General features: G+C 69.5%; 48 protein-coding genes and 1 tRNA gene. 23 read left to right on the top strand and 26 right to left on the bottom strand.

Annotated elements, in window-relative coordinates:
• Window positions 1–248: 248 nt before the first annotated feature.
• A complete protein-coding gene (locus tag ASG40_RS07815; protein WP_055883234.1) occupies window positions 249–458 on the bottom strand; it encodes a hypothetical protein in 210 nt (69 codons plus the stop codon).
• A gap of 126 nt (window positions 459–584) precedes the next feature.
• Window positions 585–1,850: a DUF2254 domain-containing protein gene (locus ASG40_RS07820; RefSeq protein WP_055883236.1), complete on the bottom strand. Its 1,266-nt coding sequence runs from the start codon at window positions 1,848–1,850 to the stop codon at window positions 585–587.
• A gap of 153 nt (window positions 1,851–2,003) precedes the next feature.
• Between ASG40_RS07820 and ASG40_RS07825 the strand changes: the two genes are divergently transcribed.
• Window positions 2,004–2,744: a DUF2076 domain-containing protein gene (locus ASG40_RS07825; RefSeq protein ID WP_055883238.1), complete on the top strand. Its 741-nt coding sequence runs from the start codon at window positions 2,004–2,006 to the stop codon at window positions 2,742–2,744.
• Window positions 2,745–2,841: 97 nt separating this feature from the next.
• Here the strand turns inward: ASG40_RS07825 and ASG40_RS07830 are convergent, their stop codons facing one another.
• Window positions 2,842–3,657, bottom strand: a complete 816-nt coding sequence (locus ASG40_RS07830) for a L,D-transpeptidase (RefSeq protein ID WP_055883240.1) — start codon at window positions 3,655–3,657, stop codon at window positions 2,842–2,844.
• 231 nt (window positions 3,658–3,888) lie between these two features.
• Between ASG40_RS07830 and ASG40_RS07835 the strand changes: the two genes are divergently transcribed.
• Entirely contained in the window at window positions 3,889–4,623 is a 735-nt protein-coding gene (locus tag ASG40_RS07835; protein WP_055883242.1) for a hypothetical protein, read from the top strand.
• Between the two features lie 36 nt (window positions 4,624–4,659).
• Here ASG40_RS07835 and ASG40_RS07840 read toward each other — a convergent pair whose 3' ends face one another.
• Entirely contained in the window at window positions 4,660–5,739 is a 1,080-nt protein-coding gene (locus ASG40_RS07840; protein WP_055883244.1) for a quinone-dependent dihydroorotate dehydrogenase, read from the bottom strand.
• Window positions 5,736–6,122, bottom strand: coding sequence for a DUF952 domain-containing protein (locus tag ASG40_RS07845; RefSeq protein WP_055883249.1), 387 nt, complete (start codon window positions 6,120–6,122; stop codon window positions 5,736–5,738). The genes ASG40_RS07840 and ASG40_RS07845 overlap by 4 nt, the downstream gene beginning before the upstream one ends.
• A 160-nt stretch (window positions 6,123–6,282) precedes the next feature.
• Here ASG40_RS07845 and ASG40_RS07850 point away from each other — a divergent pair, with 160 nt between their 5' ends.
• From ASG40_RS07850 to ASG40_RS07860, 3 genes are all read left to right on the top strand, one after another.
• Window positions 6,283–6,915, top strand: coding sequence for a S24 family peptidase (locus ASG40_RS07850; RefSeq protein ID WP_055883251.1), 633 nt, complete (start codon window positions 6,283–6,285; stop codon window positions 6,913–6,915).
• Window positions 6,916–7,125: 210 nt separating this feature from the next.
• A complete protein-coding gene (locus tag ASG40_RS07855; protein WP_082523964.1) occupies window positions 7,126–8,256 on the top strand; it encodes an ATP-binding protein in 1,131 nt (376 codons plus the stop codon).
• A 131-nt stretch (window positions 8,257–8,387) separates the two neighbouring features.
• A complete protein-coding gene (locus tag ASG40_RS07860) occupies window positions 8,388–9,398 on the top strand; it encodes a TIM44-like domain-containing protein (RefSeq protein ID WP_055883253.1) in 1,011 nt (336 codons plus the stop codon).
• Between the two features lie 83 nt (window positions 9,399–9,481).
• Here ASG40_RS07860 and rsmA read toward each other — a convergent pair whose 3' ends face one another.
• The 5 genes from rsmA to lptF all read right to left on the bottom strand — a co-directional run bounded on the left by rsmA (window position 9,482) and on the right by lptF (window position 16,350).
• Window positions 9,482–10,321 (bottom strand): 16S rRNA (adenine(1518)-N(6)/adenine(1519)-N(6))-dimethyltransferase RsmA, encoded by an 840-nt coding sequence (gene rsmA / locus ASG40_RS07865; RefSeq protein WP_055883255.1) that lies wholly within the window; start codon window positions 10,319–10,321, stop codon window positions 9,482–9,484.
• Window positions 10,318–11,337, bottom strand: coding sequence for a 4-hydroxythreonine-4-phosphate dehydrogenase PdxA (gene pdxA, locus ASG40_RS07870; RefSeq protein ID WP_055883257.1), 1,020 nt, complete (start codon window positions 11,335–11,337; stop codon window positions 10,318–10,320). The genes rsmA and pdxA overlap by 4 nt, the downstream gene beginning before the upstream one ends.
• Before the next feature lie 48 nt (window positions 11,338–11,385).
• The gene (locus tag ASG40_RS07875; RefSeq protein ID WP_055883260.1) at window positions 11,386–14,007 is read right to left on the bottom strand and encodes an LPS-assembly protein LptD; all 2,622 of its coding nucleotides are present in this window, start codon (window positions 14,005–14,007) and stop codon (window positions 11,386–11,388) included.
• An 86-nt stretch (window positions 14,008–14,093) separates the two neighbouring features.
• Window positions 14,094–15,182, bottom strand: a complete 1,089-nt coding sequence (gene lptG, locus ASG40_RS07880; protein WP_055883262.1) for an LPS export ABC transporter permease LptG — start codon at window positions 15,180–15,182, stop codon at window positions 14,094–14,096.
• Between the two features lie 10 nt (window positions 15,183–15,192).
• On the bottom strand, window positions 15,193–16,350 hold the full coding sequence (lptF, locus tag ASG40_RS07885; protein ID WP_055883264.1) for an LPS export ABC transporter permease LptF: 1,158 nt from the start codon (window positions 16,348–16,350) through the stop codon (window positions 15,193–15,195).
• A gap of 208 nt (window positions 16,351–16,558) precedes the next feature.
• Between lptF and ASG40_RS07890 the strand changes: the two genes are divergently transcribed.
• The 4 genes from ASG40_RS07890 (at window position 16,559) to msrP (ending at window position 21,680) form a co-directional block, all read left to right on the top strand.
• The gene (locus ASG40_RS07890; protein ID WP_055883266.1) at window positions 16,559–18,073 is read left to right on the top strand and encodes a leucyl aminopeptidase; all 1,515 of its coding nucleotides are present in this window, start codon (window positions 16,559–16,561) and stop codon (window positions 18,071–18,073) included.
• Window positions 18,070–18,768, top strand: a complete 699-nt coding sequence (locus ASG40_RS07895) for a hypothetical protein (protein ID WP_055883268.1) — start codon at window positions 18,070–18,072, stop codon at window positions 18,766–18,768. The genes ASG40_RS07890 and ASG40_RS07895 overlap by 4 nt, the downstream gene beginning before the upstream one ends.
• Before the next feature lie 124 nt (window positions 18,769–18,892).
• Window positions 18,893–20,587: an AMP-binding protein gene (locus ASG40_RS07900; protein ID WP_055883270.1), complete on the top strand. Its 1,695-nt coding sequence runs from the start codon at window positions 18,893–18,895 to the stop codon at window positions 20,585–20,587.
• Window positions 20,588–20,735: 148 nt separating this feature from the next.
• Complete coding sequence (msrP, locus tag ASG40_RS07905; protein WP_055883272.1) at window positions 20,736–21,680, top strand: protein-methionine-sulfoxide reductase catalytic subunit MsrP; 945 nt, start codon at window positions 20,736–20,738, stop codon at window positions 21,678–21,680.
• 124 nt (window positions 21,681–21,804) lie between these two features.
• Here the strand turns inward: msrP and ASG40_RS22345 are convergent, their stop codons facing one another.
• The 10 genes from ASG40_RS22345 to carA all read right to left on the bottom strand — a co-directional run bounded on the left by ASG40_RS22345 (window position 21,805) and on the right by carA (window position 31,960).
• Window positions 21,805–21,900, bottom strand: coding sequence for a BrnA antitoxin family protein (locus ASG40_RS22345; RefSeq protein ID WP_082523967.1), 96 nt, complete (start codon window positions 21,898–21,900; stop codon window positions 21,805–21,807).
• 25 nt (window positions 21,901–21,925) lie between these two features.
• Window positions 21,926–22,207: a BrnT family toxin gene (locus ASG40_RS20405; protein ID WP_082523966.1), complete on the bottom strand. Its 282-nt coding sequence runs from the start codon at window positions 22,205–22,207 to the stop codon at window positions 21,926–21,928.
• Window positions 22,208–22,279: 72 nt separating this feature from the next.
• Window positions 22,280–23,170, bottom strand: coding sequence for a LysR family transcriptional regulator (locus tag ASG40_RS07910; protein ID WP_055883273.1), 891 nt, complete (start codon window positions 23,168–23,170; stop codon window positions 22,280–22,282).
• Between the two features lie 215 nt (window positions 23,171–23,385).
• Window positions 23,386–24,360 carry a thioredoxin-disulfide reductase gene (gene trxB / locus ASG40_RS07915; protein ID WP_055883275.1) on the bottom strand — a complete coding sequence of 325 codons (975 nt, stop codon included), beginning with the start codon at window positions 24,358–24,360 and terminating at the stop codon, window positions 23,386–23,388.
• Between the two features lie 22 nt (window positions 24,361–24,382).
• Window positions 24,383–25,420: a mitochondrial fission ELM1 family protein gene (locus tag ASG40_RS07920; RefSeq protein ID WP_055883276.1), complete on the bottom strand. Its 1,038-nt coding sequence runs from the start codon at window positions 25,418–25,420 to the stop codon at window positions 24,383–24,385.
• Window positions 25,390–25,923: a hypothetical protein gene (locus ASG40_RS07925; RefSeq protein WP_443136597.1), complete on the bottom strand. Its 534-nt coding sequence runs from the start codon at window positions 25,921–25,923 to the stop codon at window positions 25,390–25,392. Before ASG40_RS07925 ends, ASG40_RS07920 begins: the two co-directional genes overlap by 31 nt.
• The gene (gene greA, locus ASG40_RS07930) at window positions 25,913–26,389 is read right to left on the bottom strand and encodes a transcription elongation factor GreA (RefSeq protein WP_200938171.1); all 477 of its coding nucleotides are present in this window, start codon (window positions 26,387–26,389) and stop codon (window positions 25,913–25,915) included. The genes ASG40_RS07925 and greA overlap by 11 nt, the downstream gene beginning before the upstream one ends.
• A 127-nt stretch (window positions 26,390–26,516) precedes the next feature.
• Window positions 26,517–30,002, bottom strand: coding sequence for a carbamoyl-phosphate synthase large subunit (carB, locus tag ASG40_RS07935; protein ID WP_055883280.1), 3,486 nt, complete (start codon window positions 30,000–30,002; stop codon window positions 26,517–26,519).
• Between the two features lie 229 nt (window positions 30,003–30,231).
• Complete coding sequence (locus ASG40_RS07940; protein ID WP_055883285.1) at window positions 30,232–30,609, bottom strand: hypothetical protein; 378 nt, start codon at window positions 30,607–30,609, stop codon at window positions 30,232–30,234.
• Window positions 30,610–30,730: 121 nt separating this feature from the next.
• Entirely contained in the window at window positions 30,731–31,960 is a 1,230-nt protein-coding gene (gene carA, locus ASG40_RS07945) for a glutamine-hydrolyzing carbamoyl-phosphate synthase small subunit (protein ID WP_055883287.1), read from the bottom strand.
• A 186-nt stretch (window positions 31,961–32,146) separates the two neighbouring features.
• Between carA and ASG40_RS07950 the strand changes: the two genes are divergently transcribed.
• Window positions 32,147–32,608, top strand: a complete 462-nt coding sequence (locus tag ASG40_RS07950; RefSeq protein ID WP_055883326.1) for a GatB/YqeY domain-containing protein — start codon at window positions 32,147–32,149, stop codon at window positions 32,606–32,608.
• Between the two features lie 9 nt (window positions 32,609–32,617).
• Here the strand turns inward: ASG40_RS07950 and ASG40_RS07955 are convergent, their stop codons facing one another.
• On the bottom strand, window positions 32,618–32,890 hold the full coding sequence (locus ASG40_RS07955) for a BrnA antitoxin family protein (protein WP_244472285.1): 273 nt from the start codon (window positions 32,888–32,890) through the stop codon (window positions 32,618–32,620).
• A 10-nt stretch (window positions 32,891–32,900) separates the two neighbouring features.
• Window positions 32,901–33,194 (bottom strand): BrnT family toxin, encoded by a 294-nt coding sequence (locus ASG40_RS20410; protein ID WP_200944218.1) that lies wholly within the window; start codon window positions 33,192–33,194, stop codon window positions 32,901–32,903.
• 315 nt (window positions 33,195–33,509) lie between these two features.
• Here ASG40_RS20410 and dnaG point away from each other — a divergent pair, with 315 nt between their 5' ends.
• Window positions 33,510–35,429 (top strand): DNA primase, encoded by a 1,920-nt coding sequence (gene dnaG / locus ASG40_RS07960; RefSeq protein ID WP_055883291.1) that lies wholly within the window; start codon window positions 33,510–33,512, stop codon window positions 35,427–35,429.
• A gap of 197 nt (window positions 35,430–35,626) precedes the next feature.
• Window positions 35,627–37,627, top strand: coding sequence for an RNA polymerase sigma factor RpoD (gene rpoD / locus ASG40_RS07965; RefSeq protein WP_055883293.1), 2,001 nt, complete (start codon window positions 35,627–35,629; stop codon window positions 37,625–37,627).
• Between the two features lie 304 nt (window positions 37,628–37,931).
• Here the strand turns inward: rpoD and ASG40_RS07970 are convergent, their stop codons facing one another.
• Together ASG40_RS07970 and ASG40_RS07975 are read right to left on the bottom strand one after the other, a co-directional pair.
• Window positions 37,932–39,959 (bottom strand): L,D-transpeptidase family protein, encoded by a 2,028-nt coding sequence (locus ASG40_RS07970; RefSeq protein ID WP_055883296.1) that lies wholly within the window; start codon window positions 39,957–39,959, stop codon window positions 37,932–37,934.
• A gap of 147 nt (window positions 39,960–40,106) precedes the next feature.
• On the bottom strand, window positions 40,107–41,600 hold the full coding sequence (locus ASG40_RS07975; RefSeq protein ID WP_055883298.1) for a sigma-54-dependent transcriptional regulator: 1,494 nt from the start codon (window positions 41,598–41,600) through the stop codon (window positions 40,107–40,109).
• A gap of 312 nt (window positions 41,601–41,912) precedes the next feature.
• Between ASG40_RS07975 and ASG40_RS07980 the strand changes: the two genes are divergently transcribed.
• The 10 genes from ASG40_RS07980 to ASG40_RS08025 all read left to right on the top strand — a co-directional run bounded on the left by ASG40_RS07980 (window position 41,913) and on the right by ASG40_RS08025 (window position 51,893).
• Window positions 41,913–43,787 carry a M3 family oligoendopeptidase gene (locus tag ASG40_RS07980; protein ID WP_055883300.1) on the top strand — a complete coding sequence of 625 codons (1,875 nt, stop codon included), beginning with the start codon at window positions 41,913–41,915 and terminating at the stop codon, window positions 43,785–43,787.
• 82 nt (window positions 43,788–43,869) lie between these two features.
• Entirely contained in the window at window positions 43,870–44,295 is a 426-nt protein-coding gene (locus tag ASG40_RS07985; protein ID WP_055883303.1) for a hypothetical protein, read from the top strand.
• Window positions 44,292–44,696: a type II toxin-antitoxin system death-on-curing family toxin gene (locus ASG40_RS07990; RefSeq protein WP_244480565.1), complete on the top strand. Its 405-nt coding sequence runs from the start codon at window positions 44,292–44,294 to the stop codon at window positions 44,694–44,696. Before ASG40_RS07985 ends, ASG40_RS07990 begins: the two co-directional genes overlap by 4 nt.
• An 89-nt stretch (window positions 44,697–44,785) precedes the next feature.
• Entirely contained in the window at window positions 44,786–46,156 is a 1,371-nt protein-coding gene (locus ASG40_RS07995; protein ID WP_055883307.1) for an ABC1 kinase family protein, read from the top strand.
• 141 nt (window positions 46,157–46,297) lie between these two features.
• On the top strand, window positions 46,298–46,591 hold the full coding sequence (locus ASG40_RS08000; RefSeq protein ID WP_055883309.1) for an aa3-type cytochrome c oxidase subunit IV: 294 nt from the start codon (window positions 46,298–46,300) through the stop codon (window positions 46,589–46,591).
• Window positions 46,592–46,643: 52 nt separating this feature from the next.
• Window positions 46,644–47,783, top strand: coding sequence for a Re/Si-specific NAD(P)(+) transhydrogenase subunit alpha (locus ASG40_RS08005; protein WP_055883310.1), 1,140 nt, complete (start codon window positions 46,644–46,646; stop codon window positions 47,781–47,783).
• A 19-nt stretch (window positions 47,784–47,802) separates the two neighbouring features.
• Complete coding sequence (locus ASG40_RS08010; RefSeq protein ID WP_055883312.1) at window positions 47,803–48,252, top strand: proton-translocating transhydrogenase family protein; 450 nt, start codon at window positions 47,803–47,805, stop codon at window positions 48,250–48,252.
• 4 nt (window positions 48,253–48,256) lie between these two features.
• Window positions 48,257–49,657: an NAD(P)(+) transhydrogenase (Re/Si-specific) subunit beta gene (locus ASG40_RS08015; protein WP_055883314.1), complete on the top strand. Its 1,401-nt coding sequence runs from the start codon at window positions 48,257–48,259 to the stop codon at window positions 49,655–49,657.
• Between the two features lie 195 nt (window positions 49,658–49,852).
• Window positions 49,853–51,739 (top strand): single-stranded-DNA-specific exonuclease RecJ, encoded by a 1,887-nt coding sequence (gene recJ, locus ASG40_RS08020; RefSeq protein ID WP_055883315.1) that lies wholly within the window; start codon window positions 49,853–49,855, stop codon window positions 51,737–51,739.
• Between the two features lie 70 nt (window positions 51,740–51,809).
• Window positions 51,810–51,893 (top strand) — tRNA-Tyr (locus ASG40_RS08025).
• A 120-nt stretch (window positions 51,894–52,013) separates the two neighbouring features.
• On the opposite strand, the gene ASG40_RS08030 is transcribed toward ASG40_RS08025, so the two are convergent.
• Both ASG40_RS08030 and ASG40_RS08035 read right to left on the bottom strand, forming a co-directional pair.
• On the bottom strand, window positions 52,014–52,928 hold the full coding sequence (locus tag ASG40_RS08030; protein ID WP_055883317.1) for a manganese catalase family protein: 915 nt from the start codon (window positions 52,926–52,928) through the stop codon (window positions 52,014–52,016).
• 152 nt (window positions 52,929–53,080) lie between these two features.
• Window positions 53,081–53,752 (bottom strand): metallophosphoesterase family protein, encoded by a 672-nt coding sequence (locus ASG40_RS08035; protein WP_055883319.1) that lies wholly within the window; start codon window positions 53,750–53,752, stop codon window positions 53,081–53,083.
• A 217-nt stretch (window positions 53,753–53,969) separates the two neighbouring features.
• On the opposite strand from ASG40_RS08035, the gene ASG40_RS21120 reads away from it, so the two are divergent.
• The coding region (locus ASG40_RS21120) for a GTP-binding protein (protein ID WP_244480567.1) at window positions 53,970–54,076 on the top strand (107 nt) is incomplete at its 3' end.

Here is a 54,076-nt window from a genome sequence, read left to right on the forward strand (position 1 = left end):
CCTACCGCCAGCCCGGCTTCTCCAACCGCAGCAACGGCACCGAGTTCGTCGCCGTCCGCGCCGGCCTGAACTACAAGTTCGGCTCCTACTAGGATCCGACCGTTCCGATCGGAGCCGGCTTTCGGCCGGTTCCGGCTCGATCCGCATGAGAAAGAGGCCGCCCCTTCGCCGGGGCGGCCTCTTTCGCGTCGTTGGGCCTGTTCGACCCAACCGCCGACGGGAGACCCCGCCGCCGCTTCTGTTCGGGCCTACCTCAGGGTCGACGGCTCGCCGGGCTTGAGGGGGCGATCCTTGCCCTCCGGCCCGCTATCGGCACCACGTGCGTCGAGGCGCTCCAGGTGTTCGAAGACGTGCTCAAAGGCGCTGGTGACCGCCTGTTCGAAGGTTCCGTCCGCCTTGCCCATGGCGGCCTTGAGCCCGGCGATCAGCGCGCGGTGTGTCTCGATATCGCTCGACATGGCGGTTCCTTCTGGTCCGGTTGGACGACGATCCGGGAAGCCAAGCGTCGGCGTCGGGCGCCGGTTCCCAGGCGCCGTTTCCGACGGGTGTAAGCGGCAGCTGCCGGGCGGCACTCCACGCCGGCCTCAGAAACGACGACGCTGCTCCAGGTCGGCGAGGTCGGCGGGTTCCGCCACGTCGCGCCGTGCCGCCGCGATGACGAGGTCCGCGTGGCGCAAAAGTTCCTTCACGCGGCTCGGCGAACCCTCGACGTGTGCCACCCGACCGAGGACGTCGAGCATGTATCCGAGCACGTAGGGCGACCCGGCCGCGTTCTGGCGGATCAGGTGGAACATGGCATCGCACAGCCCGCCGTAATCGGTCACGGGATGGATCAGGGCGATCCGGCCCTGACGAGCGAGGACGCCGGTGGGAAGATGGCGCGAGGCGAGGCGACAGAGGGCGTCGCCCATGTGGGCGACGACGCTGACGGCGGTGAAGGGATCGTTGATGCCGGGCGACAGGGCCCGGACGGCGATCTCCGAAAGCTGCCGCACGGAGAATTCCAGGTCCTGCAGCGCCGCCGGCCGCCGGCCGAAGGTGAGGGCGCGCGCGAGCGCCTCCTCGATGCCCTCGACGGACGCGGAGACCTCGGCGAGGGGCAGACCGGTCGGGACGTAGTCGCCCGGGCGGACCCTGAGGCGCACGACGACCCCGCGTCGGTGGGCCCAATCGGCGAGGCGCTCGGCGTTCACGGCCTGGAGATAGCCGCTCGCCGGCGTGGCGACGGCGAGCCCGGGCGGGCCCTGCGCCGGAACCGGCAGGCCGGGTGCGACCAGCGACCGGTCCGCGACGGCCTCGCACAGGTCGCGATGGACGGCATCGACCACGGTCTCGACGTTGATGCTCGTCGCGATGTGATGGACGAACCAGACCAGGGTCGCGACGCTCAGCATCGCGAGCACGATGGCTCCGGTGACCGCGAGGTGCGGGACGAAGGAGGTCTCCTCCACGGTCCGGACCGTGCGCAGGACGATCAGGGCGTAGGCGAACGTCCCGAGGAAGATGCCGAGCACGATCTGGTTGCGGGCGTCGCGGGTGAAGTTGCGCAGGAGTCTCGGCCCCATCTGGCCGGAGGCGAGGGACAGCGCCGCGATGGTGATGGAAAAGGTGGTGCCGGCGACCCCGATCACCGACGACGCCACCGCACTCAGAAGCGCGCGGGCGCCCTGGGCCCCGCCGGAATACCCCCAGTTCGCGTCGGGCGAGGAGGCGTCGTAGCCGGCGACGCGCGCGGTCTCGAGCCAGACCGCGATCTGCCCCAGGGCGAGGCAGGCGAGCACGATCGACGCCGGCCGAAGCCAGAACTGGTCCCCGAGGATCTCCAGCCAGGCTCTCACCCGCGCGTTCATGCGGCCTCCGATGCGCTTGATCGATGTGAAACGGTCGAACGGCCGGATAACGCGAAGTTCGCGGCGGCCCCCTGACAAAACCCGATCGACGCACCCATCTCAAGCACGCCTGAGCGGAGCAAACCCGCCGGCTTGCCCCAGGAGGACGACTCCATGAACAGCGAAGAACGTGACGTCATCAACGGCATCTTCCAGCGTCTCGAGCAGGCGGGAAGCCAGCCCCGCGATGCGGACGCCGAGCGTTTCATTGCCGACAAGCTTCGGAGCCAGCCCTACGCCCCCTACGCGATGGCGCAATTGATCTATGTGCAGGAAGAGGCGATCAAGAGCCTCAACCAGCAGCTCGAGCAGGCCCGCGAGGCGGCCTCGCACGCCCAGCAGCAGCCGCAGGGCGGCGGCGGTTTCCTGTCGAGCATCTTCGGCGGCGGTTCCCGCCAGGAGCCGCAGCGTCCCGCGGGCCAGCCCTGGGGCGGCCAGGGCGGGCAGCCCGGATACGGTCAGCCCCAGCCCGGCTACGGCCAGCAGCCCGGCTATGGCGGCCCGCAGGGCGGCCCCCAGCAGGGCGGTCCCTGGGCCGGCCAGCAGCAGGCTCCGGCGCGCGGCGGCGGCTTCATGGCCACGGCCCTGCCCATGGCTGCCGGTGCGGCCGGCGGCATGCTCCTTGGGAGCGCGCTGTCGAACGCGTTCGCCGGCGGTCATTCGAGCCTCGGCAGCGCCGCGGCGGCGGGCCTCGGCGGCACCGGTGCGGAAGCGGCGGGCCTGAGCGGCGGCACCCAGGACCTCGGATCGGCGCTCGGCGGCGGCAACGATCTCCAGGGCGCCTCGTTCGACAACGATGCCGGCGGTGATTTCGGCGGCGACCTCGGCGGCGGCGGCGACGACGACTGGGTGTGAGCCCGATCGGCCCTGTCGTACGGGGCCGATCTCGAAGGATCGCGCGTTCTTCGACGGACGCCCGGCACCGGTTCCCGGTGCCGGGCGTTTTTCGTCGTCAGATCACGTCGACGCGGGTGCCGACCCCGGCCCGCTCGTAGAGGTCGATGACGTCCTCGTTCATCATCCGGATGCAGCCCGACGAGACCGACTGCCCGATGGTGTGCGGCTCGTTGGTACCGTGGATGCGGTAGAGGGACGAGCCGAGATAGAGGGCCCGTGCGCCCAGGGGATTCTCCGGGCCGCCGGCCATGTGGCGCGGCAGGTCGGGACGGCGGCGCAGCATCTCGGCCGGCGGCGTCCAATCCGGCCATTCCTTCTTCTGGCTGACGGTCTTCGTGCCCGCCCAGGTGAATCCGGGCCGGCCGACGCCGATGCCGTAGCGCAGGGCCTTGCCGCCGGGCTGGACCAGATAGAGGAACTTCGAGGGCGTATCGACCACGATGGTGCCCGGTGCCTGGCGGCCGTCGAAATCCACCACCTGGCGGCTGAAGCGCGGATCGGGGGCTCGGGCGATGACGCCCTGGTCGGGATCCCGCAACGGCGTCGCCCGCGGCAGGGCGGCGAGGCGTGTGGGTGCACGCAGCACGGCCGCCGGCATCGGCTCGTCGGGGACGCGGTCGCCAGAGAACAGGCGGCGGGGGGCGGGGGCCACCACGCCGCCGTGGCCGTAAGCGGCGGCATGGTCGGGCACCGCCCAATCGGCACCGATCCGTGCGCCGGACCGGGCCGGACCCACGGGAGCGGGACGACCGTTGCCCGTCACCAGGAACTCGATGAAGCCGCCGCCGTAGCGGCCTCCCTGCGCCTGCGCTTCCGCGCCGGCCGTGAGCGCCATCGCCCCCGCCACCGCCAAACACCACCCTGCACGCATTGCCCGTTCCCCCGTCCGCCGGCCTCGTCGGGCGCGATGATGCGGAGGGGGCCGGGATCGCCCGATGAAGGAACGTGGTGAATCCTCCGGAAATCCGATTGCACAGCGGTGCGGGAGCGAGTCAGCGTAAAGATTCGGTCACCACGGGCAAAGACCGATCCCATTCAGCAAATGGCAACCCCTTTCGTTCACCGTCCCGGCGGTGACCTCATAGCCGGCTGATCCCCCACCATGACCATGAAGCGCTATCGCATCGAAGACAGCCTCGGTCTGGCGAGTGTTCAGCCGGCGATGGCGCCGGTGGCGTCTGCCGAAACCTCGGACCTGAACGCCGCCCGCCTCACCGAAATCCTGTCCGCGATCCAGGATCTGCGGAAGATGACGCAGACGAGCACGATCGAGACGGTGGAAGCCTGCCGGCGCGAACTGACCGACGCCCTCTCCATGCGCTCCGAACTCGACATCATGAAGGACGCGATCACCCGGACCAAGACGGAGATCGCGACGCTCTACCGCTCGGAGAGCACCGGCAAGGGCATGCGCCGGGTCGCGGGCGAACTCGACGCGGTGGTCGATTCCACCGAGCGGGCGACCAGCACGATCCTCGGGGCCATCGAGGAGATCGAGACCAACGCCGGCATGCTGCGGGCCATGAGCACCTCGGCGGCGGGCCGCGAGAACGTCGATGCCATCCTCGAGCGCGTCGTCGTCGCCTACGAGGCCTGCAACTTCCAGGACCTCACCGGCCAGCGCATCAGCAAGATCGTCGGCGTCCTGAAGTTCGTGGAGGAGCACCTCGACCGGATGATCGAGGCCTGGGGCGGCCTCGACAGCTTCAAGGACGTGCTCGGGGTCGGCCCCATCAAGCCGGACGTCGACGACGAGAGCTCGCTGCTCAACGGGCCGCGGCTCGGAGACGATCCGGGCCACGTCGACCAGGGCGACATCGACGCGCTGTTCGACTGAGCGGGGCCGGACCGTCCCTCGACCGTAGGCTCCGCCTCAGCCCGGCAGCTTCGCCAGGGCCGCCGCATCGCGGCCGACCACCGCCGCGAGGCTGTCCCCGCCCTCGGCCCGGATGCGTTTGGCAAGGCCCGCCTTGATCGCGCCGACGAGGCCGGGACCGGCGTAGACCAGCGCCGAATAGAGCTGGAGCAGGGAGGCGCCGGCCCTGACCTTGGTCCAGGCGGCGTCCGCCGAATCGATGCCGCCGACGCCGATCAGCGGCAGCGTGGCACCCACGCGGAGGTAGGTCTCGGCCAGGAGCCGGGTGGCGGGGCCGAACAAGGGCCGGCCCGAGAGGCCGCCGGTCTCCCCGGCGAGGCCGGTTTCGGTCAGGCTCGCGGGACGGGCGACGGTGGTGTTCGAGACGACCAAGGCCGAGACGCCGCGCCGGACCGCCGTGGCGGTGATGGCGTCGAGGGCGTCGAGGGTGATGTCCGGGGCGATCTTCAGGAGGATCGCGGTGGTCGGCTGGACGTCGTCGCGGGCGGCCACCACACGGGCCAGGAGTTCGTCGAGGAAGGCTTCGCCCTGCAGGTCGCGCAGGCCCGGGGTGTTGGGCGAGGACACGTTGACGGTCACGAAGTCCACCAGCGGCGCCAGGGCCGTGGTGCAGGCGACGTAGTCGGCGAGCCGGTCGGTCGCCTCCTTGTTGGCGCCGATGTTGACCCCGACGAGGCCCGGCCGGCCGCGGCGGGCGGCCAGGCGCCCGGCGACCACCGCGAGGCCTTCGCTGTTGAGGCCGAAGCGGTTGATGACGGCCCCGTCGGCGGGAAGGCGGAACACCCGCGGGCGCGGGTTGCCCGGCTGGGGCTTAGGCACGACGCCGCCGACCTCCACGAAGCCGAACCCGAGGCCGAGGAGGGCGTCGGGCGCCTGCGCGCCCTTGTCGAAGCCGGCGGCGAGCCCCACCGGGTTGGGGAAGCGCCGCCCGAGGCACGCCACCGCCAGGACGGGATCGTCGGTGGCCGGCGCCAGGGCCGGCATCAGGCTCAAGCCGCGCAGGGTCAGGTTGTGGGCGGTCTCGGCGTCGAGGCCGTGGAGGAGCGGCCGCGCCAGGGGGAACAGGGCCCCGATCATGCCGAGGGTCCTCCCAAGCCCGCCGGAAAGACCTCCACCGGAAAGACCTCCGCCGGAAAGACGTGGCGGCCGGCGGCATCGAGGGGCAGGTCGGCCACCGCGACCACGGCCGAGAGCGGCAGGTCGCCGTAGAGATGCGGAAACAGGTCGCCGCCGCGAGAGGGCTCGTAGCGCAGGCCCGCCCCCAGGGCATCGGCGTCCACGCTGAGCAGGAGCAGGTCGTCGATCCCGGAAAAGTGCCGTGCCGCCGTCTCGACGGCCTGCGCGGCGGTCGAGAAATGGATGTAGCCGTCGGCGAGGTCGACGGGCGCGCCCCGGAAGCGGCCCTCGGCTTGCGCCGCGCGCCACAGGTCGCGCGGACAGATCTTGTAGATGAGCGGCATCGCGAAGGTCCTCGCGGCACGTTGGAAGGGGCCGGCCGCGCAGGGTTGGCGATAGAGGGCGGCGCCGATGGCGGCAACCGCTGTTGCCTTTCGCCGCGGCAAGTTCTAATTTCCTAGACCTAGGCTGTATGTCTTATTCGCTGCTTCGGCCGAGGCCGCCATGCTGTCCCACGAGCAGATCTGGACCGCCATCGACAGGCTGGCCGAACGCTACGGCCTGTCCGCCTCCGGCCTCGCCCGTCGGGCCGGCCTCGACGCCACCAGCTTCAACCGCTCGAAGCGGATCGGGCCGGACGGCCGCAAGCGCTGGCCCTCGACCGAATCGGTCTCCAAGGTTCTCACCGCCACCGGCGCCAGCCTTGACGACTTCCTGCGCCTGATCGAGGCGCGGTCGGGCCCGCCGCGCACCACCGTGCCCCTCATCGGCATGACCCAGGCCGGCTCGGGCCGTCTCTTCACCGACGAGGGCATCCCCACCGGCGGGCCCGGCTGGGAGGAGATCGACTTTCCCGATCTCGGCGAGGACCGGGCCTTCGCGCTGGAGGTTCAGGGCGATTCGATGGAGCCGCTCTACCGCGACGGCGACGTCCTCATCGTCTCGACCACCGCCGACATCCGCAAGGGCGACAGGGTCGTCGTTCGCCTTGAGGCGGGCGAGGTCCTGGCCAAGGAGCTCAAGCGCAAGACCGCGCGGACCATCGAACTCGCCTCGCTCAACGCGGCCCATCCCGACCGGACCGTCAACCTCGGCGAGATCGCCTGGATGGCGCGGGTGATGTGGGTGCGCCAGTAGGGCACGATGCGGACAAGGGGAAGCCGCTCTTCCGGCATCGTCATGCGACAGCGGTGGGGTCGAGCAGACCGCCGCTTCGGCGAACCGGCGGTTCGCTCGACCCGATTTGGCCGGACACGCCGTCGGGGGTATCGATGACGGCGAAGGGGAGCACCCCCGGCACCTCGGATCGACCACATGGCCTGTCGCGCTGGCGAGGAGACCCGACCGATGCCGGCCGAACCGGACACGGCAGAGGTGGCGGCAGCAGACGTACCCGCGGCAGCGGCGCCGCTCGGTGCCGAAGCCGCCAGGCTGTTCGAGGCCTCGGCGGTGCCGGCCATCCTGTGCGATCCGGCCGACCCCGAAATGCGGATCGTGGCGGCCAACCCCGCCTTCCTCGCCCTGACGCATCATGCCGCGAACGAGGTCCTGGGCCGGTCGCCGCAGCTCCTGCTCGGTGCCAGGACAGAGCGTGACGCGAAGGCCGCCCTCGCGACCGTGGTGGCCGACGGCGGCACCATTGAGGTCCTGGCGGCCCGCAAGGACGGCGCGACCCTCTGGGTGGAGTGCCACGCGGCGACGGCGGGCCGCTACCGCCTGGTCGAGGTGGTGGACGTCACCCGGCGCCGCGACGCCGAGGCCGCCCTCGCCCTGTCGCGCCAGCGCGAGGCCCTGGGCCTGCTCACCAACAGCGTCGCGCACGAGTTCAACAACTTCCTCCAGATCCTGATCGGCTACATCGACGGCCTCAAGCGCCGCCTCGGCGACCGGGAGGAGCCGTTCATCCAGCGGGCGATCCTGCGCTCCACCGACGCGGCCGAGCGCGCCACCATTCTGACCCGGCAGCTGCTGGCGTTTTCCCGGCGGATCGCCCCAGACGTGCGGCCGGTGGACCTGGGGGCGGTGGTCGGCGATTTCGTCGCGGTCTTCCGCCCGACCCTGCCCCCCCGGGTGACCCTGGCCGTGGAGTGCAGGCCGGGCCTCGCCTGCGCCATGAGCAACCCGACGCAGATTTCCTTCGCCCTCGCCCAGATCCTGACCAACGCCTGCGAGGCGATGCCGAAGGGCGGCACCATCACCATCTCCACCTTCGCGGTGGCCCCGCACGACCACGGCATGGCCCGCCCCTCGGACGGGGCGGTGGGCATCGCCGTGGCCGATACCGGCCCTGGCATGGCGCCGGAAATGGCGGCCCGGGCGCTCGCTCCCTTCGCCACCAGCCGCGAGGCCGGCCGGGGGACGGGTCTGGCCATCGTCCACGGCCTGATGAAGCGCCAGGGCGGAACGGTCTCGGTGGAGAGCCGGCCGGGAGAGGGGACGGTGGTGAGGCTGATCTTCCCGGCCACGGGCGCGCCGTAACGAAGGCTTAGGGATGGCCGCCGTCGCGCGATTGCGGCCGGTCGCGATGGACTAAAACTCCGCCTCGCCCGTCACCATATAAGGTTCGGCATTTCCGCCGGGACTCATTCGATCTTCGCAGAGGCGAAACCATGCTCACCTCAACCACGCGCTTCAAGCGCGCGGCCACCCTACTGACCCTCGTCGTATCGCTGGCCATGGCCGCGCCGATCGTGGAGGCCCGTCCGGGCAGCAGCGGGGGAATGGGCTCGCGCGGCTCGAAGACCTATACGGCCCCCTCGGCCACGCCGACCGCACCCGGCGCCGCCGCGCCGATCCAGCGGACCCAGACCCAGCCCGGTCCCGCCATGGGCAACCCCGGCATGAACCCGGCTGCGGCCCAGCGTCCGCGCTTCGGCGGCGGCTTCATGGCCGGCCTGCTCGGAGCGGGCCTGCTCGGCGCGCTGCTCGGCGGTGGCTTCTTCGGTGGCCTCGGCGGCATCGCCTCGATCCTCGGCCTGCTGCTCCAGGTCGGTCTCGTCGTGCTGATCGTGACCTTCGCGGTACGCTGGTTCCGTCGTCGCCAGGGCACCCCGGCCGCGGCCGGTCATGCCCGCACCGAGATGGGCTCGGGCGGCGCCCCCGGCGGCATGAACGGGGGCGGCCTCGGCAACAGCCGTGGCCTCGGCATGGGCGGCTCGCCCGTGGGTGGTTCCGGCATGGCCGGCCCCGCGATGGGCGGTCCCGCTCCCGTGGCGACCGGCAAGGTGGCCATCGGCCCCGGCGACTTCCAGAGCTTCGAGCTCGCCCTCAACGACGTCCAGGAGGCCTACGGCCGCGAGGACGTCGCCCGGCTTCGCACCGTCGCGACACCGGAGATGGCGGGTTACTTCGAAGAGGAGCTGCGCGCGAACGCCCAGCGCGGCGTCGTCAACCGGATCTCCGACGTGAAGCTCCTGCAGGGCGACCTGTCGGAATCCTGGAGCGAAGGCCAGACCGAATACGCCACGGTCGCCATGCGCTACGCCATCAAGGACGTCACCCTCGACAAGCGCAGCAACGCCGTGGTCGAGACCGGCGAGCCGGAAGCGGTGGAGCTGTGGACGTTCGTGCGCCAGCGCGGCGGACGCTGGCTGGTCTCGGCGATCCAGCAGGGTCGCTGAGACGACCGACCGTTCGACCAACGAAGCCGCCGGGGCAACCCGGCGGCTTTTTTCGTGCCCTCGATGGAGGATCTCGGGCGCGCCTATCCGGCCAGCGCCCGCGCCATCGCCACGAACTGCGCCACGGTGGCCTCCTCCGCCCGGGCCGTCTCGGGGATGCCGGCCGCTTCGAGCAGGCGGGACGGGTCCGGTGTGGCGCCCTTCAGGCTCTGGCGCAGCATCTTGCGGCGCTGGCCGAAGGCCGCCCGCGTCACCGTCTCCAAAGCCGCCACGGAGCAGGGCAGGGGCTCGGCGCGGGGCCGGAGCTGCACCACGCTCGAGGTCACCTTGGGCGGCGGCACGAAGGCGGAGGGCGCCACGTCGAACAGGATCTCGGCTTCGCAGCGCCAGCCGCAGAGCACGCCGAGCCGGCCGTAGTTGGCCCGGTCGCCCTCGTCGGCGACAATGCGCTCGGCGACCTCGCGCTGGAACATCAAGGTGAGCGACTCCCACCACGGCGGCCATTCGGGCGCGGTCAGCCAGCCCGTCAGCAGCGGCGTGCCGACGTTGTAGGGGAGATTGGCGACGACGCGGACCGGCCCCGAACCGACGAGGCCGCGCGGGTCGAACCGCAGGGCGTCGGCCTCGACCACGTCGAGGCGGCCGGGGTAATGCGCCGCGATCTCGGCGAGCGCCGGCAGCGCCCGCGCATCGCGCTCGACGGCGACGACGCGGGCGGCACCGGCGGCGAGGAGGGCGCGGGTCAACCCGCCCGGACCCGGCCCGACCTCGACCACGGTGACGCCGTCCAGCCGGCCGGCCGCCCGGGCGATCCGCCCCGTCAGGTTGAGGTCGAACAGGAAGTTCTGGCCGAGCGCCTTCTTCGGTTCCAGCCCGTGCCGGCGTACGACGTCGCGTAAGGGGGGGAGCCCGTCGTCGCTCACGGCACGCTCCGGATCAGGCGCGCGGCCAGCCGCAGGGCCGCCATCAAGCTGTCGGGACGCGCCAGCCCGCGCCCGGCGATGTCGAAGGCGGTGCCGTGGTCGGGCGAGGTGCGCACGAACGGCAGGCCCAGGGTGACGTTGACGCCCTCGTCGAAGGCGATGGTCTTGATCGGGATCAGGGCTTGGTCGTGGGTGGGGGTCAGCGCCACGTCGTAGCCCGCCCTGGCGCGGGGGTGGAACAGGGTGTCGGCCGAGAGCGGACCGCGGATGTCGATGCCCTCGGCCCGGAGGATCGCCACCGCCGGTTCGAGCACGTCACGGTCCTCGGTGCCGATGGTCCCGGCCTCGCCGGCGTGGGGATTGAGTCCCGCCAGGACGAGGCGGGGCCGCGCGATGCCGAAGCGGCTGCGCAGGTCGGCCGCGACGATGCGGGCGGTGCGCACGACGAGGTCCTGCGTCAGCAGGTCGGGCACGCGGCGCAGGGCGACGTGGATCGTCACCGGCACCACCGCCAGCGTCTCGCTCCACAGCATCATGACGGGCAGCGGCGGGGTCTCGCCCGGCGCGACGCAGAGGGCGGCGAGGAACTCGGTGTGGCCGGGATGCGCGAAGCCGACCTGGGTCAGGACGTATTTCGCGATGGGGTTGGTGACGAGGGCGCCGGCCGACCCGGCGCGCACGAAGCCGAGGGCGGCGGTGATCGATTCGAGGGTGGCGCCGGCGTTGGCCGGATCGGGCGAGCCGGCGATGGCCAGGATGCGGGCACCGCTCGGCAGCGCCACCACGGGAAGCGCGCGGGGAAACACCTCGACGGCGAGCTCCGGCCCCACCTCCGCCACCGGCACCTGAAGGCCGAGTTCGCTCGCCCGCCGCTCGACGAAATCGGGGTCGCCGACGAGGAAGAAGGGCGGCAGGCCGGGGCCGTCGTCCCGCGCCAGCCAGGCCGACAGGGCGATCTCGGGCCCGATCCCGGCGGGGTCGCCCAGCGTCAGGGCGAGGGGAACATGGGGTGTCATGACGGCTCCGGTCGATCGCCGCCGCAGGGCGACGATCGCCGGCAAGCCCTAGCGCACGGCGGCGATGCCGTCAGCCGCCGTGACGGAGCTGACGTTCTGGCGCAGGTCCGCCTCGCCGAGCGTCTTCAGCTCGACCCGCAGCAGCACCGTCTGGTTACGCTCGCGCGTGCCGAGCGCGGTGGCCGTGGGCGCCACGATGTAGTTGAGCGAGACCGTGGTGCATTCGTCCTGGTAGCCGCCGCCGAGGCTCATGCCGGAGACGAAGAACCGGCCGGAGCGGTCGTAGATCGGCGCCGAGCCGACCGGGTTGGCGATGTAGTTGGTCAGCGCGTCGGCGTAGGTGTCGCGCACGTCGAGGTAGTGGGTCAGGTCGACGATGGCCGATCCGGTGAGGAACCAGTTCGGGGTGACGTGGTAGGTGGCCGCCGCCGAGACGCCCTCGCGGCGGTGGTTGAAGCCGAGCGACGGCTGCGCCTCGTAGTAGGAATAGAACAGCGACAGGTCGACCGGAGCGAAGGGCGCCAGACGCGCGATCACGCCGGTCTCGAAGCGGTTGACCTTGAAGTCCTGCTGGTCGAACCGCGCCCGGGCGATCATGCTGATGTTCTGGTTGGGCGAGACCTGGAACCGGCCGACGTAGTCGGACGCCCGCCGCTCCAACCCGGAGTCGAGGCCGACGTTGGCGATGTCGCCACGACGGAACGAGTTGACGCCCGCGATCTGGATCGACTCGCCGAACAGGATGTTGGCGTACCAGCCCGACGGCGTCACCACCGAGTACTGGGCGCCGACGTTGGCCCGCAGGCCGCCCTCGACCCGGTCGTAGCCGGAGAACTTGTCCCATTCGAACAGGGAGGTGTCGTCGAACACCAGGCTCTGGGCGTCCTCGTTGGGCAGGCGCCCGATCTTGGTCTCGCTCGGCCGCGCGATCACCTGGACGATGGGCTCGATGGTGTGGACGCCCAGGCCTCCGAAGTTGCCGACGAAGGGGTAGCGGTAGTCGATGCCGATGGCCGGCATCACCCGGCCGGAGAAGTCGTTGTCCTGCGTCGTGATGTTCTGGACGAGGTTGTTCTGGAAGCCGGTGCGGCTCGGATCGACGAAGAAGGCGTCGGTGCGCAGGTAGGCGAACGGCGTGATCGACTGGCCGATGTCGTCGATGAAGGTGCGGCGCCACGAGGCCTGGGCCGAGACGCGGGTCTGCTCGCCGGCCAGGCCCCTGATCAGGCAATTGGCCCGGTTGAAGGTCGTGCAGGTCTCGTAGAGCGGGTAGCTGATGCCGTTGGCGCTCGGGCTGAACAGGTAGCTGCCGGTGCGCGGGATGCCCTGGAAGTCGGTGGCTTCCCGGCTCAGGTGGGTGATGTTGGTCTCGAACCGGACCTCGCCGCCCAGCGGCTTGGGGCCGTTGATGCGCTTGTCGTAGTCGATCACCGGCGCGACGATCGGCTGTTCCTTCTGCCAGTCGAAGCTCGACAGGCCCTTGAAGTAATAGGCCCGCGCCTCGAACCACGAGCGGTCGCCCTGGCCGATCAGGTAGGCGGTGGAGACCGCTTCGCGAAAGTAGTCGGTGGTGATGCTCTGGTTGCGGATGCGGTAGTTGTCGAGGAACCACTTGTCGGTGACGCCGACCACGTCCCAGCCCGCCCGCCAGCGATCGTTGATGTAGAACTGGCCCTTGGATTCCACCGCGCCGCGAAAGTCGCGGTCGCCGGCGCCCAGCGGGCCCGGCAGGAACGCGCTCGGGGTCGTCTGGAAGATGCCGCTCAGGCGGACGCTATAGGAGCCGTTGTCGAGGCGGTGGCGGAACTCGCCCTGGCCCAGCACGCCCTGGTTGCTCAGGAAGGCGGGCGAGAGGGTCAGGTCGTAGTTGGGCGCCAGGTTGAAGAAATAGGGGACCGCGATACCGCTGCCGAGCGCCGTCGACGAGATGAAGCGCGGCGTGAGGAAGCCGGACTTGCGCCTCACGGTCGGGTCGGCGGCCTCGAAATACGGCAGGTAGGCCACCGGGATGCCGGCGAGCTCGAGCGTCGATTCCTCGAAGGCGATCGTGTGCGTCTCGTTGTTGTGGACGATCTTGGTGGCGCGGATCTGCCAGAGCGGCGGCGTCTCGGGGCGGTTCTTGCACGGCTCGCAGGCGGTGTAGGTGCCGTAGTCGAAGCTCGTCTGCTCGCCCTCGATGCGCTCGGCGCGCGGCGCCGAGAACCGGGCGCGCACGACCTGCCCCTTGGTCTCCACGGTCTGCTGGATGCGCAGGGCGTCGATGAAGCCGTTCTTGAAGTCGTCGGTCAGCTCCATCTTCTCGGCCGTCAGCACCGCGCCGGTCTCGTCGGTGAGACGCACGTTGCCTTCGGCGAAGACGCGGCTGGTGGTGCGGTCGTAGAGGACCCGGTCCGCCTGCAGGGTGCGCGGGCCGTAGTTCAGCTCGGCGTTGCCGCGCGCCATCACGGTGTTCTTGTCGTTGTCGTAGACGAGCTCGGCCGCCTCCACGAGCAGGCGCTCGCCGGCCTTCGGCGCCGCCGGCTTGCCCGGAATCGGCTTGCCCGGCATCGACTTGGCGGCTCCCGACCGTTGGGTCTGGGCAGCCGCGGAACCCGCCGCTGCCAGGGGCAGGGCGACGGTCAGCAGCGCCGGAACACCGGCCGCGATCGCGATGGCAGCGACCTTACGCAACGCTTGTCTCAACTCCCGCCGCAACCGGACGTGACGCAACGACCCATGCCAACCGACGCTCCCGTCACGACCATCCGGGCCCGGCATCAGCCGTCCTCCTGATGGAGAAGCGTGAGCGTACCCAACAAACTCCCTACCACGGCGGGGAACCATGCCGCCACCGTCGGCGCGACGATCCCCGACGCGCCCAAGCCCTCCATGACCTGGCGCGCGACGTAGAGCAGGAACCCCGCCGCCACGCCGCCGAGCACCAGCCGGCCCACACCACCAAAGCGGAAGAACCTTAAGGAAACGCTGGCCGCGACCAGAACCATGGCCACGAAGAGGAGCGGTCTCGCCATCAGGACACCGTACTGGAGCCGGTAGCGGGTGGCATCCAGGCCGGCCCGCTCGGTGCGCGAGATGGTGTCCGGCAGTTGCCAGAAAGGCACAGATTCCGCGGGCGTGAAGCGCTGCCGGATCTGGGCCGGGTCCAGGGTCGAGGCGACGAGGTAGGTGTCGAAGGTCTCGGGTGCCGCGCCCTCGCTCATGAGCCGGGCCTCGGTGAGTTCCCAGTAGCCGTCGTGGAGGTTGGCCCGCGCCGCCTCGATCTGCGAGACGAAGCGGCCGGACCCGTCGAAATTGAACACCGAGACGCCGGCCAGGGAGGTCGTCCCCTCCACCGCCGTCTCGGCCCGGATGATCGCCTGCCCGTCGAGGCTGCGCTGGCGGATCCACAGGTCCTTGCCGGAGGTCGCCTTGGTGGAGCGCGCGAAGATCTTGGCCTCGATCTCGGTGGAGCGCTGCTTCATGAGGGCCGAGGCCGGGTTGTAGACCGCCACCGTGAAGATGCCGATGCCGAGCGCCACGAACAGGCCCGGCTGGAGGAACTGCCAGGCCGAGATGCCGGCGGCACGGGCCACCACGAGTTCGAGCTTGCGGGAGAGCTGGAGCAGGGCGGCCATGGAGCCGAACAGGATCGCGAAGGGCAGCACCCCCTCCGCCACGGCGGGGGTGCGATAGAGCGAGAGCTGCGCCATCAGCCCGGCCGAGGCGCCGGCGGTGTCACCCGCGCGCCGCAGCAGCTCGACGAAATCGAGGGTGTAGACCAGCGCGAACACCGTAAGGAACACCCCCAGGATCGTGCGCAGGAAGCGGGCGGCGAAGTAGCGGCCGAGGGTGGCGCCGATCAGCATGGCGGCGCCCTCAACCGAGCCGGGTGCGGCGCGGGGCGAGGACGCCCCGCAGGCCGTGCCCGAGCCGCGCCGCCGCGTCGCGCAGCGCCGGCCCGTGGAAGATCATCAAGGCGGAGAGCGCCATCGCGACGAGGGGTACCGCATAGACCGCCACCACGGCACCCTGGCTGCGGACGGCGGCACTGGTGGCGGTGAAGCCCGCGATGCGCAGGAGAACCACCGCGATCACGGCGCCGGCCACGGCCAGGCCCCGGCCCTGCCGGGTGGTGCGCGGGTCGCCCAGGGCGGCGAAGGCGATGAGGGCGATCGCCAGGGGGTAGAGCCAGGCCGAGAGCCGGTCGTGCAGCTCCGCCCGGAACCGCCCCTTCTGAAGGGTGTAGTAGCCCTCGCTCCGGTCGGGGAACAGCAGCTGGCTGGTGGAACGCTCGCGGGGCTTGAACACCACCTCCGCGTCCGGCGGCGTGAAGGCGGCCAGATCGACGGTGTAGCGCTCGAAGGTGATGATCGAGGCGTCCCGCGTGTCCTTCTGCTGACGGTGGATGCTGCCCTTCTCGAGGGCGAGGTAGCTCTGCCCGTCGTAGTCCACCGCCTGGCCGCGCTCGGCGAGGTAGACCACGGTCTTTCCCGCCTCGCGCTTGTCCTGGATGAACAGGCCGAGCAGCGTGCCGCCGGGGCCGCGCTCGCGGAAATGGAAGGTGATGCCGTTTTCCAGGCTGGTGAACTGGCCTTCCTTGACGACGTTGGCGATGAAGTCGCCGCGCACCCGCGTGACCACGTCGCGCAGCTCCTGGAAGCTCGACGGCATCACCTGGATCGTCAGGAACGCCACCGCCAGGCTCACCGCCAATCCGAGGGTGAGGAACGGCCGCAGGATGCGCCGCGGCTCCATGCCGGCGGCCGACATCACGATCAGCTCGGAATCGCCGTTGAGCCGGTTGAGCGCGTAGACGATGGCGATGAACAGCGCCACCGGGGCGATCACCGTGATCAGGGTCGGCAGCGACAGGCCGGTGATCAGGAAGAAGATCACCAGGGTCTGGCCCTTGGCGGTGATGAGGTCGAGCTCGCGCAGGGCCTGCGTCACCCAGATCGTGCCGGTGAGACCGACGAGGCAGGCCAGGAAGGCCGACAGCGCGATCCTGAAGATGTACCGCTGGATCTGCGTCATCGTCTCTCGCGGGTCGCGCCGGATCGATGCGGCGTCGGGGGCAGTGGCCGGCGGCCTGCCGGTGGCGGTTGCGCGCGCCAATCGGGGCCGTTTCGCGGCACCGCGGTCACGTTGCGTTCTGAAGCCCGATCAGTACACAGGATGCGCGAGCACGCCCTGAACGGTGCGTGCCGCGGCACACATCCGGACAGAGTGGAAAGCGAACGTCATGGCGGACGGTATCACGATCGCGTTCGGGCCGCTCGGCCCGGTGGGCCAGGCAGATCTGCAAGGCGATCTGCAAGGCGATCTGGTCGTGTTCGTCGGCGACGACCTCGTGCTGTCGCCCGCCGTGATCGAGGCCGTGGGGCAGGGCGCCGCCGACCTGGTGGCGCGGGCCGCCGCCAGCGAGCGGTTCAAGGGCAAGTCCCTCTCCGCCCTCGTCCTGCCGGCGCCCGCCGGCCTCGCCGCGGACCGTCTCGTGGTGGTCGGCCTCGGCTCCGAGAAGGACCGGGCCAAGACCGACTGGCCGGCGCTCGGCGGTTTTACCGCCTCCAAGGTTTCGGGCCGCACCGCCCATCTCGCCCTGTTGTGGCCGGGTGTCACCGCCGCGAACGCCGCCGAGGTCGCGCTGGGCGCGCGCCTGCGGCACTACAGCTTCGACCGCTACAAGACCAAGAAGAAGCCCGAGGGCGAGGAGCCCAGGGGCACCACCCTGACCGTGATGGTCGAGGATCCCGCCGCCGCGCGAGCGGCCGCCGCCGCGACGGAGGCCGTCGCCGAGGGCGTCCTCCTCGCCCGCGAACTCGTCAACGAGCCGCCCAACGTCCTCTATCCGGAGGAGTTCGCCAACCGTGCCGAGGCCCTGACCAAGCTCGGCGTCGAGGTCGAGGTGCTGGGCCTCGAGGAACTCACCGAACTCGGGATGGGCGCGCTGCTGGCGGTGGCGAAGGGCTCCACCCGGCACCCGCGCGTGGTGCTCATGCGCTGGAACGGCGCACCCGATTCCACCGAGCCGCCGATCGCCTTCATCGGCAAGGGCGTGTGCTTCGATTCGGGCGGCATCTCGATCAAGTCGGCCGGCGGCATGGAGGACATGAAGGGCGACATGGGCGGCGCGGCCTGCGTCGTCGGCACCCTGCATGCGCTCGCCGCCAGGAAGGCGAAGGTCAACGTGGTCGGCGCCATCGGCCTCGTCGAGAACATGCCCGACGGCAACGCCTACCGCCCCGGCGACATCGTCACCTCGATGTCGGGACAGACCATCGAGGTCATCAACACCGACGCGGAAGGCCGCCTCGTGCTGGCCGACGTGATCTGGCACGTCCAGGGCACCTACAAGCCCAAGATCATGGTCGATCTGGCCACCCTCACGGGCGCCATCATCGTGGCCCTGGGGCAGGACATCGCCGGGCTGTTCTCCAACGACGACGCCCTCGCGGCCAAGCTCACCGCGGCCGGGGAGGCCACCGGCGAAACGGTGTGGCGGATGCCGCTGATCCCGGCCTACGACAAGGCGATCGACTCGAAGTTCGCCGACATGAAGAACACCGGTGGCCGGCACGGCGGCGCCGCCACGGCCGCCTCCTTCATCAAGCGCTACGTCAACGACGTGCCGTGGGCCCACCTCGACATCGCCGGCGTCGCGATGTCGTCGAGCAGCAGCGAGATCAACCGCTCCTGGGGGGCGGGCTGGGGCGTGCGGCTCCTCGACCGCCTCGTGCGCGACAACTACGAATCATGAATTCCTTCGCCGCCGCCGGGCTTCCCCTCGCGGCGGCGCTGGCTTGCATCCTCGCCGCGACCCTCGGCGGGCTCGACCAGAACAGCGCGTTGCCGCCGGGGCTGGCGCCCTACGCCTACGGCTTCTTCCTCGATCGCTATCCGCTGTTCGCGGTGGCCATCGTCTACGGGCTCGCCCGGCTGATCGCCGCCGCGACGGCACCCGGACCCGCCGGATTTCCTCGTCGCGCGGCGGGCCTCGCCGTCGGGGCCGCGACGCTGCTCGCATTGAGCCTCTATCCGACCTTCGGCGGCCTCATTCTGCGGGGCGCCTTCGGCAGCGGCAGCATGGCCTTCCTGAACCAGCAGCCGATGGGGATGGCGTACGCGCTGGGTTCGGCCCTGGGCGCCGCCCTGTTCGGGACGGCGATGGGCCTCGGCGTGATCGCGATGACGGCCCGGCGCGTCTCCCTGCGGCGGTTCGCGAGGCGGACCCTCCCGGCCGCCCTGGCGGCCTTCCTCGCCCTCTGGTTCGCCTTCGCCGTCCTCGGCCTCGCCCACGCGGCCGGCCTGGGGCCGTGGCCGCGGCGAGCGCTGACGGCCGGCGATGCCCTCATCGCCGCGGGGCTCGTCGTCGTCGCCTTCCTGCCGCACGCGCTGCTGGTGGCGTGGCGGACCGGGGCGGAAGAGGTCCGCCCCGCCGGTGTCGTGACATGACGGCCGTTTCGACCGGCGGCGGAGGGCGCACCGGCTTGATCGGCGCGGCGGGATGTCGCTAGATGGTTCAGATGTGAACGAAGGCGACTGACAAAAGACGCCGCGTCACCACAGGGAGGACGCCATGCTGACCGACCGGACACCCGCGCGACCGTGGCTGTCGTCCTATCCGCCGCATGTGCCGGCCGAGATCGAGGTCGACCGCCTTGGCACCCTCGTCGACCTGTTCGAGGCCAGCCTGTCGCAGTTCGCGGACCGTCCGGCCGTCCAGTGCTTCGGGGCCCAGATGAGCTACGCGGCGGTCGGGCAATCGGCCCGGGACCTCGCGTCCTGGCTGGCGGCGCAGGGCCTCGGCAAGGGCGACCGCGTCGCCCTGATGATGCCCAACGTCCCGGCCTACCCGGTGGCGATCTTCGGGGTGCTCCTGGCCGGCTGCACCGTCGTCAACGTCAACCCGCTCTACACGCCCCGGGAACTCACCGCCCAGCTCAACGACTCGGGCGCGAGGATTCTCGTGGTCCTCGAGAACTTCGCCCACACCGTGGCGGATGCCCTGCCCGAGATCGCCCTCGACCGGGTCGTGGTGGCCGGTCCCGGCGACGGGCTCGGGCTGAAGGGGCGCCTGATCGGGCTGGCCTCGCGCCATATCAAAAAGGCGGTGCCGGCCTATTCCTTCCCGGCCGGCCTGGCGATCCGGTTCGAGGCGGCGTTGAAGGACGGCCACGGCCGCAAGCCGCCCGAGGTCGCTGTCTCGCCCGACGACCTCGCCTTCCTGCAATACACCGGCGGGACGACCGGCATCGCCAAGGCCGCGATGCTGACCCATCGCAACATCGTCGCCAACGTCACGCAGTCGGAGGTCTGGCTCGGGGTGGCCCGGAGCAAGGCCGGCCGCAAGGTCATGGTCACGGCGCTGCCGCTCTATCACATCTTCGCCCTGACGGCCTGTTTCTTCTTCTTCTTCAAGGTCGGCGGCTGCTGCCTGCTGATCCCCAACCCGCGCGATGCGGCGGGTTTCGTCAAGACGCTCAAGGGCACCCGCTTCACCCACCTGTCGGGGGTCAACACGTTGTTCAACCTGCTCCTGAACACGCCGGGGTTCGATCAGGTCGATTTCTCCCGGGTCGAGTTCACGATCGCGGGCGGCATGGCGGTACAGGCCCCGGTCGCCGCCCGCTGGCAGGCGGTGACGGGCCACGCCATCATCGAGGGCTACGGCCTCTCTGAGACCTCGCCGGTCGTCTGCGTCAACCCGCCCGGCCTCGCGCAATGGTCCGGCACGATCGGCTATCCGCTCTCGTCGACGGATCTGGTCATCCGGGACCTTGACGGGCGCGAGCTGCCGTTCGGCGAACCGGGCGAACTCTGCGTGCGCGGCCCCCAGGTCATGGCCGGGTACTGGAAGCGGCCCGACGAGACCGCCCGGGCCACCACCGCCGACGGCTTCTTCCGCACCGGCGACGTCGCGGTCCTCGGGGCCGACGGCCAGGTGCGGATCGTCGACCGGATGAAGGACATGATCCTGGTCTCGGGGTTCAACGTCTATCCCAACGAGATCGAGGATGTCCTGGCGGGCCATCCCGGCGTGCTCGAATGCGCCGTCGTGGGCGCCGAATCCGAGGAGACCGGGGAGACGGTGGTCGCCCATGTCGTGCGCAAGGACGAGGCCCTCACCGCCGAGGCGTTGCGGGCCTACGCCCGTTCGCAGCTGACCGGCTACAAGGTGCCGCGGCGCATCGTCTTCCGCGACACTCTGCCCAAGACCAACGTCGGCAAGGTGCTGCGCCGCGCCCTCAGGGACGAAACCGGCCCGGTGTGAGGCCGTCGGGGCTGTCCGAGCGGCCGTAACCGCGGCGGCGGTCGCGCCGAATGGAGACGAGCGCGCTTGCCGAGGGACGGTGGCGTGCCGATGTTCGTCGGCAAGCGCGCCGCCAGGCCCGCACCGCAGGAAGCCCCGAGGAGTCACGATGTACGTCAAGCGCCGCCGCGGATGGGAGATCCCCGAGACCCAGGCCACCCCGGAGAGCGTCTTCCTCAACCGACGCGCCCTGCTCGGCGGTGCCGCCGGCCTCGCGGCCGGATCGGCGTTCGGCGGTCCGGCGGCCTTCGCCGCAGACGGCGGCTATCCGGCACCGCGCAACGAGGCCTACACCCTCGACCGGCCGGTGACGGCCGAGAAATACAGCGCGAACTACAACAACTTCTACGAGTTCAGCACGTCCAAGACCGTGCTGCCCGAGGCCAATGCCCTCAAGACGAAGCCCTGGACCATCAAGATCGATGGTCTCGTCGAGAAGCCGTTCGAGATCGCGGTCGAGGACCTGATCAGCAAGATCGGCCTCGAGGAACGCCTCTATCGCCACCGCTGCGTCGAGGCATGGTCGATGTCCGTTCCCTGGACGGGCTTTCCCCTCTCCAAGCTCGTGGCGCTCGCCAAGCCCCTGTCGGGCGCGAAATACGTGCAGATGCAGACCTTCATGGACAAGGCCGTGGCCCCGGGCCAGCGCCAGTTCATCTATCCCTGGCCCTACACGGAAGGGCTGACGATGGAGGAGGCCGCCAACGACCTCGCCTTCATCGCCACCGGCGTCTACGGCAAGCCGCTCGCCAACCAGTTCGGTGCCCCGATCCGCCTGGCGGTGCCGTGGAAGTACGGCTTCAAGTCGGTCAAATCGATCGTGAAGCTGTCCTTCGTCGAAGCCCGCCCGAAGACCTTCTGGGAGGGGCTGCAGGCGCAGGAGTACGGTTTCTGGGCCAACGTGAACCCCGCCGTGCCGCACCCGCGCTGGAGCCAGGCCAGCGAGCGGGTCCTGGGCACCGACCAGCGCGTGCCGACCCTGATCTACAACGGCTACGGCGAGCAGGTGGCCGGGCTCTACAAGGGTCTGGAGAAGGAACGGTTGTTCGTGTGATACGGTTTGCGCTTGAATCAAGCGCGAACCGTATCACCGAGCCCGCGCGGCGCCTGAGCGAAGCCCATTTCCAAATCACGAAGTGATGTGGAAATGGTATGAGGGACGTCCGCCCGGATGGAGTTCACCCCAAGGCGCGGCGGAGGCTGGCATTCACACGGTCATGCCAGCCGGGAGCCGACGCACGAAAGCGCGCGATGACGTCCGCATCGAGGCGCAGGGTAACCGGCTACTTTGACCCGGTTTCATCGTGGCCATCGGGAACAGGCTCGCCGTCGATCAGGCGGACGGCAAGCGTTGGCCATCCTCATCGAGAAGACGTGACGGCTCTCGCCACGTGAGGTCCAACCGACGACGACCATCCGGCCGGTGAAACGCCCAACCGTGACGATACGAGTGTCGCCGTATGCGGCCCGCAGATCTTCGAATTCATAGACCGGGCCCGCGAAGACGGGTTCCGCCGCCCGAAAATCGAGGCCTCGTTCGATCAAGGTCCTATCACGCTTCGACGGATCGACCGTGATCATCGATGGGCGGTGTCCCGATGACCTTCCGTCACGGTGGGTCGGATTCGACCGGCCAGGGGCGTCCGCCCCCGCTCAATAAATCCAGCGCTGCGCCTTCGCGACGAGAAAATCGCGAAACGCCTGGACGCGGGCGACGGTGCGCATCTCCTCGGCGTAGACGAGGTAACTTTCCATGTGCGGCATCTCGCTGTCGCGCATGACCTGGACGATCCCGTCCTGCCCGTCGACGGCGTAATCGGGAAGGATGCCGATGCCGGCTCCGGTCTCGATCGCCTTCTGCAGGGCGGCGATGTTGTTGACCGTGAAGTGGATGGTCCGGCGCTCCAGCCCCTCGCGGCCCACCGTGGCGAGCCAGTGGGTGGCCAGCAGGTAGGACGGCTCGTTGCCGCCGAACGAGACCAGGCGGTGCTCGTCGAGGTCGGCGATGGATTTGGGTTCGCCGAAGCGCTTGACGTAATCCTGGCTGGCGAACGCATGGTAGTGGACCGTGAACAGCCGGCGCTGGATCAGGTCCGGCTGGGCCGGGCGGCGCATCCGGATGGCCACGTCGGCCTCGCGCATGGCGAGGTCGAGTTCCTCGTTGGTGAGGATGAGCTCGACGCGCACGTCCGGATAGAGGTCGAGGAACTCGGCCACCCGTTGCGACAGCCAGGAGGTGCCGAGGCCTGTGGTGGTGGTCACCTTGAGGTCGCCCGACGGCCGCTCGCTCGTCTCCACGAGGCGGGCGCGGGTGTTCTCTAGGCGTAGTTTCATGTCGCGGGCGGCGCGAAACAGGAGGTCGCCCTGCTCGGTGAGGATCAGGCCGCGGGCGTGGCGGTGGAACAGCGGCGCCTTGAGCTCGCGCTCCAGCGCGCTGATCTGGCGGCTGACCGCCGACTGGCTCAAGCCGATGTCGTCGCCCGCCCGCGTGAAGCTCCCGGCCTCTGCGACATTGAGGAAGATGCGGATCTTATCCCAGTCCAAGGCCGAAGCACTCCCGAACGCAATCCGTCGCCGACCCGTTTCGTGCGGAAAGACCTTGCCGCCTTTGGCGGCATCCGCCCTAAACTACGGCGTCGATCTTGCGATTGTGTTGCACTCCTGTGCAAGCGCGACACACGGGAAAACGCTGGAGCGTCGGACCGAAAGGGGGATACCGGCTTTCGGGGCAACCACGACGCCACGACGAGGGCCGGCCGCTATTCCGCCGCCGCCTGCTGCGGCGTCTCGCCGACGTCGAGGGCGGCGAGGAACTTCTCCGCCTCCAGGGCCGCCATGCAGCCCATGCCGGCGGCGGTGATGGCCTGGCGGTAGACGTCGTCGGTGACGTCGCCGGCGGCATAGACGCCGGGGATCGCCGTCTCCGTCGTGCCGGGCCGCACCGTGATGTAGCCGCCCTGGCGCAGGTCGAGCTGGCCTTCGAACAGGCCGGTGGCGGGCTGGTGACCGATCGCCACGAAGACGCCGTCGGCCTTGCGCTCGACGATCTCGCCGCTGCGCACGTCCTTGAGCCGCAGGTGCGTGACCGAAGGCGGCTTCTGCGTGCCGCAGATCTCCTCCACCGCGTGGTGCCAGAGCACCTCGACGTTGGCGTGCTTGAACAACCGCTCCTGCAGGATGCGCTCGGCCCGGAACTCGCCCCGGCGGTGGACCACGGTGACCTTGGCGGCGATGTTGGCGAGATAGAGGGCCTCCTCGACGGCGGTATTGCCGCCGCCCACCACGGCGACCTCCTTGCCGCGGAAGAAAAAGCCGTCGCAGGTGGCGCAGGCCGAGACGCCGAAGCCCTGGAACGCCGCCTCCGAGGGCAGGCCGAGCCACTTCGCCTGGGCGCCGGTGGCGATGATCAGCGCGTCGCAGGAGTAGGTCTCGCCGGAGTCCGCCTCGAGCCGGAACGGCCGGCTCTTGAGGTCGACCTTGGTGATGTACTCGGCCAGCACCTCGGTGCCGACGTGCTCGGCCTGCTGCCGCATCTGCTCCATCAGCCACGGGCCCTGGATGGCTTGCGCGAAACCCGGATAGTTCTCGACGTCGGTGGTGATCATGAGCTGGCCGCCGGGCTGGAAGCCGGAGATCATCAGCGGCGCGACCATGGCGCGGGCGGCATAGATCGCCGCCGTGTAGCCGGCCGGACCCGAGCCGACGATGACGAGGCGGGCGTGACGGTGGGCCATGGCGAACGACTCCTGGTGGCGATCAGCGGGAGAGAGCGATCCGTGCCTGATGACGCATGTAGGCATCGGCGAGGCGGCGCGCGATCTCCGGTGTCGCGTCGATGGGTGCGTAATGCAACATGTCGAGTTGGCCCGTAAACGGCGCCAGGGCGCCGGCCGCCTGCAATCCCGCAAAGAAGCGGCGATGCCGGACATAGGTCCCGGGGAGTTCGAACAGCAGCACGGCGACGCCGGTGCTCACCGCCTCGCCGACCATGTTGGCGGAATCGGAGGTCACGACCACCGCCTCGGCCAGCGCCAGCATCGGCACGTAGGGGTTCTCGCCGCGACCGTCCCAGAAGAAGGCGGGCCTGTCGTTCGCGAGGACGGCCAGCGCCGCGCGGAGTGCCGGAGGCGTGCGCCGGGAGACCGTGAGCATGAGGGAGGCCCCCGCCTCGCTCATGGCGGACAGCTCCGCCAGCAGGCGGGCGGTGTCCGCCGCGGAAAATCGCAGGTGCCGGCTATCGCCTCCCACCAGGACGGCGACGCGCGGACGGGGGAGGGCGGCAAGGCGCGGGTCGGGCGCGGCGCGGGCGGCCGCCAGGCGCGCCGGCGTCACGCGATGCGGCGGCGTCGGCGTAGTCAGGACGTTCGGACCGCGCAGGTCGTCGTAATCCGGCACCCAGATGAAGTCGGCGCTCTCCGGTCCGGTGCGGGGGTCCTTGAGAAAGGCGGTGAAGGTGCGGCCGGCGCTCGCCCGGCGGATGGCCCGCAGGTAGGGCACCGCCTGCCGGCCGGAGGCGAGGAGAAGGTCGGGGAGGGGACCGGCCAGCGCGCCGCCGGACCGGCCGGGGGCATGGCGGGGGTCGACGGGCCCCCACGGAGCCAGCCACGAGAACGGCGCGCGGCCCGGGATACGACGGACGTCGGCCCGGAGGCCGAGGGTCTCGACGAGGCCGAGGCACTGGGTCTCGTCGCCGGCCTTGCCGTCGGTGATCACCCAGGACCGGGCGCGGGCGATGTCCGGCGGCGGGGCCGCGGAACCGGCCTTCACCCGTCGGGCAACGCGCGGCGCAGCCATTGCGCGTAATGCTCGGCGATGGCCGTAACCCGGCGACGTTCGGATTCGGGATCGTACCAGGCGCCGCCCGAACTCGCCGGCAGGGCGGACAGCTGGGGATGCCGGGCGATGACCTCGCCGCGACGGCCCAGGAGCAGGGCCTCGCCGTCGAGGTAGTCGGTCTGGCCGCCGCCGCCGAAGCGGCGTCCCTCGGAACCGACGTAGGCGGTCAGCGACAGGCTGCGGACCACCACGACGAGGGCAGGCCCCTGGCCGCCGAGGCGGTCGGAAAAGCTCCTGCGCAACGCCGCCAGGAGATCCGCCTGCAGGGCCTCCGCCTCGGCGCCGCCGCCCTTCGCCAGGAAGGGGCGGACGTCGACGCGGATCGCCGAGACCCGGCCGCCTGCGAGGGCGGCGAGGCCCTCGGCACGGAGGCCGATCCCGCCAGCCAGCAGGACGGCGAGCGTCAGGGCGATCCGCGGCACGCCGATCCGGCCAAGGCGTGCGAAGGCCTCAGCCACCATACTGGACGGCGACGACTTCGTAGGACTTGCCGCCGCCGGGCGTCGTCACCTCGACGGTGTCGCCCACGCCCTTGCCGATCAGGGCGCGGGCGATCGGCGAGGTGATCGAGACCAGCCCCGAGCGCACGTCCGCCTCCGGCTCGCCGACGAGCTGATAGGTCTTCTCTTCCTCGGTATCCTCGTCGACGAGCTTCACGGTGGCGCCGAACTTGATCTTGGTGCCCGAGAGCTTGGTGACGTCGATGACCTCGGCGCGGGAGATCATGCTCTCCAATTCGAGGACGCGGCCCTCGTTGTGGGACTGCGCCTCCTTGGCGGCGTGATACTCGGCGTTCTCCGAGAGATCCCCCAGGGCGCGGGCCTCCGAGATGGCCTGGATGATGCGCTGGCGCTCCACCTGCTGGCGATGCTTGAGCTCGGCCTCCAGGGCCGCGAAGCCCCGCACCGTCATCGGAACCTTGTCTATCGTCATCGTCTCGCGCCACAATGAATAGGCCCGGTCGGGAACGCTGCCGCTCCCTCCGGGCCAAATGAAACATGTCCCGTTCGCCGCCCCTGGAAGGGCGAGGCTAGGACGGCCTGCGCGCACTATTTCAAGCCGCGAAGTATTCCTGCAAGGCGCGGACCTGAAGATCGCCTTCGAGATAGGCCTCGATGCCCTCGGCCGCCGCCATGGCTCCGGCTAGAGTGGTGTAGTACGGCACTTTATGCAAGAGGGCCGCCCGGCGCAGGGACCGGGAGTCCGACAGGGCGCCGGCGCCCTCGGTGGTGTTGAGGACGAGCTGGATGTCGCCGTTCTTGATCGAGTCGACCACGTGCGGCCGGCCCTCCAGCACCTTGTTGATGCGGTCACAGGGCACGCCGTTCTCCACCAGGTAGCGCTGGGTACCGCTCGTGGCCACGATCTCGAAGCCGAGCCCGGACAGGAGCTTGATCGCCGGCAGGATGCGCACCTTGTCGGCATCGCGCACCGACACGAACACCCGTCCGCTCCGGGGCACGTTCGTGCCCGAACCGAGCTGGCTCTTGGCGAAGGCGACGCCGAAGCCGGCATCGAGGCCGATGACCTCGCCGGTGGAGCGCATCTCGGGGCCGAGCAGCACGTCGACGCCGGGGAAACGCGCGAAGGGGAACACCGCCTCCTTGACCGCGATGTGGTCGAGCACCTTCGGCTTGAGCGCGAAGCTCGCCAGGCTCTCGCCGGCCATCACCCGGGCGGCGATCTTGGCGATGGGCTCGCCGATCACCTTGGCGACGAACGGCACGGTGCGCGAGGCGCGCGGGTTGACCTCGAGCACGTAGATCGCGCCGTCCTTGATCGCGTATTGCACGTTCATCAGGCCGCCGACCCGCAGGGCCAGCGCCATCGCCTTGGTCTGGCGCTCCAGCTCGGCGATGGTCTCGGGCGAGAGCGACCGCGACGGCAGGGAGCAGGCGGAATCGCCCGAGTGGATGCCCGCCTCCTCGATGTGCTCCATGATGCCGGCGATGAACACGTCGGTGCCGTCGCAGATGGCGTCGACGTCGATCTCGGTGGCGTCCGACAGGTAGCGGTCGAACAGCAGCGGGTTCTTGCCCAGCACCGTGTTGATCTGTCCGGTCTTGTCGTTGGGATAGCGCGACTTGACGTCGGACGGGATCAGGCTCGGCAGGGTGTCGAGGAGGTAGTCGGCGAACTGGGCCTCGTCGCGGATGATCGCCATGGCGCGCCCGCCGAGGACGTAGCTCGGGCGCACCACGAAGGGCAGGCCGAGGTCGGCCGCCACCAGCCGGCTCTGCTCGACGGAATAGGCGATGCCGTTCTTGGGTTGCTTCATCCCGAGCTTGTCGAGCAGGCGCTTGAACTGGTCGCGATCCTCGGCGAGGTCGATGGCGTCCGGCGAGGTACCCAGGATCGGGACCCCGGCGGCTTCCAGGGCGCGCGCGAGCTTGAGCGGGGTCTGGCCGCCGAACTGCACGATGACCCCGTGCAGCGTGCCGGCCTGGCGCTCGGTCGCGATGATCTCGAGGACGTCCTCCTCGGTCAGCGGCTCGAAGTACAGCCGGTCGGAGGTGTCGTAGTCGGTGGAGACGGTCTCGGGGTTGCAGTTGACCATGATGGTCTCGTAGCCGGCCTCCGTCAGCGCGAAGCAGGCATGGCAGCAGCAGTAGTCGAACTCGATGCCCTGGCCGATCCGGTTGGGGCCGCCGCCGAGGATGATGACCTTCTTCGCGTCGGTGGGGCGCGCCTCGTCGGCGACGGCGCCGGCGAAGGGGGCGACATAGGTCGAGTACATGTAGGCGGTGGGCGCCTTGAACTCGGCCGCGCAGGTGTCGATGCGCTTGAAGACGGGACGGACGTCCAGGGCGCGGCGCTGGCGGCGGACCTCGTCCTCGTCGGTCCTGGCGAGCACCGCGAGGCGGGCGTCGGAGAAGCCGGCCGCCTTGAGCTGGCGCAGGGCGCCCGGCGTCGTCGGGATGCCGTGCGCCCGCACCCGGTTCTCGAGATCGATGATGCCCTGGAGCTGTTCGAGGAACCACGGATCGATCTTGCAGGAGGCGTAGACCTCCTCCTGGCTGACGCCGAGGCGCAGGGCCTGGGCGACCTTGAGCAGCCGGTCGGGCGTCGGCGTGCCGAGGGCGGCCTTGATGGCGTTGTGGTCGTCGCCCTTGCCCAGCCCCTCGATCTCGATGTCGTCGAGGCCGGTGAGGCCCGTCTCCAGGGAGCGCAGGGCCTTCTGCAGGGATTCGGCGAAGCAGCGGCCGATGGCCATGGCCTCGCCCACCGACTTCATGGCGGTGGTGAGCGTCGGCTCGGCGCCGGGGAATTTCTCGAAGGCGAAGCGGGGGATCTTCGTCACCACGTAATCGATCGTGGGCTCGAAGGAAGCCGGGGTCGCGCCGCCGGTGATGTCGTTGGCGATCTCGTCCAGCGTGTAGCCGACCGCGAGCTTGGCCGCGACCTTGGCGATGGGAAAGCCTGTGGCCTTGGACGCCAGCGCCGACGAGCGCGAGACGCGCGGGTTCATCTCGATGACGATCATCCGGCCGGTGGCCGGGTCGATGGCGAACTGCACGTTGGAGCCGCCGGTCTCGACGCCGATCTCGCGCAGGACAGCGAGGGATGCGTCGCGCATCACCTGGTATTCCTTGTCGGTCAGCGTCAGGGCCGGCGCGACGGTGATGGAATCGCCGGTGTGGACGCCCATCGGGTCGATGTTCTCGATGGAGCAGACGATGATGCAGTTGTCGTTCCTGTCGCGGACGACCTCCATCTCGTATTCCTTCCAGCCGAGGACCGATTCCTCGATCAGGACCTCGTTGGTGGGCGAGGCGTCGATGCCGCGCTCGACGATGTCGAGGAATTCCTCCCGGTTGTAGGCGATGCCGCCGCCGGTGCCGCCCATGGTGAAGGACGGCCGGATGATGGCCGGCAGGCCGACTTCGGCCAGCGCGATCAGCGCCTGGCCGATGGCGTGTTCGCCGTAGCGCTTGCGCCGTTCGGATTCGGTGGACCGCCATTTCTTCTCGAAGGCGCTAAGGGCACCCGCGCGCTCGTCCTCGGGGGTGGTCGCCTCGATCCTGGCGATCTCGCCGAGGTAGCGCTCGCGGTCGGCCTTCTTGGCGGCGGAGGCGTTGGCGAGCGCCGACTTCGGCGTCTCCAGCCCGATCTTCGTCATGGCGTCGCGGAAGAGGTGGCGGTCCTCGGCCTTGTCGATGGCCTCGGCGGTGGCACCGATCATCTGGACGTCGTATTTCTCGAGGGTGCCCATCTTCTTGAGCGAGAGCGCGCAATTGAGTGCGGTCTGGCCGCCCATGGTCGGCAGCAGCGCGAAGCCCCCGGGGAGCACGTTGCGCTCCTTCTCGATGATCTTGGCGACGATCTCCGGCGTGATCGGCTCGACGTAGGTGGCGTCGGCCATGTCCGGGTCGGTCATGATCGTGGCCGGGTTCGAATTGACCAGGACGATCCGGTAGCCCTCTTCGCGCAGGGCCTTGCAGGCCTGGGTGCCGGAGTAGTCGAACTCGCAGGCCTGCCCGATCACGATGGGCCCGGCGCCGATGATCAGGATCGTGGAGAGGTCGGTGCGCTTCGGCATCGGACGCCTTGGATGCGGGCGCGCGCACCCGACCTCGCCGGGCGCCGATACGCGGCACGGGCAAAGGGGCGCTGGCGGCCGGGATTGTCGTTGGAATTTGGCCTTACACGGCGGACGCGCGGTTTGGAAGGGCGCGCGACCCGGGAAGGGGCGGGAGTGCCGTCCGGGCGATGGCGCCCGCTGCGATCCGATCCCGGTCTTTGCGGGGGCGGCTGCGCGCGGTCGGCCGTCAGAGGCCGAGGTAGAGGGCGGAGACGGCCCGGTCGATGGACAGGTAGAACACGCCGAAGGCGACGAGGGCGGCGGCCGCGAACTCCACGGCGACGTTCGGCAGCGCCTGCGACCGGCGCATGATCTCGCGCCCGAAGTGGAAGCTGACCCAGGCGACGGTGAGGACCACCGGCATCGCGAACAGGAACGACCAGGTGCTCTCGATCCGGTCGAGGCCCGCCGTCGGATCGATCAGGGCGCGGATGTTGCGGACCCACGGTGCGTAGCAGGCCGAATACAGCGACGTCATCCAGGAGAGGCCGACCGCGACCCCGAAATGGAACGTGAAGATCCCATGCAGGCGCGAGAAGTCGTCGCGCACGTCATCCACCGTCATCGTCAACCCCTGAGCGGCACCGTCCGAGCGTGGTGTGGGAGCTTTCGTCCGACACCGTTATCGCTTCATTAACGGGCCGCCCAATGGCGGGAAAAACGGGATTTTTTGTGACTCGCCGCGCTCACGGGGAGGAGGGCGAGACGGTTTCCGGCTTGCCCGCCCGCATCAGCGCCACGAACCGCTCGAACAGGTAGTGGCTGTCGCGCGGGCCGGGCGAGGCCTCGGGGTGGTGCTGCACCGAGAAGGCGGGCCGATCGGTGAGGGTGAGGCCGCAGTTCGAGCCGTCGAACAGGGAGACGTGGGTCTCCACCGCGGTGGCCGGCAGGCTCGCGGGATCGACCGCGAAGCCGTGGTTCATCGAGACGATCTCGACCTTGCCGGTGGTCTTGTCCTTCACCGGGTGGTTCGCGCCGTGGTGGCCCTGCGCCATCTTCACGGTGCGACCGCCGAGCGCCAGGCCCATGAGCTGGTGCCCGAGGCAGATGCCGAAGGTCGGCACCCTCTCGTCGAGGAGCGCGCGGATCACCGGCACCGCGTAGTGCCCGGTCGCGGCCGGGTCGCCCGGTCCGTTGGACAGGAACACGCCGTCCGGCTTCATCGCCATGATCGCTTCGGCGGAGGTGGTGGCCGGGACCACGGTGACGTCGCAGCCGGCCTCGGCGAGCAGGCGCAGGATGTTGCGCTTCACGCCGTAGTCGATGGCCACGACCTTCAGGCCCTGCCCGGCGGCGCGGCTGCCGTAGCCGACCTTCACGTCCCAAGCGGTCTGCGACCAGTCGCTCGCCTGCGTGCTGGTGACCGGCGGCACGAGGTCGAGGCCCTCCATCGGGGCGAGGGCGGCGGCACGGGCCTTGAGCGCATCGCGGTCGAACGACCCGTCCGGGTCGTTGGCGATCACGGCGTTGATCATGCCGTTGTCGCGGATCAGCGCGGTCAGGGCCCGGGTGTCGACGCCGGTGATGCCGACGATGCCGCGGGCCTTCAGCCAGGCGTCGAGATGGCGCGACGAACGCCAGTTCGACGGGTTGGTCACCGCCGAGGCCACCACGGTGCCGCGCACCCCGGAGGCCGGGGCATCGGCCAGGCTCTCGAGGTCCTCGTCGTTGGTGCCGGTGTTGCCGATGTGCGGGAAGGTGAAGGTGACGATCTGCCCGGAATAGGACGGGTCGGTCAGGATCTCCTGGTAGCCCGTCATGGCGGTGTTGAAGCAGACCTCGCCATCGGCGATCCCGGTCTGGCCGATGCCGAAGCCCTCGATCACCATCCCGTCGGCGAGGACGAGGAGGGCGGTGGGCACCGGCTCGGCCCAGGGAGCGGGTGCGCGGGCGGTGGCGCCGTCGTCTTGCAGCATCGGCTCGATCTCGCTTATGTCCGGCCATTCCCGGCGCCGTCGAAGACGGCGCGTGCGGGTGGCATCGTCGTGCCGTGCTCATACCGAGCGGGCGTCGACGGGGTCAATGTGGCCCCGGCCGCCGCCCGGCTCAACCGCCCCGATTCGCACACCACCCCCGATGTCGACGCCCGACAGGAGACGACCATGCTGCGTGCCCGCCTGACCACCGAGATGAAGGAGGCCATGAAGGCCGGCGACAAGGCCAAGCTCGCCACCGTGCGGATGATCCAGGCCGCCCTCAAGGACAAGGACATCGAGGCGCGCGGGCTCGGCAAGGAGCCGGCCTCGGAGGAGGAGATCCTGGCGCTGCTCCAGAAGATGATCAAGCAGCGCAACGAATCGGCCGGCGTCTACGACCAGGGCGGCCGCCCCGAGCTCGCCGAGGCCGAGCGCGCCGAGGCCGCGATCATCGCCGCCTACCTGCCCCAGCAGATGGACGAGGCCGAGACCAGGGCCGCCATCGACGCGGCCATCGCCGAGACCGGTGCCGCCGGCCCCAAGGACATGGGCAAGGTCATCGCCGCCCTGAAGGGCCAGTTCGCCGGCCGGATGGATTTCGGGCGGGCGAGCGGGCTGGTGAAGGAGGCGTTGAACGCCAAGGGGTGAGGATCGTCCTCATGCCGCCGGGCCGGGCTCGCTTTCCTTCGCACGCATGTAGCTGCGCAACACGGCGTTGATCCGGCTCTGGTAGCCGGCTCCGCCGCGTTTGAAAAAATCGAGCACGTCCTCGTCCAGCCGGATCGAGATCGGAGCCTTGCGCTGCGGGATCACCAGCTGCGCCCGCGACCAGTCGATGTCGAGGGGCGCCGCGTCGGGATCGGACGCGACCGCAGCCGCGATATCCTCGTCCGACAAGGCCTCCAACCGTGCCAGGTCGGTCAGGCCCACGGGGCGCTCGTCAAGCGGACCGACCCGCGTGATAGATGTCTCGCTCATTTCGCCTTGCCCTTCTCGCAGAGATGATTCGCCTCACACCGCCGCGATCCGTCCAGACCACGGCGATGACGCCCGATCCGGGTGCGCCAAGCCCAAGCACCCCAAGGGTGACATTCCTATTCTCGTCTCCACGCATCGAGGGAAATGTCAAATGCGGGCGGCTGAATACAGAGATCACGTCTCTAAAATCGATACCGTGCTTTATGAGGTTACCGTTTCGTTTTTCTTCATTCCATTCGTAGGAAATATCTTCCATCTAAGAATTTCCCGATGCCGTTCGATCGATGATGAAGTCAATATATCATGGAAAAACTCGCAATTGTTTCATAAAAATAGAGTTTGATTACGCGATCAATCGACACCAAACTGTATGATGCTCGATCTCTCACAAGGCCGAGACAATCAATACAAACGTATATACACCGGTCGAGTTCGGAGAGCAAGACGTCCGACGGGGTCGCGCCGACCCGCGATCGTGGACCGATCTGGAGGGCCAGCTTACGACTTGGGAACGGTCCATGCGATAAGGGTTGGGTCGGTGGACGCCCACCGTCGACCATCTCGAAGGCCCATGCGCTACCCGCCCCACATCCTCGAAGAGATCCGAGCGCGGTTGCCCGCCTCCGACGTGGTCGGGCGGCGGGTGCGGCTGAAGAAGGCCGGGCGCGAGTGGCGCGGGCTGTCGCCGTTCAACGCGGAAAAGTCGCCGTCCTTCTACGTCAACGACCAGAAGCAGTTCTACCATTGCTTCTCGTCGGGCAAGCACGGCGACGTGTTCACCTTCCTGATGGAGACGGAAGGGCTGAGCTTCCCCGAAGCGGTGGAGCGGCTGGCCTCGGAGGCCGGCGTCGCACTGCCCAGCCCCAGCGCCGACACCCGGGCGATGGAGACCAAGCGCAAGGGCGCCTTCGAGGTGATGGAACTCGCCGCCGCCTTCTTCGAGGAGCAGCTGCGCGGGCGCCCCGGCGCCTCGGCCCGCGCCTACCTCGACGGCCGCGGCCTCACGCCCGAGATCCGCGCCCGCTTCCGGCTCGGCTACGCCACCGGCGACCGCTACGGCCTGCGCGACCACCTCGCGGCCAAGGACGTCGAGAAGGAGCTGATGGCCGAACTCGGGCTGCTGGTCTCGGGCGACGACATCGCCGTCCCCTTCGACAAGTTCCGCGACCGCATCATCTTCCCGATCACCGACAGCCGCGGCCGGGTCATCGCCTTCGGCGGCCGGGCGATGCAGGCGGAGGCCAAGGCCAAGTACCTGAACTCGCCGGAGACGCCGCTCTTCCACAAGGGGCAGGTGCTCTACAACCTGCACGGCGCCCGCAAGAGCGCCCACGACCGCGGCACCATCGTCGCCGTGGAGGGCTATGTCGACGTCATCGCCATGACCATGGCCGGCCACGCCAACGCCGTGGCCCCGATGGGGACGGCCCTGACCGAGGAGCAGCTCGCCCTGCTCTGGCGCCATGCCGACGAGCCGATCCTGTGCTTCGACGGCGATGCCGCCGGCCAGCGCGCCGCGCTCAGGGCGATCGAGACCGCCCTGCCGTCCCTGGAGCCGGGCAAGTCGCTGCGGTTCGCGCTCCTTCCCGAGGGCCAGGACCCCGACGACCTGTTGCGGTCGGGCGGCCCGTCCGCGATCGACACGGTGCTCGCCGGCGCCCGCCCCCTCGTCGAGGTGCTGTGGTCGCGCGCCCTCGAAGCAGGCCCCGTCGACACGCCCGAGCGCCGGGCGGGCCTCGCCAAGGCGGTGCGGGCGATGGTGGCCGGCATCCGCGACGAGACCGTGCGGCGGTTCTATCGCGACGAGATCGAGGATCGCCTGCGCAGTCTCTCGCCGCAGGGCGGCCCGGCCCGGCGCCGCGACGACGGGCGAGCGCCGTATCAGCCGCGCGGCGGCCCGCGGCGCGGGCGCATGGACGAGCCCGCGCCCTCGCCGCGGATCACCACCACCTTCAACCCGCTCTTTGCCGGGGCCACCGGCGCCTCGGGCCATGCCGCCTTCCGCGACCGCGAGGCCATGATCGTGGCGAGCCTGCTCGTCCACCCGGAACTGCTCGGCATCGAGGCCGAGGACCTCTCCGCACTGGTCCTCGACGATCCGGACGCCCAGGCCCTGCGCTCGCTCCTGCTCGACGCCCATGCCGAGGCGCACCAACCGGAGGTGGAGGTTCTGGCCAACCGCATCGAGCGGGCGGGTTTGCAGGCCGCCGTGACCCGGCTATCCTCCCACGTCAGGCCCGGAGACCGCTGGGCCCTCGATCCGCACGCGGATTCCGTGCGGCTCGAAGACGCATTGCGTCAGGCCGTGATCTTGCACTGCAAGTCAGGCGCGCTAAATAGCGAACTCCGCCAAGCCGAGCGGGCCCTGGCCGAAGACCCGACCGAGGCCAATTTTGCTTGGCTATGCGACGTGAAGGACCGTCTGGCGGTGATCGCCGGGGCCGAGGCGGAAGCGGATGTGCCGGAGGAGGGCGATCCGCCCAGGCTTTGAGCCTTCGGCGAACGCCGTGGCGGCCGCCCGATCGCGGGCCATAGTTAACAATCGGTCAAGCGTCTTGCTTGCATACCGGGATCTGACATCGACGCGGTCGCATCCGAGCCTCCGCAGACCAATATGAAAGTGCGGCATCGACCGCGTGGGGCGTTCTCGCTCCCGCTCGACGTACGTGCGGCAACAATAGGCTGATCATGGCAACCAAGGCAACGGAACGGGACGAGACGGATGCTGCCCCCGAGCAACAGACCGACGGACCGCTCCTCGACCTGACGGATGCCTCCGTCAAGCGGATGGTGAAGCTCGCCAAGAAGCGCGGCTACATCACCTATGAGGAGATCAACGAGGTCTTGCCCGACGGGCAATCTGACCCCGACCAGATCGAGGATGTCCTGTCCCAGCTCTCCGAGATGGGCATCAACGTCGTCGAGGCCGAGGAGACCGAGGACGCCACGACCGAGAAGCCCGCCAACGGCGAGGCTTCCGACGACGAGGAGGCCGCCGAGGGGACCGAGGTCGCCGAGATCGCGCCGGCCAAGGCCGTGGCCCTGCGCGAGACCACCACCAAGGAGCCCACCGACCGCACGGACGATCCCGTGCGCATGTACCTGCGCGAGATGGGCTCGGTGGAGCTGCTCTCCCGCGAGGGCGAAATCGCCATCGCCAAGCGGATCGAGGCCGGTCGCGAGGCGATGATCGCGGGCCTGTGCGAAAGCCCGCTGACGTTCCAGGCGATCATCATCTGGCGCGACGAACTCGTCGACGGCCGGGTGCTCCTGCGCGACATCATCGACCTCGAGGCCACCTACGCCGGGCCGGACGCCAAGAACGCGCCGCAGATCGCCGAGGGTGAAGAGGGCGAGGAAGCCGAGGCCGAGGCGCCGATCCCCGCCGAGGGCAGCGACGACGACGACGACATGGAGAACAACGTCTCGCTCGCGGCGATGGAAGCCGAGATCAAGCCGCGCGTGCTCGAGACGTTCGACAACATCGCCAACAACTACAAGAAGCTGCGCAAGCTCCAGAACGAGCACGGCGAGATCAAGGCCGGCGGCGGCACCCAGACGGCGGCTCAGGGCAAGAAGCAGTCCGAGCTCAAGGACACCGTCGTCGCCGACGTGAAGTCCCTGTCCCTCAATGCCAACCGCATCGAGGCCCTGGTCGAGCAGCTCTACGACATCAACAAGCGCCTCATCAGCCATGAGGGCCGCCTGATGCGCTACGCCGAGACCCACGGCGTCGCCCGCGACGAGTTCCTGCGCCACTACCAGGGCTGGGAGCTCGACCCGAACTGGATGGAGCGGGTCGGCAAACTCGGCGGCAAGGGCTGGAAGAACCTCGTCGAGAAGGGCGCTAAGCAGGTCGGCGACCTACGCGAGCAGATCCTGACCCTGGCCTCCGAGACCGGCCTCGAGATCGGCGAGTACCGCAAGATCGTCAACATGGTCCAGAAGGGCGAGCGCGAAGCCCGCCAGGCCAAGAAGGAGATGATCGAGGCGAACCTGCGCCTCGTGATCTCCATCGCCAAGAAGTACACCAACCGCGGCCTGCAGTTCCTGGACCTGATCCAGGAGGGCAACATCGGCCTGATGAAGGCGGTCGACAAGTTCGAGTACCGCCGCGGCTACAAGTTCTCGACCTACGCCACCTGGTGGATCCGGCAGGCCATCACCCGCTCGATCGCGGACCAGGCCAGGACGATCCGCATCCCGGTGCACATGATCGAGACGATCAACAAGATCGTCCGGACCTCGCGCCAGATGCTGCACGAGATCGGCCGCGAGCCGACCCCGGAGGAATTGGCCGAGAAGCTGGCCATGCCCCTGGAGAAGGTCCGCAAGGTTCTCAAGATCGCCAAGGAGCCGATCTCCCTGGAGACGCCCATCGGCGACGAGGAAGACTCGCATCTCGGCGACTTCATCGAGGACAAGAACGTCGTCCTGCCCATCGACGCGGCGATCCAGTCGAACCTGCGCGAGACCACGACCCGCGTGCTCGCCTCGCTCACGCCCCGCGAGGAGCGGGTGCTGCGGATGCGCTTCGGCATCGGCATGAACACCGACCACACCCTCGAAGAGGTCGGCCAGCAGTTCTCCGTGACCCGCGAGCGCATCCGGCAGATCGAGGCGAAGGCGTTGCGCAAGCTCAAGCACCCGAGCCGTAGCCGGAAGCTGCGCAGCTTCCTCGACAACTGAGGCCGATTGGACAGGGCGGCCCTTCGCTCCGCCCCGATGGGGCGGGCGGAGGGTTGTCAGGACGGGAATCGCCGGCCGCCGCGAGGGATAGCGGCCGTTGCCATGGCCGGTCGTTGTCGTTGCCAGAATGCGCCGGAGCGGGCCCCAAGCCTCGACGCCCATCCCTGTAGACGACAGAAGTTGCCCTCAACTCCAGACTTCCGTCTGTCGGGACATGCGAGCGGGCGGAGAAGGCTCTGTCGCACGCTTCCGACTGAGATGTGGACTATACGGACTGGAGGGGGGCGCCCCCTCCGTCCGCCAGTCACCACCAGGAGCGCGGACGGCTCGGTGCCGGCGTCCACAGGCCGGGCTCGCCGAAGTCGTTGGACGGTCGCTCGGCGGTGGCGGCCCGGGCCGAGCGGCGCGGGACGGAGGCGGGAGCCGGGTCGGCGACCGGCCGCGCCACCTGAGTAGGAGCCACCTGGGCCGGGCGCCGGCGCGGCTCGGGCGAGAGCTTGACCATCGCCGGCCCGGCGCCGCCGAGGCCGAGGGCGGCCTTCATGCGGGCATCGTGGCCGTAGAGGTCGGGCAGGGTGCGATAGGCGCCGCCGTCGTCGACGTAGGCGGTGAAATACGCCAGGTGGACCGGCAGCTTCTGCGTCAGCCGAATCGTGCGCTCGCCCTTGCCGATCAGGCCCTTCAGCCGCGAACTCGACCATTCCTCCGGCAGTACGGAATCGGCGAACCGGAAGGGATCGTCGACCCGCACGCAGCCGTGGCTCAACGCCCGCTGCGAGGCGGCGAACAGGGAGCGGTTGGGCGTGTCGTGCAGGTAGACGGCATGGTTGTTGGGGAACATGAACTTGATGAAGCCCAGCGCGTTGCGCTCGCCCGGTGGCTGGCGCACCGACACGGTCTTGCCGCTGTAGACGACCTGATAGCCGCGCCGGGCGGCGTAGTTGGGGTCGCGGGCGAGCCCGGGCAGGAACTCGTTCTTGAGGATCGAGGGCGGCACGTGCCAGGACGGATTGACCACCGCATATTCCATCGCGCCCGAGAAGATCGGGGTCGGCGACTCGGTCTTGCCGACGATCACCCGCGCCTCGTCGCGCTGGCGCCCGTCGCGCACCACGCGCAAGCGGAACTCGGGGATGTTGACCATGACGTAGTCGGGACCGAGGTCCGACGGCAGCCAGCGCCAGCGCTCCATGTTGACGATGAGCGCGGCCTCGTCGGCGGTTCCGGTGGGGGCCACCCCCTCGGACGACGCCAGGGCGGCCACCGTCTGGGCGGTGAGGTGCCCGTTGGCCGGGAGGCCGCGGCGCTTCTGGAACGCGCCGACGGCGGCGACTACGGCCTGGTCGTAAGCGTCGGGCTCGCCCGGAGCGGCATCGAGGGTTCCGGCGGTCCGGGTCTCCAGGTCGAAATGCGTGCGGATGGCCGGCACCCGCGGATCGCGCATGCCGAGCTTGAGCACCGGCCCCGCCGGCAGCCGCAGCGTCCCGGAGACGGGCGGCTGGCTGTGGCCGCGGCCCGCGGCGAGGCGGGCCTTGAGGGCACGGTATCCCGGCTGGTCGGGATTGAACCGCTGCAGCAGCGCCCCGGCCTCGGTGCCGGCGGTGGCGAGGCGCCCCAGCACAGCGTCGGGCGCGGGCAGGTCGAGGGTCGGCGTGATGAGGCGGGACAGGTTGGCCAGGGAGATGCGGCCGCCGCGGGCGTCGCGGGCGTAGAGGACGACGGCCGAGGACAGCTTCAGGTCGGCCTGGGCCACCTCGGCCTCGGTGAGCTTGGCGGTGCCGAGCACCGGGGCCGGATAGGCGAGGGGGTCGAGGCCGTCCTCGCCGGCCTGCGCCAGGCGCCCCATGACCGCCTTGGCCGCCGCCGAGAAGGCGCCGTCGACGATCCAGGCCGGCTTGAAGGCGCCGAGCGCATAGAACGCCTGGATCGCCTCGCGCTCCTTGGTGGTCAGGCGTGCGAGGAGCGGCGCCGGATCGGCGAGGCGGGCGGCGACAGCGGCGGCGAGGGGATCCGAGGGCGGCGGCGGAACGGCCGTCACCTGGGCGGGCGCGTCGGGCGCCGGCGGCGAGGCGGACGCCGCGCCATCGGCCGGGAGGGGGAGGGACGGGCGCAGCGGCTCCGTCGAGGGCTCGGCGGGCGCTGTGCCCTGCGAAACCCCGACCGGCTGAGGATCGGTCGATTGGGTCCCGGTGATCTGGGCTTGGGTGACCTGGGCTTGGGCGACCTGGGCGTGGGCGACCGGGGCGAGCACCGCCTGACCGATGCAGGCGCTCAGGGCAGCGGCCAGAACCACGGCGGCGGGACGCGAAGCGCCGGTGACGGATGCGCCCATGACCAAAGCTCCTCGGAATCCGGCCAGCCGGCCCGTTCCAGGTTAGAGACCATCATATCAATCTCGGCCGTGCGCAACCACACGTTAAACGCACGACCGCGGCACGGCAGCGGCAGGCCCTCGCGGGTCCGACCATCGCGGGAGTCCTCAGGCCGCGGCCTCGTCGGGCTTGTCCTCGGCGTCGAGGCCGAGGTCCTTGAGCTTGCGATACAGCGTCGAGCGCCCGATGCCGAGCCGCCTCGACACCTCCGACATGCGACCGCGATAGAATTGCAACGCGAAACGGATGGTCTCGCTCTCGACGACGTCCATCGTCTTCATCTCGCCGGTCTCCTCGACCACCAGCGAGAGGGCGTGGGGATCGCGTACCTCCACCCGGACGATCTCGCGGACGGGGTCGGGCATGCCGGGCTGCACCATCGGCTGGCTGGGTGCGGCCGGGATGCGCACGTCGAACCCTGCCACCTGCGCCGCGATCTGCGGGAATTCGGCCACCGTCAGTTCGTCGCTGTCGGCGAGCACCACCGCACGGAACAGGGCGTTCTCGAGCTGACGGACGTTGCCGGGCCAGCCGTACCGGGTCAGGAGCGCCATCGCCTCGGGGGTCACCGCCCGCACCCGCTTGCCTTCCTCGGCGGCGAAGCGCGCGCAGAACGAGCGCACGAGATCCGGGATGTCCTCGCGCCGGGCCCGCAGGGGCGGCAGGGTCATCGGGAAGACGTTGAGGCGGTAGTAGAGGTCTTCGCGAAAGCGCCCCTGCTTGACGAGGTCGAGGAGGGAGCGGTTCGTCGCCGAGATCAGGCGGATGTCGACCCGCACGCTGCGCTTGGCGCCGACCGGATCGACCTCGCCCTCCTGCAGGGCGCGCAGGAGCTTGACCTGGGCGTCGAGGGGAAGCTCGCCGATCTCGTCGAGGAACAGCGTGCCGCCCGAGGCCTCCACGAACTTGCCGGTGTGGCGCTCGGTGGCGCCGGTGAAGGCCCCCTTCTCGTGGCCGAACAGGGTCGATTCCACGAGGTTGTCGGGGATGGCGCCGCAGTTGACGGTGACGAAGGCCTTGCCGCGCCGGTCGCCCGAGCCCTGGATCGCGCGCGCCAGCACCTCCTTGCCGACGCCGGATTCGCCCTCGATCAGCACCGGGATGTTGGACTTGGCGGACCGCTCGGCCAGCCGCATGACCCGATCCATGTCGGGGCTCTTGGAGGCGAGGTCCTTGAAGGTCAGCGAGCCGGAGGCCCGCCGGCGCATGCGCCGCACCTCCTCTTCGAGCTGATCGACCTTCAGCGCGTTCTTGATCGAGACCTGGAGGCGCTCGGCGCCCGCCGGCTTGACGACGAAGTCGATGGCACCGGCGCGCATCGCCGTGACCACGGCATCGATGGAGCCGTTGGCGGTCTGGACGATGACCGGGGTGTCGATTCCGGACTTGCGCAGCTCGGCCATGACGCCGAGGCCGTCGAGGCCGCCGGGCATCACGAGGTCGAGCAGCACCACGTCGATGGGCTCGCCGGTCTTCAGCATCTCGATGGCCTGCTCGCCGCCCTCGGCGACCCTGGCCTCGAAACCGAGGCGGCGCACCATCGCCTCGGCGAGGCGCCGCTGCACCGGGTCGTCGTCGACGATGAGGACGGTTGTCGACATGCGGTGAAGCCCCGGGTCCGCTCGGGCGCAGCGGTGAGCGCGAGGAGGAACCTCCGCGTGACACCGGCCGGCCGCTGTTTCGTTTCGAAGCGTACCGTGGCGCAAGACCGTAAAGCTGGCCTTAACGACGAATGACGGTCGTGCCCGCCCCTCGCCGTCCCTCGCCGATGCCTGCGACCGGTTGCCCCTGGCGATTGGGGCTGCCCGATCGGTTGATCGCGGACCGCCGGCGTTCGATATGATCGCGCGCGGCGCTCGATCGCCGGAACGACGTCGCGGCGCCCGGGTGCCGCCAGGGAAAAGTAGGTCAGCATGTCGAGCCGATCCGTCGCCAACGCCACGCCGCCGGCCCCGGTGCGGCAATCCGAGGGAGCGCACGCCGCGCGGGCGGCCGCCCTGGCGGTGGACCTGGGCGCCCTGCCGGAATGGGACCTGTCCGATCTCTACGCGGGCATCGAGTCGGACGATTTCCGGGCCGACCTCGCCAGGGCCGAGGCGCGGTGCAAGGCCTTTTTGGAGCGCTATGCGGGCAAGATCGCGGTCCTGGCGGGCACTCCGGATGCCTCGGTTCTGCTGGGCGAGGCGGTGGCCGAATACGAGGGGGTCGAGGATCTGCTCGGCCGCCTGATGTCGTTCGCCGGCCTCGTCTATTCCGGCGACACCACCGACGAGCGCCGGGAAAAGTTCTACGGCGACACCCAGGAGCGCCTGACCAAGGCCGCCGGCGACCTCCTGTTCTTCACCCTCGAACTGAACCGGGTCGAGGACGCGGTGATGGATGGAGCGATGGCGGCGGGGCCGCTCGCGCATTACCGCCCGTGGGTCGAGGACCTCCGCCGCGAAAAGCCGTTCCAGCTCGACGACCGCCTCGAAAAGCTGTTCCTCGAGAAATCCGTCACCGGCCGGGCCGCCTGGAACCGGCTGTTCGACGGCACCATCGCCTCCCTGCGGTTCACGGTGCAGGGCGAGCAGCTCACCCTCGAACCGACGCTCAACAAGCTCCAGGATTCGGACGGCTCCGTCCGCAAGGCCGCCGCCGGGGCCCTGAGCGAGGTGTTCCGGGCGAACCTGCGCACCTTCACGCTGATCACCAACACCCTGGCCAAGGACAAGGAGATCGCCGATCGCTGGCGCGGGTTCTCGGACGTCGCCGACGCGCGCCACCTCGCCAACCGCGTCGAGCCGGAGGTGGTGGCGGCCATGGTCGAGGCGGTGCAGGCCGCCTATCCGCGCCTGTCGCACCGCTACTATCGCCTGAAGGCCAAGTGGTTCGGCGTCGATGCGCTCCCCTACTGGGACCGCAACGCGCCGCTGCCGCGGGTCGAGCAGCGCACCATTCCCTGGGCGGAGGCCCGCGACACGGTGCTCGACGCCTACGGCGCGTTCTCGCCGCGCATGGCCGACATCGCCAGGACGTTCTTCGACCGGCGCTGGATCGACGCGCCGACCCGGCCGGGCAAGGCGCCGGGCGCTTTCGCCCATCCCACCGTGCCTTCGGCGCATCCCTATGTGCTGGTGAACTACCAGGGCAAGCCGCGCGACGTGATGACGTTGGCGCACGAGCTCGGCCACGGCGTCCACCAGGTGCTGGCCTCGCCCAACGGCGCCCTGATGGCGCCGACGCCCCTGACGCTGGCCGAGACCGCGAGCGTGTTCGGCGAGATGCTGACCTTCCGTCGCCTGCTCTCGGGCATCACCGCACCGGCGCAACGCCGCGCGATGCTGGCGGCCAAGGTCGAGGACATGATCAACACGGTGGTGCGCCAGATCGCGTTCTACGCCTTCGAGCGCAAGGTCCACCTTGCTCGGAGCCAGGGCGAGCTCACCGCGGAAGCCATCAACGCCCTGTGGATGTCGGTGCAGGCGGAGAGCCTCGGACCGGCCATCGCCCTCGACGCGGGCTACGAGCCGTTCTGGGCCTACATCCCGCACTTCATCCACTCGCCGTTCTACGTCTACGCCTACGCCTTCGGCGACTGCCTCGTGAACTCGCTCTACGGCGTCTACGCCAGTGCCGAGGGCGGTTTCGTGGACCGGTATTTCAGCCTGCTCTCGGCGGGCGGCTCGAAGCCCTATGGCGAATTGCTGGCTCCCTTCGGCCTCGACGCCCGCGATCCGGCCTTCTGGCAGATCGGCCTGGGGATGATCGAGGGGATGATCGCGGAGCTGGAGGCGATCGAAGACTAGCCTTCTGTCAACGTTGCACACCGCAACGTTGACAGAAGGAAAGCGGCGGTTTATGCACGCGCCTTCCTGAGGGAGGACGCTTATGAATCCCAGTCACGCTGCCTTCTTCGATCGCCCTGAGGCTCTCGCCTTGAAGAGAGCCCTGACCCGCCCGGAGTTACTCGCTCAATACGAGCTTCTGAGCCGCCTCGAGATTCCTGCCGTTCAGGCTGCAATCTGGGACATCGAACCCATCATCGAGCAATTCGATGCTGGGACCAGGCAGCATGCGATCCAATCGTCCGGCGCGTTGATCGGCGATCTGCTGACCGAGCGAGGGTTCCGCATCGCGCGCGATGCGCGGGGAGAAAAACGCCGTGGCCGGGTGCGCAAAGCACGGTTCGTAAAATCCGGCACGATCTGGGAACTGCCTGGCGAGCATGGCAGCGAGCATCGCGACAAGGTTTCGGCGATCATGGACGACATCATGAGCCGGTACAGCACGACGCTCGCCGAACTGGCGAAATGATGGGCGGCGCTACGTCCGAGGAACCGGAATGGCTGACCATCGAGGACATCGTGGACGCTCATTCGCGGCAACTCCGCATCTTCGGTGGTGCGCCTGGGATTCGAGACCCCGGCGCACTTGAATCCGCTCTTGGCCGACCGATCAACAGATGGCGATACGAGAACGCCGAACTCGCCGAGTTGGCAGCTGCCTACGGCTTTGGCATCGTCCGCAACCATCCGTTCATGGATGGAAACAAGCGTGCCGGTTTCATGGCTATGCTCGGCTTCCTGATCCTGAACGAAGTCGACTTCGCGCCCGATCCGGTCGAAGCGACGGCGATCGTCCTGGCCCTGGCCGCCGGCGACGTCGACGAAACCGGCCTCACGCGCTGGATCAGGGATAACTGGCCGGCAGCCTGAGCCGCCGCGACCCGCCGCCTCAGCGCCCTGACATCGGCGGGCGGACGGCTTATGTGCGAAGCGTCATTCCTCAGAGCGGACACCCGTCGATGGCCGACCACGACAGCGAAGCCAATCGCTTCTCCGCCCGCGCCAGCCGCTATGCCCGCGTCGGCGCCAATGTCGGCGGCGTCGCCGCGCGCATGGCAGGGGCCAAGCTGTTCGGTGCGAAGGGCGGCGAGACGCCGAGCAACGCCGCCGCCCTGGCCCAGGCCCTGGGGGGGCTCAAGGGGCCGATCATGAAGGTGGCGCAGCTGCTGGCCACCGTGCCCGACCTCCTGCCCCCCGAATACGCCGCCGAATTGCAGAAGCTGCAGGCCGATGCGCCGCCCATGGGCGCGGCCTTCGTCAAGCGCCGGATGATGGCCGAGCTCGGCCCCGACTGGCAGAAGCGGTTCGCCAGCTTCGACCTCAAGCCCGCCGCGGCGGCCTCCCTGGGCCAGGTCCACAAGGCGGTCGGCCTCGACGGCACGCCCTTCGCTTGCAAGCTCCAGTATCCCGACATGCAGTCGGCGGTGGAGGCCGACCTCAAGCAGCTGGAGGTCGCCTTCGCCCTGCATCGCCGCCTGAGTTCGTGGCTCGACACCCGCGAGATCGCCAAAGAAATCGGTGCCCGGGTGCGCGAGGAGCTCGACTACGAGCGCGAGGCCAAGCATGCGGTCCTCTACGGCAACGTGCTGCGCGACATCGAGGTGGTGCGGGTGCCCGCCATCCACCACGACCTCTCCACCAAGCGGCTTCTCACCCTCGGTTGGCTGGAGGGCGAGAAGATCCTCAACTTCGCCGATGGGCCGATCGAGACGCGCAATCACCTCGCCCAGTCGATGTTCAAGGCGTGGTGGCATCCCTTCAGCCGGGCCGCCGTCATCCACGGCGACCCGCATCTGGGCAATTACACCGTCTTCTCCGAGGACGGACGGCCCGGCGGCATCAACCTGCTCGACTACGGTTGCGTACGGATCTTCCACCCCCGCTTCGTCGGCGGCGTGGTCGACCTCTATCGCGGCCTCCTCACCGACGACCATTCCCGCATCGTCCACGCCTACGAGACCTGGGGATTCAAGAACCTCAACCGCGAACTCATCGACATCCTCAACATCTGGGCCCGTTTCATCTACGGCCCGCTCCTGGAAGACCGGACGCGCACGGTAGCCGATGGCGTCAAGCCCGGCGAATACGGCCGCCGCCAGGCCTTCGCCGTGCACCAGGCGCTCAAGGAGCGAGGCCCGGTCACGGTCCCGCAGGAATTCGTCTTCATGGACCGGGCCGCCGTCGGCCTCGGCGCGGTCTTCCTGCACCTGCGCTCGGAACTGAACTACCACAGGCTGTTCGAGGCTGAGATCGACCGCTTCAGCCTCGACGAGCTGGCGGTCCGCCAGAGCGAGGCCCTGGCCGTCGCCGGCCTGCCCGACCCGCTCTGAGACCCGCCCCGCTCACTGCGAATCCCCACAAAAACCGCGGCCTGGTATTCCAAGCCGTCCGCAACTCGATTGCGGGCCGCCTAGGCTTGCGCTAAATCCCCTTGGAACCAATCAAGACGACGCCACGGGGACGACCATCAGATGGCCGATACGAAGACCACGTCCGGTTTCACCTACAGCCCGGCGATGGACGACAAAACGCACGAACAGACCTATCGTGGCTTCGTCCGCTTCGTGGAAATCGGCACCGGCGTCGTACTCTGCTGGGTCCTCGCCCTGGCCGTCGGCGGCATCCGTGAAGCCTGGCTGATGGCCATCTTCGGCGTCTTCCTGTCGGGCGCGGCCGGTGCTTTGGGCGCCCTGTCCCCGGCGGTCGGCTGGAAGGGACCCCTCGCGGTCGGCATCCTGCTCGCCCTGTATCTCGCCTTCGCCTGACGCCGCCGCTACCCGGCCACGATCACGGTCTTCATCCCGAGGGAATCGTTGAATGCGCGTCGCTGTCCTGTGTGAGACGGATCCCGCGGAGCCGCGGGTCGCGGCGGTCCCCGAAACGGTGAAGAAATTCACGGCCCTCGGCGCTACCGTCGTGGTCCAGTCGGGGGCCGGCACCAAAGCCGGCGTTCCCGACGGCGACTACGAGGCGGCCGGCGCCAGCATCGCCGGTTCGGCCGAAGACGCCGCCCGCGACGCCGACCTCGTCCTGAAGGTGCGCCGCCCCGCCACCGACGAGCTGGCGCTCTACAAGAGCGGCACCACCGTCGTGGCGATCATGGACCCCTACGGCAACGAGGACGCCCTCAAGGCGATGGCCGAGGCCGGTCTGTCCACCTTCGCGATGGAGCTGATGCCCCGCATCACCCGCGCCCAGGTGATGGACGTCCTGTCGAGCCAGGCCAACCTCGCCGGCTACCGCGCCGTGGTCGACGGCGCCTCGGAATACGGCCGCGCGATGCCGATGATGATGACGGCCGCCGGCACCGTGCCCGCCGCCCGTGTCTTCGTGATGGGCGTCGGCGTCGCCGGCCTGCAGGCCATCGCCACCGCCCGCCGCATGGGTGCCGTCGTCACCGCCACCGACGTGCGTCCGGCCACCAAGGAGCAGGTCGAGTCGCTGGGCGCCAAGTTCGTCGCCGTCGAGGACGACGAGTTCAAGCAGGCCGAGACGTCGGGCGGCTACGCCAAGGAGATGTCGGCCGACTACCAGAAGAAGCAGGCCGACCTCGTGGCGACCCACATCGCCAAGCAGGACATCGTCATCACCACCGCACTCATCCCGGGTCGGCCCGCCCCCAAACTCGTCTCCGAGGCGATGGTCGCCTCGATGAAGCCGGGCTCGGTCCTGATCGATCTCGCGGTGGAGCGCGGCGGCAACGTCGAGGGCGCCAAGGCGGGCGAGATCGTGGTGACGGGCAACGGCGCCAAGATCGTCGGTCACCTCAACGTGCCCGGCCGGCTCGCGGCCACCGCTTCGAGCCTCTACGCGCGCAACCTCTACGCCTTCGTCGAGACGCTGGTGGACAAGGAAGCCAAGACCCTGGCCGTCAAGTGGGACGATGAACTCGTCAAGGCCACGAACCTGACCCGCGACGGCCAGGTGGTCCACGCCGCCTTCCAGCCCAAAGCCTGATCCCGTCGGAGGACCCTAGATGGCCACGCTTCCACCAGACCTGGCGGCCGAACAGGCGCGCGCCGCCGCCGCCGCCGCGCGCACCGCCGCCGACATCGCCCGCCAGAACGCCGATCAGGCGCAGAGCATCGCCGACAGCATCGGCCACGGCCTATCGGCCGTGACCCACGGGGCCGTCGACCCATTCGTCTTCCAGCTGGCGACCTTCGTGTTGGCGATCTTCGTCGGCTACTACGTGGTCTGGTCGGTGACCCCGGCCCTGCATACGCCGCTGATGTCGGTGACCAACGCCATCTCCTCCGTGATCATCGTCGGCGCCATCCTGGCCGCCGGCGTGCCGCTCATCGAGCATGGAACCGGCTGGGCCCGCTTCTTCGGGTTTCTCGGCATCGTCTTCGCCAGCGTGAACATCTTCGGCGGGTTCCTCGTCACCCAACGCATGCTCGCCATGTACAAGAAGAAGGCCTGAGACGATGTCCCAGAACGTCTCCAGCCTGCTCTACATCGTCGCCGGCATCCTGTTCATCATGGCGCTGCGGGGGCTCTCGCACCCGACCACCTCCCGGCAAGGCAACCTCTACGGCATGGTGGGCATGGGCCTCGCCGTGCTCACCACCCTCGTCGGCCATCCGCCCTCGGGTGCGGGTGCCTGGCTGATCGTGCTCCTCGGCCTCGCCATCGGTGGCGGTGCGGGCGCCCTCATCGCCAAGCGCGTGCCGATGACGGCGATGCCCGAGCTCGTGGCGGCCTTCCACTCCCTGGTCGGCCTCGCGGCGGTGGCCGGCGCGGCGGGCACCCTCTACGCGCCCCAGGCGGTCGGCATCCTCGAGAACGGCCACATCCACAAGGAGTCGCTGTTCGAGATGGCGCTCGGTGTCGCCATCGGCGCCATCACCTTCACGGGCTCGGTCATCGCCTTCGCCAAGCTCTCCGGGCGGATGTCGGGCAAGCCGATCATCCTGCCCCAGCGCCATGCCATCAACATCGTGCTGGCGATCGTCCTGGTGGCGATGATCGCGATGTTCATCGGCACCGAGAGCAAGCTCCTGTTCTGGCTCATCGTGCTGGTGTCCTTCGTGCTCGGCGGACTCCTGATCATCCCGATCGGCGGCGCCGACATGCCGGTGGTCGTGTCGATGCTCAACTCCTATTCGGGTTGGGCGGCGGCCGGCATCGGCTTCACGCTGGGCAACCTCGCGCTGATCATCACCGGCGCGCTGGTGGGCTCCTCGGGTGCGATCCTGTCCTACATCATGTGCAAGGCGATGAACCGGTCGTTCATCTCGGTGATCCTCGGCGGCTTCGGCGGTGACGCCGTGGCGGCCGGCGCCGGTGGCGCCGTCGAGACGCGCCCGGTCAAGCAGGGTTCGGCGGACGACGCCGCCTACATCATGAAGAACGCCGAGCGCGTCATCATCGTCCCGGGCTACGGCATGGCGGTGGCCCAGGCCCAGCACAGCCTGCGCGAGATGGCGGACATGCTCAAGAAAGAGGGCGTGGACGTGAAGTACGCGATCCACCCCGTCGCCGGCCGCATGCCCGGCCACATGAACGTGCTGCTCGCCGAAGCCAACGTGCCCTACGACGAGGTGTTCGAACTCGAGGACATCAACGGCGAGTTCCCGCAGGCCGACGTGGCCTTCGTGATCGGCGCCAACGACGTCACCAACCCCGCCGCCAAGACCGACAAGGCCTCGCCGATCTACGGCATGCCGATCCTCGACGTGGAGAAGGCCAAGACCGTGCTGTTCATCAAGCGCGGCATGGGCTCGGGCTATGCCGGCGTCGAGAACGAGGTGTTCTTCCGCGACAACACCATGATGCTGTTCGGCGACGCCAAGAAGGTCGTGGATTCGATCCTCAAGAACCTCTGAGCGATCCCAGGGGAAGACCTGCCCAACGACTCCAACACGAGAAGGGGCCGGCAACCGATGCCGGCCCCTTCGTCGTTCGGCGGGGTCGACGGCTCAGGCCGTCTGCCGTCGGTCACTCCGCGATGCGGATAGGGCCTTGGCTCGGGTGCCGCGTCGGTCGCCGATGCGGCCCACCGTGTCGAGCGACCGCCGGCCATGGGCGACAGGAACCGGCCGGGTGGCGCCGGACGGGTCCGAGCGGGTAGGGTGGCGCCCGTGTCAGCCGCATCCATCCTCGCCCCGCCCCGCGCCTTCCTCGACGTCTCCGCATCGGTCCTGGGGCGGACCTGGCGCGACCGCTGCGCCGATGCCGCCCTTCAGGCCGATGCCGCCACCATGACGCAGGCGCACGGCCTGCCTGACCTCCTGGCGAGGGTCCTGGCCGGTCGCGGCATCCGGCCGGCGCAGGCTCAGGCGCACCTGCAGCCGCGCCTGCGCGATCTGATGCCCGACCCCTCCTGCCTCGTGGACATGGGCCCGGCCGTCGAGCGCCTCGCCCGGGCCTGCCGGACCGGCGAGACCGTGGCGATCTTCGGCGACTACGATGTCGACGGGGCCGCGAGCGCCAGCCTGTTGGCCGGCTACCTGCGCCATCTCGGCGTCGAGGCCCGCATCCACATCCCCGACCGGATCACCGAGGGCTACGGCCCCAATGTCGGCGCCGTCACCGATCTGGCGCAGGCGGGCGCCACGCTGCTCGTCACCGTGGATTGCGGGACGGCGGGCCACGCGCCGTTCGAGGCCGCGGCGAGGCTCGGCCTCGACGTCGTCGTACTCGACCACCACGGCGCGCCCGAGCATCTGCCGCAGGCCCGGGCCATCGTGAACCCCAATCGTCTCGACGACCTCTCGGGCCTTGGCCACCTCTGCGCGGCGGGCGTCGTCTTCCTGACCCTGGTCGCCCTGAACCGGTTCCTCCGCGGCGCCGGCATGCCGGCGACCCGGCTGCCCGACCTCCAGGACGGGCTCGACCTCGTGGCCCTGGCCACCGTCGCCGACGTGGTGCCGCTGCACGGGCTCAACCGCGCCTTCGTGGTGCAGGGGCTCACCGTCATGCGGGCGCGGGGGCGGCTCGGGCTCGCCGCCCTCCTCGACGCGGCGGCCCTGACCGAGCCGCCGGAAGCCTGGCATCTCGGCTATCTCCTCGGTCCGCGCATCAATGCCGGGGGACGCATCGGGGACGCCTCCCTCGGGGCGCGCCTCCTCCTGACGCGGGATGGCGCCGAGGCGACGCGCATCGCCGCCGAACTCGACCGGCTCAACCGCGAGCGCCAGGTCGTCGAGGCGCAGGCCGTGGACGAGGCAGAGGCCGAGATGGACCGCGCGCTCGGCCTCGATCCCGACCAGCCGGTGCTGGTGACCGGCTCGGCCGATTGGCATCCGGGCATCGTCGGCCTCATCGCCGCCCGCCTGAAGGAGCGTTTCGGGCGGCCGGCCTTCGCCTTCGCCTTCAGGCCCGACGGCAGCGCGGTCGGGTCCGGCCGCTCGATCGCCGGGGCCGACCTCGGCGAGGCGGTGCGCACGGCGGTGGCGGCGGCGATCGCCGTGAAGGGTGGCGGCCACGCCATGGCGGCGGGGGTTACCATGGCCGGGACGGATCTCGCGCGGCTGCGCGACCATCTCCGCGACCGCCTCGGCACCGCCGTGGCGCAGGCGCGGACCGTGGACGCGCTGCTCCTCGACGGGACCGTCAGTGCCGGGGGCGCCACCGCCGAGATGGTCCGAACGATCCAGCGGGCCGGGCCGTTCGGGCAGGGTGCGCCCGAGCCGGTCTTCGCGCTGCCCCGGCACAGGATCGTCGACGCCGGCATCGTCGGCACCGGCCATGTCCGGTCGCGCCTGCGCAGCCGCGACGGCCAGACCATCGGCGCCATCTCGTTCCGGGCGGCGCAGGGCCCCCTGGGGCAGGCGATCCTCCAGGGGATCGGCCAGGAATTCCACGTCGCCGGCACGCTGAGCTGCGACCGTTGGCGTGGCACGGAGCGGGCCCAGGTCCGAATCTGCGATCTCTCGCCTGCCGCGGACGCCAACCGATACGGTTGACACCCGCCCGTGCCCTCACCATAAGGACCGCCGCGGACCGGGGTCTCGACAGACACCAGGACACGCGTTTGGGGGAATGTCCCGAGCGGCAAAGGGGGCGGACTGTAAATCCGCTGCGTAAGCTTCGTAGGTTCGAGTCCTACTTCCCCCACCAAGCGCCTCAACCGATCCTCGATCCTGCCAGACGAAATGCCGGCGCATCGGATCGGGTCCGATACGCCGGGATGTGGTCACGCGGGCTTCTCAGCCTGCGCCAAATCGTCGGTGCGCCGTCTCAGCGGCCCTTCTTGTAGAGCTTGCTCGCGATCTCGAAGATCTCCTCGGGCGCGTAATCGGGTGCGAAGGCACCGTAGTTGCCGTCGAGTTCCGGGATCTTGCCGCCCTCGGGGTGGCCGTCGACGATCTCGAGGTTGCCCGGCGGATCGCCCGGAAGCGCCACCTCGTCGTTGGACCAAACGCCGGCGGCCTCGCGGTAGTCGTCGGGGCTGAAATGGTAGAGCCGACGGTGGCTGCCCTCGTCGAGATACTTCTGGCACTCGGGAATGCGGCTGAGGTTGATGTTGGGCGTCGGCAACATCTTCTCGATCTCGACGCCGGTGAGCTTCTTGATGGCCAGCGCGTAGGCGTGGGCGTGGACACCGCCACGGACCAGGAGATAGCCGCAGACCTCACGGCCGGTGGGATCGGTCAGCGTCTCGTAGACGCGCAGCTTGTGGAGGCGGGCGCCGCATTCGAGATGGAAGTTGTGCAGCAGGTCGATGATCAGGTTACCGGTGGTGGTAACCATGTCCATGTTCCAGGACGCGGCGTTGCTGTTCATCGGCATCGCGCCGCCGCCGTTGCTGAGGAAGCTTCCGGCCAGCCGGATGTCCTGCATGTCCTTGAACGGCGCCTTGGAGATATCGACGTCCTTGGTATCGTCGCCAGGCCCGCAATTGAGCATCGACACGCCGGTCGACACGAGTTCGACGTGCCCCAGCTCCTCGGCGAAGATGCTCGATACGAGGCTATAGAATGGGCGCAGCTTGGTCTTGTTGCGGAAGTTGAAACTCTGGAACATGTAGTTCCCAAGTGTCGACATCTCCCCGTACTTGCCTCCGAGCAGTTCCTGCAAGGCTGCGGCTGCATTGGGATCGGCTCTCTTCGGCTCGGGTAGCTCGGCCTGTAAGCGATCGACGCGCATAAACATAGGTTATGACCTTTCACAACGAGACTGGTCCCGTGAAAGGGTTACCTCGGGATGAGAGGAACTGTTCCGAGGGCCGTCGTGATCGCGACCGCCGGCAACGGTTCGCGGAACGGCCGGCACAGGCGCCATGCGGGGTCGATCGGGACGGGCGGTCAAAGCCGCGCGTCGACCTGCAGGATGTCCACCGGCGCCGGCTCGGCGTCGGTGAAGACCGCCGCCGTCAGGGTCCGCCCGAACACGCAGGCGGTGTCGAGGTTGCTGCGGTGGCGGCGTAAATCCGGTCGGCCGGACTTCTGCGGGCTGTGGCCGTGGACCACGTGCTTGCCGAAGTCGAAATCGGTCCCGAGGAAGGGCTCGCGGATCCAGAGGCGGGTGCGGACGTCGGGGTCGATGCCGGGGCGCTCCGGCCGGAAGCCGGCGTGGACGAAATAACGCCGGGCATCCTCGTGGACGGTGGGCAACCGCGCGATCCAACCGAGGACGTCGTGAGGCAACGCATCCGGATCGTCGATGCCGAACGAGGCGAGGGTGGCGATGCCGCCGTTCTCGAGCCAGGTCGTGGTCCCCAGCCCGGTGCGATAGGCTTCGGCCATCAGGGCCTCGTGGTTGCCCATGAGGCAGGTGACGGCGTCCGGCTCGCGCGCCTGCAGGTCCCTCAGGGCGGAGACCACCCCGGCGCTATCGGGCCCGCGATCGACGTAGTCGCCGAGAAAGACGAGCCGGCGGCAACGCCCGGCGCCGTGGCACCCGATCGCGGCCAGGAGCCGGTCGAGGGCATCGCGGCAGCCGTGGATGTCGCCGACGGCGTAGGTGAGGGTCTCCATCGGCAGGCCTCGGTCCCCGGGGGTTCGACGCGGCTCGACCACCGGGCCGAACCGCCCGTCGAACCCCGACACGATACCACCGCCACGCTCGATCGTAGCGACCGCGGCGGTCCGACATCGCTCCGGTCGAGGGACCCACCGACGTGGCCCTTGCGGAACCGGGCGAAGAATCGTAAGCGGGCGCCGAATTTCGACCTGGAACAGGTGTATCTCGGCAATGGCCAAAGAGAAGTTTGCTCGCACGAAGCCGCATTGCAACATCGGCACGATCGGTCACGTGGACCACGGCAAGACGTCGCTGACGGCGGCGATCACGAAGGTCCT

The organism is Methylobacterium sp. Leaf399 (assembly GCF_001424525.1).
In the GTDB taxonomy this organism is placed as follows: Bacteria; Pseudomonadota; Alphaproteobacteria; order Rhizobiales; family Beijerinckiaceae; genus Methylobacterium.

What these genes read in the sequence shown, in the direction of transcription:
- ASG40_RS07900 (WP_055883270.1), top strand. Translation starts at nt 18,893, where the DNA reads ATGCTGACCGACCGGACACCCGCGCGACCGTGGCTGTCGTCCTATCCG.
- ASG40_RS07895 (WP_055883268.1), top strand. Translation starts at nt 18,070, where the DNA reads ATGAATTCCTTCGCCGCCGCCGGGCTTCCCCTCGCGGCGGCGCTGGCT.
- ASG40_RS08035 (WP_055883319.1), bottom strand. Translation starts at nt 53,752, where the DNA reads ATGGAGACCCTCACCTACGCCGTCGGCGACATCCACGGCTGCCGCGAT.
- ASG40_RS20405 (WP_082523966.1), bottom strand. Translation starts at nt 22,207, where the DNA reads ATGATCACGGTCGATCCGTCGAAGCGTGATAGGACCTTGATCGAACGA.
- ASG40_RS07890 (WP_055883266.1), top strand. Translation starts at nt 16,559, where the DNA reads ATGGCGGACGGTATCACGATCGCGTTCGGGCCGCTCGGCCCGGTGGGC.
- rpoD (WP_055883293.1), top strand. Translation starts at nt 35,627, where the DNA reads ATGGCAACCAAGGCAACGGAACGGGACGAGACGGATGCTGCCCCCGAG.
- ASG40_RS07950 (WP_055883326.1), top strand. Translation starts at nt 32,147, where the DNA reads ATGCTGCGTGCCCGCCTGACCACCGAGATGAAGGAGGCCATGAAGGCC.
- ASG40_RS07990 (WP_244480565.1), top strand. Translation starts at nt 44,292, where the DNA reads ATGATGGGCGGCGCTACGTCCGAGGAACCGGAATGGCTGACCATCGAG.
- ASG40_RS08000 (WP_055883309.1), top strand. Translation starts at nt 46,298, where the DNA reads ATGGCCGATACGAAGACCACGTCCGGTTTCACCTACAGCCCGGCGATG.
- ASG40_RS07860 (WP_055883253.1), top strand. Translation starts at nt 8,388, where the DNA reads ATGCTCACCTCAACCACGCGCTTCAAGCGCGCGGCCACCCTACTGACC.
- ASG40_RS07855 (WP_082523964.1), top strand. Translation starts at nt 7,126, where the DNA reads ATGCCGGCCGAACCGGACACGGCAGAGGTGGCGGCAGCAGACGTACCC.
- ASG40_RS07815 (WP_055883234.1), bottom strand. Translation starts at nt 458, where the DNA reads ATGTCGAGCGATATCGAGACACACCGCGCGCTGATCGCCGGGCTCAAG.
- ASG40_RS07850 (WP_055883251.1), top strand. Translation starts at nt 6,283, where the DNA reads ATGCTGTCCCACGAGCAGATCTGGACCGCCATCGACAGGCTGGCCGAA.
- ASG40_RS08015 (WP_055883314.1), top strand. Translation starts at nt 48,257, where the DNA reads ATGTCCCAGAACGTCTCCAGCCTGCTCTACATCGTCGCCGGCATCCTG.
- lptG (WP_055883262.1), bottom strand. Translation starts at nt 15,182, where the DNA reads ATGCTGATCGGCGCCACCCTCGGCCGCTACTTCGCCGCCCGCTTCCTG.
- ASG40_RS08010 (WP_055883312.1), top strand. Translation starts at nt 47,803, where the DNA reads ATGGCCACGCTTCCACCAGACCTGGCGGCCGAACAGGCGCGCGCCGCC.
- msrP (WP_055883272.1), top strand. Translation starts at nt 20,736, where the DNA reads ATGTACGTCAAGCGCCGCCGCGGATGGGAGATCCCCGAGACCCAGGCC.
- ASG40_RS07825 (WP_055883238.1), top strand. Translation starts at nt 2,004, where the DNA reads ATGAACAGCGAAGAACGTGACGTCATCAACGGCATCTTCCAGCGTCTC.
- ASG40_RS07970 (WP_055883296.1), bottom strand. Translation starts at nt 39,959, where the DNA reads ATGGGCGCATCCGTCACCGGCGCTTCGCGTCCCGCCGCCGTGGTTCTG.
- ASG40_RS07830 (WP_055883240.1), bottom strand. Translation starts at nt 3,657, where the DNA reads ATGCGTGCAGGGTGGTGTTTGGCGGTGGCGGGGGCGATGGCGCTCACG.
- ASG40_RS07820 (WP_055883236.1), bottom strand. Translation starts at nt 1,850, where the DNA reads ATGAACGCGCGGGTGAGAGCCTGGCTGGAGATCCTCGGGGACCAGTTC.
- carA (WP_055883287.1), bottom strand. Translation starts at nt 31,960, where the DNA reads ATGCTGCAAGACGACGGCGCCACCGCCCGCGCACCCGCTCCCTGGGCC.
- carB (WP_055883280.1), bottom strand. Translation starts at nt 30,002, where the DNA reads ATGCCGAAGCGCACCGACCTCTCCACGATCCTGATCATCGGCGCCGGG.
- ASG40_RS08030 (WP_055883317.1), bottom strand. Translation starts at nt 52,928, where the DNA reads ATGTTTATGCGCGTCGATCGCTTACAGGCCGAGCTACCCGAGCCGAAG.
- pdxA (WP_055883257.1), bottom strand. Translation starts at nt 11,337, where the DNA reads ATGACACCCCATGTTCCCCTCGCCCTGACGCTGGGCGACCCCGCCGGG.
- ASG40_RS07995 (WP_055883307.1), top strand. Translation starts at nt 44,786, where the DNA reads ATGGCCGACCACGACAGCGAAGCCAATCGCTTCTCCGCCCGCGCCAGC.
- ASG40_RS07920 (WP_055883276.1), bottom strand. Translation starts at nt 25,420, where the DNA reads ATGGCTGCGCCGCGCGTTGCCCGACGGGTGAAGGCCGGTTCCGCGGCC.
- ASG40_RS07925 (WP_443136597.1), bottom strand. Translation starts at nt 25,923, where the DNA reads ATGGTGGCTGAGGCCTTCGCACGCCTTGGCCGGATCGGCGTGCCGCGG.
- trxB (WP_055883275.1), bottom strand. Translation starts at nt 24,360, where the DNA reads ATGGCCCACCGTCACGCCCGCCTCGTCATCGTCGGCTCGGGTCCGGCC.
- ASG40_RS07985 (WP_055883303.1), top strand. Translation starts at nt 43,870, where the DNA reads ATGAATCCCAGTCACGCTGCCTTCTTCGATCGCCCTGAGGCTCTCGCC.
- ASG40_RS07845 (WP_055883249.1), bottom strand. Translation starts at nt 6,122, where the DNA reads ATGCCGCTCATCTACAAGATCTGTCCGCGCGACCTGTGGCGCGCGGCG.
- recJ (WP_055883315.1), top strand. Translation starts at nt 49,853, where the DNA reads ATGGGCGACAGGAACCGGCCGGGTGGCGCCGGACGGGTCCGAGCGGGT.
- ASG40_RS07975 (WP_055883298.1), bottom strand. Translation starts at nt 41,600, where the DNA reads ATGTCGACAACCGTCCTCATCGTCGACGACGACCCGGTGCAGCGGCGC.
- ASG40_RS08005 (WP_055883310.1), top strand. Translation starts at nt 46,644, where the DNA reads ATGCGCGTCGCTGTCCTGTGTGAGACGGATCCCGCGGAGCCGCGGGTC.
- ASG40_RS07940 (WP_055883285.1), bottom strand. Translation starts at nt 30,609, where the DNA reads ATGACGGTGGATGACGTGCGCGACGACTTCTCGCGCCTGCATGGGATC.
- ASG40_RS07835 (WP_055883242.1), top strand. Translation starts at nt 3,889, where the DNA reads ATGACCATGAAGCGCTATCGCATCGAAGACAGCCTCGGTCTGGCGAGT.
- ASG40_RS20410 (WP_200944218.1), bottom strand. Translation starts at nt 33,194, where the DNA reads ATGGAAGATATTTCCTACGAATGGAATGAAGAAAAACGAAACGGTAAC.
- dnaG (WP_055883291.1), top strand. Translation starts at nt 33,510, where the DNA reads ATGCGCTACCCGCCCCACATCCTCGAAGAGATCCGAGCGCGGTTGCCC.
- ASG40_RS07840 (WP_055883244.1), bottom strand. Translation starts at nt 5,739, where the DNA reads ATGATCGGGGCCCTGTTCCCCCTGGCGCGGCCGCTCCTCCACGGCCTC.
- lptF (WP_055883264.1), bottom strand. Translation starts at nt 16,350, where the DNA reads ATGACGCAGATCCAGCGGTACATCTTCAGGATCGCGCTGTCGGCCTTC.
- ASG40_RS07980 (WP_055883300.1), top strand. Translation starts at nt 41,913, where the DNA reads ATGTCGAGCCGATCCGTCGCCAACGCCACGCCGCCGGCCCCGGTGCGG.